Raw genomic sequence first — 57671 nt, forward strand, 5'->3', positions numbered from 1 at the left:
CGGGCTGCTTCGGTGAGGTGGGAGGTCATAGCCTCCAGCAGCTGTCGAGCGGTGCTTTGCCCGCGAAGGTGCGGGTGGTGAAGGTCTCGATGCGCGGCAGCGCGGCGACGTAGCCGCCGACGTGCGTGGGCCCGAGGTTGTCCTCGAACGCCACCTTGTGGCCGGCTCGGCACCACGTCGAGGCGAGTTCCTTGCCCTGATCGAACGAGATGACGTCGTCGAGGCGGCTGTGATTGACCAGCAGCGGAACATCCGGCACCTCGGCCTTGCCCAACCGCTGCCGGTCAACGATGTCCGTGAAGTTCTCGTCGATGATGTCGGTGAATGACTCGCCGTTCTTCGTCAGCGACTTCCCATCCGTGAAGGCTGTAGAGAGCAGGGCTTCGACGGTGCACTTGTCCGCTGTTTCGGCCACCATCTTCTGCCCCTTCTCGTCGAGGAAGTCGCTTGTATCGATGTCGGCCTGCTCGGCGAACCCGACGACACCGTAGAGCGCGAATGCCGTGTAGACGCTCGAGAGCCCGGACACCGTCTTGTGCAGATCGACGGGCACTGCGCCGGCCGAAGCCGAGGCGATGTTGAGCTCGGGTGCCCACTCCTTCTGGAGTTCCAGGGCAGCCGTCGTGGCATGACCGCCCTGCGAGTAGCCGCGCAGCTGGAGTTTGGTGTCCTCATCGATCTCGCTGCCATCGACCTGCTGGACGGCACGTGCCGCATCGAGGACAGACCGACCCTCTTCGACGCGATCGACGAAGTGGTGAGTGCCCTCGGTGCCGAGGCCCATGTAGTCGACGACGACGACAGGATGCTTCGCGGCCAGGGCCGAGGCGACTGAGATCCCTTCGTACTCGGTTCCCATGCCCAGCTGACGGCTGGGAGCGCACTTGTCGGCGATGCCCTGAGTGCCCGGCGAGATGACGACGGCATCGTCGGCATGGCCGCTCGCGCCGTTCGGAGTGAGCAGGGTGGCGGTCGCGGCTCGGGCCTGGCCCTTCTCATCAGTGGTCTTATACATGAAGACCGTCGACTTCGCGTCATGCTTGATGAGTTTCACCGGATCGAGGTAGAACTCCGAGTCGGCCTGCTTGAGCACTGTGCCGTCCTCGCTCGGCAGCGAGTCCGGGGTCTGATAGAAATCTCCGGGGACTCCTGATGCCGGCAGGTCTTCCTGCGCGGCTGCGTATTCGACGTCGGCGGGTGTGAGCTCGTCGGTCTTCTCGACGGCTTTCTTCGCCTGTTCGACGCTGATGCCCTCGGGGACTGATTCGCGGTCGAGTGTGCTCGGATCCTCTGCCGCACGGTCATCGAGGAACTGTTCGGCCTCGGCATCGGTCTGCGGAACGAGTTCGGCGGCGTGGGCCGGCGCGGTGGTCGTGCACAACGTGAGTGCGAGGCCGACGACGGCTGCGGCGCTCAGGGCCTGGAGGCGACGACGGGGCCCGTGTGAGGAGGTGGTCGGCAGTGCTGTAGTTGGCGTGCTCATAGGCGGTGGTCCTGTTCTGCCATGTCTCTCGGCATTGAGAAGGTGCGGGACAGTAGTGTCGGTGCAGATCGCGGTGGAGTGCACCGTGACGGTGAGGTAAGTGTGGTGACGGGGTGCCGTCGGCCAGAGTGTTCACCGTTGGACGCCCTGATTGTGACGGGCACCACACACATTACTTGATAGTAGAACTGAGTGGTAGTTAAGTGGCTGATTCGGTCTGCTGCCGAGCGTCTGGCGTCGGTGGGTCGGCGCATCCTGCGGGTGGATCCACCCTGATTTTCATGCAGGTTTCGAGGTGGATCCACCCACAGGGGACACGACGACGGCCGCCGGGCGGGATGCCGTCTCGTCAGATCGCGACTAGTGGTCGCCGGTTCAGGCGAGATGAGAGCGAACGACTTCGACGATGACGAGGAGCGCGCCGACGATCGAAGAGCCGACGGCGAGGCGGTAGAGGAGTCGGCGGTCGGCGCGTCGGATGACGAAGTTCGACAGCCACAGTCCGATGAGCATGAACGGCAGCAGGACCGCCGCCGCGATGAGGTGTCTGGTGCCGACTTCTCCGCCGATGGTCAGTCCCGTCAGAGACAGGATGCTGCCGAGGGTGAAGTAGGCGCTCATCGTCGAGCGCATCGATGACGGATCGAGCGAGCGCATGATGAGGCTGATCGGGGGTCCGCCGATGCTCGTGGCCGTGCCGAAGATCCCCGAGACCGACGACGCGAAGAACATATTGCGGTGCGAGGCCGCCGGTGACCAGCCGACCAGGCTGAATGCAGCGCCGGCGAGGACTGTGATCGCGAGCATCAGAGACAGTCCGGAATCCGGCAGCAGCACCACGGCGGCGGTGCCGATAGCGATGCCGGGCAGTCGTCCGAGGGCGCCCCAGCCGACGAGCTTCCAATCGACGTCCTGACGCTCACGGGCGAACGCCGTGAATGATGTGAGGGTGGCCAGCAGCAGAAGAGCGGACGGCAGGAGGTCGGGGCGCAGGAGCGCGAGCACCGGTGCGGTGATCATGCCGAGGCCGAATCCGATGGAGCCCTGCAGGCAGGCTGAACCCAGCACCACGATCCCGATGATCAGGTACTGGATGATCTCCATCGATTCCTCATTTCTCCGCTGTGGGCGCCACGGTCAGACATCTGCGGGCCTCCGGTCAGACGGCACTCGCCGCTCACGACAATGCCCGTGCGGCGCAGATTGCGCGTTTTAAGCACCTATTCTATGCGCAAACCGAACAACTCACCATCTTCTTTGCGAAAACACTTGCGCACAACACGCATGAATGGGCTAGTCTTTACGAAGATCGCGCACGATGATGACGCGCCTCCACCGCTGCATCATTCGCCGGGCGATCACCCAGTTGTCCATCTACACATGGGAGTGCAGCCATGGCCGCCGACGTCCATAGCGTGAAACGCAGCTCTGTCTCTTCGATGCCCGCGCAGAATCCGCTGCCGCGCGGTCTCGGTCTCGTCACCTCGGTCGGGCCCGGTCTCGTGCTGGCCATGTCGTTCCTGGGTACCGGCGACCTCGTTAGCTCCTCGGTCTCGGGCGCCTCCTACGGGTATGCGCTGCTGTGGACGCTCATCCTCTCGCTCGTCGCCCGCACGTTCATCATCTCGTCCATCGCGAAGTACACGCTGATGAACAAGCACGGAGACACGCAGATCCTCGACGGATTCGCCCGCCTGTCGCCGGCGCTGCCGGGGATCATGGCCGCGGTCGTCCTCATCGCCGGCTTCATCACCCAGGCCACCTTCCTCCTCGCCGCTGCCGTCGGCCTCCACGAGCTCACGGGCGGTCAGTGGGGAGGCTCTTGGGGCAGATTTCTCTGCGCGATCATCATCGTCGCTCTCACCCTGTCGCTGGTCATGCTGCGTAAGCAGTTCGTCGTCCTCGAGTACTTCGCCCGTTTCGCCTCGGTCGCGATGATCATCGCCTTCGTCTACGCGCTCATCAAGATCGGCACCTTCGACATCGCCGGCTTCGTCCAGGGCATGGCCTTCGAAATCCCGAAGGAGCAGAACACCTCGGCATTCGCCCCCATCGTCATCGCCTCGGCGACCATCGGCACGATCGCCGGCAATATGCCCAACCTGCTCTATTCCGGGTTCATGCGCGACAAGGGCTGGGTCGGGCCGAAATACCGGAGGATTCAGCAGTTCGACCTCATCGCCGGCATGGCCCCGTTGCTCATCATCAACCTGCTGTTCTGGATCGTCGCCGCCGAATTCAGTGCCGCCCACCCCGGCTTCTCCATCGCCGACGAATTCGACCTCTCCCACATGCTCTCGGTCGCCGTCGGCCCGGTCGGTCCGTATCTGCTGTGGATGTGCATCTTCTTCGCCGCGATGACGAGCTTCCCGCCGCAGTCGCGTGGCTTCTCTCAGCTGGCCATCAACGGCATCAACCACACCGTGCCGTCGATGCGGAAGTTCCTCGGCCGCGACGAGGAGAACCCCGCCTTCCGGTGGATCCAGGCGATCGTCTTCATCGTCCTGCCCCTGGCCTCGACGATCCCCGGCGCCCCGGATCTCATCTCGCTCAACATCGTCGGCACCGCGATCTCCACAGTGCTCAGCCTCCCGATCATCGTCGTGTGCATCCTGCTGCTGACTTCGCGGAAGAAGCACATGCACTCGTACGCGGTGAACCGGAAATGGCAGACCGGCCTGTTACTCCTCCTCGGCATCATCGCCATCGTCGTCGGCGTCCAGATCGCCATGCAGATCCCCGCGATGTTCCAGACCGCGTTCGGATGATGAGTCCGGACCGTCGGTCCGGGGATTCCCTCGCCGAGGCGGCCCACACATGCCGTGCGAACGATCCCGCCGAGGCGGCCCACCCTTACGTACCCTGATTCCGTTGCCAAGACATGGAGGAGACACCCATGACACTGCTGTCCCAGCCCGCACTCGAACGAGTTCCCGCACCGTCGGCTGACGGCCGGCTCCGCTTCTTCGAGGACGACGGTTCCGCGGCCGCGGTGATCCCGACCGATCGGCGCTCGAACCACGCGCCGTCGATCCTGTCCCTGCCCGGCGGAGGACTCCTGGCCGCCTGGTTCGGCGGCAGCGATGAGGGCAACAAGGACATCGACATCCTCGTCTCCCGATTCGGCATCGATACGGGACGGTGGACCGCCTCGGCGGCGGTGACCCACGATGAGATCCGATCCGACCAGAACCCCGGTCTCTTCGCCTCCCCCGACGGGACGATCTGGCTCGTCTATACCTCCCAGCTGTCGCGCCAGTCCGGGGTCCCCGAGACCTTCAACCTCCAGCACACCTCCGTGGTCAAAGTGATCCGTTCGACCGACGACGGAGTGAGCTGGAGCGAACCGGAGACGCTCTTCGACCGGGAGGGGACGTTCTGCCGGCAGCCCATCCAGGTCCTTGAGGACGGGACGTGGGTGCACACTCAGTGGCTGTGCTTCGACGACGATTCGAAAAACGGCTCCGACCGACCGGTCGTCCAGATCTCCACGGATCAGGGATCGATCTGGAGACAGGTCGAGTTCCCCGATGCAGCCGGTCGGGTCCACCCGAACTTCGTCGAGCTCGAACCGGGACGCCTCGTCAGCCTCTTCCGCTCACGCTTCGCCGACTGGGTCTACCTCAGCCGATCCGACGACGGAGGAGAGACCTGGTCGGTTCCCGAGGCCACCGAGGTGCCGAACAACAATGCCGGTCTCAGCGCCTTCCGTCTGCCCTCGGGCATGCTCGCTCTCGTCTCGAACGAACACCAGGTCGCCACGGAACCCGGCGAGGTGGTCTGGCCGTACGAACGGATGCGGATCGTCATCGCAGTGTCGAACGATGAGGGCCGCACCTGGCCGGTGCGTCGAGTCATCGAGCCCGGTGACGGGTTCTCCGGTGACGGCAACCTACGCAGCAATCGCCGTCAGGAGTATCCGCATGGCATCGTCGATGCCGACGGGCTCATCCACGTCGTCTACGCCTTCAGCTCCCGACGGGCGATCCGGCACGTCGTCTTCGACGAAGCGTGGATCTCCGGAGTCGAGGACCAGGTCCACACCGACTGCAAACTCTGGGGCTGAGCCCCCGGGGCTTCTATATGCTCGCGTGCCGTCAGTTGTGTACGGCATTGCCCATCTGGTCGACACGGACGACGGCGATTCCGCGCTCTTCGAACGGTGTGATCTGCGCCGGATCGGCCGAATCGTCGGTGACGAGCGTCCATCCGCTGCCGAGGTCGGCCCAGGCATGGAAGGGCCGCTGGCCGAGCTTCTCAGCGTGCGCGACGACGAAGACGTGGGTGGCGCGGCGGCTCATCAGTTCCTTGAGGCGGACCTGTTCGGGCAGGGCTTCGCACACACCGTCCTCAGCGGTGACGGCATCGGCACCAAGGAAGGCGAAGTCGAACGTGAACTTCTCCAGCCCCGCCTCGGTGATGGGGCCGATGAAGCCCTGGCTGACGGGACGATATCTGCCGCCGAGGAGGGTGAACTCGACCCCCTCGAGATCAGCCATCTGCTGCAGCGATGTCAACCCGGTCGACACGACCGACAGCGGGGACGTCTCGCGCAGTCCGCGCGCAACTTGCGCGGTTGTCGTGCCTGCGTCGAGGAGCACGTGTGAGCCCGCCGGCACCTGCTTGGCACACCAGGAACCTATCGCGCGTTTGACCTCGGGGGCTTCGTGCGACCGTTCAGCCAGCGTGGTCTCCGCCTCGGTGGGCACAGCGATGACACCGCCGTAGGTGCGGGCCAATTCGCCGGAATCGGTGAGCTTCGCCAGGTCCCGGCGGATCGTCGACGCGGTGACTCCGAGCATCTCCGACAGAGTCTCGACACTCATCTCACCTTGGGTGCGCGCCAGCTGAAGGATCTCCTCGCGACGTTCGCCTGCGTTCATGTCTCTCCTGTCGGATTGCCGTTGATCGCCACTGTATCGCGGATTATCGCGCGAACCGCGCAGAACTCAGACAACGGTGACGCGCGGATCGCACCACTGCCTCGGCGCTGGCACGGTGTTCCGTTGTGCGAACCGCACCTCGCCTCCGCCGGATGACCTTCCGAACTCAGACGACGGCGAGAGCAGCAGCCTGACGCATCGCCTCGCTCATCGACTCGGTGTCGACCTTGCCGGTGCCGGCGATGTCGAACGCGGTGCCGTGATCGACCGAGGTGCGGATGACCGGCAGGCCGACGGTGATGTTGACGCCGGCATCGATGCCGAGGACCTTGATGGGGCCGTGCCCCTGATCGTGGTACATCGCGACGATGAGGTCGTAGTCGCCGCGCCCGGCGAGGAAGAAGGCGGTGTCGGCAGACAGGGGCCCGACGGCGTCGATGCCGTCGGCCCGCAGCTTCGTGATCGCCGGAGTGATCTTCTCCTCCTCTTCGCCGTAGCCGAAGAGCCCGTTCTCACCGGCGTGCGGGTTGATCGCGCACACCCCGATGTGCGGTCGTTCCAGTCCAGCCCGGACGAGGGCGTCGTGGCCGCGGCGGACGGTGCGTTCAACGAGGCCGGGCTCGATCTTCGCCACGGCATCGATGAGTCCGATGTGGGTGGTCACGTGGATGACGCGCAGCTTGGGGGAGGAGAGCATCATCGAGACCTCCTCGGTGCCGGTGAGGGCGGCGAGCATCTCGGTGTGCCCGGGGTACTTGTGCCCAGCGGAGTGGAGGGCCTCCTTGTTGAGCGGCGCCGTGCAGATCGCCTGCACCTCACCGGACATCGCCAGCTGCGCGGCGCGTTCGATGTAGCGGAACGCGGCGTCTCCGGCGACTGGGGAGAGTTCGCCCCAGGGCAGATCGCCCGGAAGGAGGGCGAGGTCGATGATGTTGATGACTCCGGGCACGTGTTCGGCCTCAGAGGGGGAGTCGACTCGGCGGACCTCGACCGCGGTGCCGAGCACCTGCGCGGCCTGCTCGAGCCGTGCGGCATCCCCGATGACGACGGGCGCAGCGACCGCGAGTACCGAGGGGTCGAGGCAGGCGGCGATGCAGATCTCGGGGCCGACGCCGGCCCCATCGCCCATGGTCACTGCGACTGTGGGAAGCGCGTTCATTGACTCTCCTTCGTGGTTCGCGACGATGGCCGCGGTGGTCGTGGTGGGCTCACCGGTGGTCAGAGCCGCGTGGATGAGGGTGAGGGAATCGGGTCCGCCCTGGCCGCCGGGCCGGGTGACGACGGCGGCGAGGTCGACATCGTCGGCAATGCTCGCCGAGGCGGTTCCGACCGTGGACAGCACCGCCCCCGGGTGGATTTCGCGGATCGCTTCGATCCGGTGCACGCCGAGGCGGTCGAACACGGCTCGTGCCGTCTCGCCGCCGGCAGCTGCGAGGGCGATGGGACCGAATCCGGACAGTGCACGGGTGGTGAATTCGGCGAGGAGCCCCGGCAGCGGCCGAGGGTCGACGGAGGCTCCCGTGTCGGTGAGTCGGACGACGAGGTGGGACTCGGTCAGCGCCGCGCGTACACGTACGGCGGAATCGTCGAGACGGCGCGGATCGTCGGCCCACGCGGCTACCTCTGTGGCGGGAAAGTCGAGTACACGAGTGTCCGAGTGGTCACGCAGGTGAGCGATCTGCGCCTCGATCCTCTCTGCCGCGGTGCCGAGGAGAGTGAGCACCCGTGCGGGCGTGCGCGGAAATGATGAGGGCTCGGGCCGTTCAGCTGCAGCGTCACCCACATCGGCCAGGGCAGATGCGTCGCTTGGCGCAGGGAGTTCACGTCGTCGACGCTCGGCCAGGGCGCGGGCGAGTGCGGAAGTGCCGACGAGGATGGCCGAGGTCGCCTCGGCGAGAGCGACGATACGGGTGAGATCCTCCATCGTCTCGGCGTCGGCGGTGATGAGGCGCTCGCCGCCGAAGCCGACATTCGAGACGTCGACACTGGCTTCCGAACTGGCAGCGGTGTCGCGGCTGTCAGCGGCGTTGTCAAAGACGTCGGCAGCATCGGTGCTGGGCAGAGACCGCAGTTCGTCGAGACCCAAATGGCGGGCGGGGACGGGGCACAGATCCGAAAGCAACTCCGGTGCGCTGCCGTCCTCGAGGCTCCAGGCGCGGGTGCTGCTCAGCCGAATTCCGTTGTCGAAGGGCACTCCGCCGACGACCGTGCGGGCCTGCTGCGGAAGCGCCGGAGCGAAGAACACGGGGCCGGTCGCGTGGCCGACGGTCGCAGCGAGCGCGGCGCGGATGTTGCCGCGCAGCAGGGAATCGACCTTGATGAGTGTGGCGCGTGACGAGCCGAAGTCACGAAGCGCAGCCGAAGTGCGGGCGCTGGCCGACTCGGCCGGCAGATAACGGCAGTCGAGATCGACGACAAGGTTCCGGGGACCGGTGTGGGCCGCCTCGGTGAAGGGCCGATCGGATTCTGCGCCGGCGTTCGCCTCGGCGATGGAGTCATCTGAGCTGGTCGCGGACTCTGCACTCGACGGGGTGAGAACGATCGGGGTACCCGGATCGAGCGTGGCGGCGACCTCGGCGGCGCCGCTGAGATCGTCGGCGATGACCAGGACACCGGATTCGCCTGCTGACATGGCACTCCTTTGCGTCCGGTCCGGCTGAACACCCTCTACACTGACATGTGTGCGCGGAATGCGCAAGTTGTTGCACGATCCACGCACAAATGGGAAGATCGGTGTATCGACGATCTGCCCCACTCAACGAGGAGACTCCCTTGACCACAGACTCGACCATCACGCTCGACGGAGTCTCCGTCCCCCTGTCCCGGCTGGTGCTCGGCACGATGACCTTCGGCGACACCGTGACCGAAGCGGCAGCGCACGAGGTCTTCGAAGCAGCCGTTGCGGCCGGGATCACCGGCATCGACACCGCCAACGGATATGCGAAGTCGACGACCGAGAGCCTGATCTCGCCGCTGGTGAAGAAGCACCGCGACCGGATCGTGCTCGCGACGAAGGCAGGAATGCCCCACGCCGATGCCGGCGAGCATTCGCCGCTGTCCGCAGCCGGCCTGCGCGCGAGCGTGGAAGGATCGCTGCGACGCCTCGACGTCGAATCGATCGACCTCTTCTATCTCCACCAGCCCGACCGTGCGGCCTCGCTCGACGAGACGCTCGAGACCATCGCCGCCCTGCGCGCCGAAGGCAAGATCACCGCGCTGGGCATCTCGAACTTCGCCGCCTGGCAGGCAGTCGACGTCATCGCCGCCGCCGAGCGCGCGGGCGCTCCAAGCCCCGTCGTGGCGCAGAACGTCTACAGCGTCCTGGCCCGCCGGATCGAGGACGAATGGCTCGAATGCGGACAGTCCCACGGCATCGCAACGATGGCCTACAACCCGCTGGCCGGGGGCCTGCTCGCCCGCCGCCCGTCGACCGACGGAACGGGGGACCGTTTCTCGGGATCCGTGCTGGCAGAGATGTACTCGCAGCGCTACCTCTCCGACTCCGTCCTCGCCTCGGTCGAGGCCTTTGCCGCCGTCGGCGACGATTCCGGGATCCCGCAGGCCGAGCTCGCCCTGCGCTGGGTCGCCGAGGCACCCGGAATCTCCGCCCTGCTGCTCGGAGCCAGCCGCGTCTCCCAGCTCGAGGGCAATATCGCCGCAATCGCCAAAGGCCCGCTGCCGGCCGATGTGCTCACCGCCGTCGATGACGCCACCGCCGCAATCCGCGGTTCCCAGCCGAAGTACAACCGCTGACTCACGAATCAAGAGCTGTCGGCAGAACTGCCGGCCCGCATCCGTCTCCACCGATTTCGCAACCCTGCACAGGCTCGGCTGCACCAACCGTTCGAAGGGAAATCATGTCATCCATCTCAGGAATCCTCGCCGCTATCGCCACCCCGTTCGACGGGGGTGAGAACCTCATCGAGTCCGCTCTGCGTGCCCATGTCCGGCGCCAGCTCGACGCCGGCATCCACGGCATCTTCGCCCTCGGCACCAACGGTGAGTTCTACGCCCAGTCCGCGGCCGAGCGCGCCGAGGCCGCGCGTATCGTCATCGACGAGGTGGCAGGCGCCGTCCCCGTCGTCATCGGTGCCGGAGCCGCAACGACCCGGGAGACCATCGCGATCGCCGCCGATGCCGCTGCGGCCGGTGCCGACGCGCTGTCGATCATCACCCCGTACTTCGCGGCCGCCTCGCAGGTCGAGATCGAGAATCACTTCCGGGCCGTGGCCGACTCCGTCGACGTTCCGGTCATCGTCTACAACATTCCCGCACGCACCGGCAATGTCGTGGCACCGGCGACGCTCGAAAAGCTCGCAGCCGTGGACAACATCACCGCAGTCAAGGACTCGAGCGGGAACTTCGACACAATCCTGCAGTACCTCGAGCGCACCGATCGCGAGACCTTCGACGTCATCTCCGGCAATGACTCCCTCATTCTCTGGACCCTGCTGGCAGGAGGTGCCGGAGGGATCAGCGGCATCGCGAACATCTACCCGCAGACGATGGCCTCGATCTACGACCTGTTCGTCGCCGGCGACACCGATGCTGCGCGCACTGCACAGGACAGCATCCGCCCGATCCGCAACTGTCTCGCGCTCGGCAACCCGAACACCGTCGTCAAGGCAGCTGCGAACGAACGCGGATTCGGCCTCGGCCCGGCCAGGGCGCCGTTCAACGCGCTCTCGGATGAAGCGAAGAAGCAGGTCGCTGCGACAGTGGCCGCGGACGTGGAGCGCGGCCTGGCCTGAGACAGGCTGACCTGATCCGCCCGTTCCGTGGCGATTACAACCGCCAGAATCCTTCACTCAACAGATTGTGGCGATTATAATCGCCACCATGGGTCAGATCGACCTGTGCGGCGATTGTGATCGCCACAGTGAGGGGGTAGTGCGATGTCTATCGTCGACAGGCCGAAGTATCTCGAGAAGCTCGAATCGTTCATCGACGCTCCGGTCGTCAAAGTGCTCACCGGATTGCGCCGGTCCGGCAAATCGCGGCTCCTCGACCTCGTCGTCGAGCGGCTGATCGCGCGTGGCATCGACCCCGAACGCATCGTGCATCTCAACTTCGATTCCCTCGAACATGCGTCGTTGGCATCGGCTCAAGCGCTCAATGCGCACCTCAAGGATGTGCTCCCGAGCGAGGGCCGCACCTACGTCCTCCTCGATGAGATCCAAGAAGTCACCGAGTGGGAGCGCCTGGTCAATTCGCTTCTTGCCGAGGGGAGGACTGATCTCTACATCACTGGGTCGAACTCGCGACTGCTGTCCGGCGAACTCGCGACCTACATCGCCGGGCGGTACGTGACGATCGAAGTATGGCCACTGTCCTTCCGCGAATACCTGTCGTTCCGAGAGGCATTCGCCGCCGACGACACGGCGGGCACAGATGCCGAGTTCACACGCTATCTGCGCCTCGGCGGATTCCCCGGTGTGCACATGCTGCCGCTCGACGAAATCGACGCCCGCTCGATGATCATGGACATCTACAGGTCCACGCTCGTCCGGGATGTGCTCGCGAGGAATCGGATCCGTGACGCTGATATGTTCGAACGCGTCGCCGCATTCGCGATCGACAATGTCGGCAATCCGTTCTCCGCTCGACGTGTCGCCGACTTCATGAAGTCTCAGCGCCGGTCGATCGGCCATGAGACCGTGCTCAACTATCTGACGGCACTGTCCGAAGCCTTCGTGATCGCACGAGTTCCTCGGTTCGATCTGCGCGGCAGGGCCATCCTCGCGACAGAGGAGAAGCACTTCGTCGGCGATCATGGCATCGTCAATGCCCTGTTCGGCTACTCGGACCAGCGTCTGCCGGGAGTGCTGGAGAACATCGTGTGGATGGAGCTGCGTCGACGCGGCTACGAGGTCACCATCGGTCGGATCGGAACAGCCGAAGTCGATTTTGTGGCTCAGCGTGCCGACGAGGTCGTCTACATCCAGGTGGCCACGACGATCGCGACTGAGGATACCCGCCACCGAGAACATCGGCCGCTCGAAGCGATTGCGGACAACCATCCGAAATACCTGCTGACACTCGACCCGCTTGTCGGAGGAAACGTGAATGGAATCAAACATCGCAGACTCCCTGAGTTCCTGCTCGCCAACGAAATCTGAATCAGCGCTTGGACGCGCCGGAGCCGACAGCCGAGCCGCAGAGGGGAACTGAGCTGATCGACGTATCGGTCAGGCGACGGGGAAGCGGGGCTCTTCGCCCTGCAGCACCCGGACGACGTCTTCGACGGCCCAGGTTCCCATGTTCGCGTTCGCAATATCCGAGTAGGCGCCGATGTGCGGGGTGGCGATGAGATTCGGCGCGGAGAGCAGCGGATCGTCCGCCGCCGGCGGTTCCGTGGCGAAGGCGTCCAGGGCGGCGAATGACAGCCGCCCGGACTCAAGAGCCGTGGCCAGAGCTGCCTCGTCGACGAGCCCGCCACGGGCCGCGTTGATGAGCCCGGCACCCTTGGGCATCGTGGCGAGAAGCTCGGCATCGAGCAGCGGCTCGTCGCCACCGGGCAGGTGGAGGGTGAGGAAGTCGGACCCTGCGACCACCTCGGCGAGGTCCTGGGGCTCGGCCCCCGCCTCGGCGATGGCCTCATCGGGGACGTACGGATCGTATGCGGCGATGCTCAGGCCGAATCCTGCGGCACGCTTCGCGACCTCCCGCCCGATGCGGCCGAAGCCGAGGATGCCGAGGCGTTTGCCGCTCAGCTGCGAACCGAAGAATACGCCCCACTCGCCGGTGCGCAGCGAATCCTCGGCGGCGCGAATCCGGCGGGCGCCCATAATGAGGAGCCCGAGCGTGAGGTCGGCGACGGACTCGGCATTCGCTCCGGGAGTGTTGACGACCCTGACTCCGGCGGCAGCGGCGGCGTCCAGGTCGATGTTGTCGACTCCGGCTCCGTGCTTCGCGACGACCTTGAGGTCGGGACAGGCGGCGAGCACCTCGGCGTTGATCCGATCGAGACCGACGAGGACCGCCTCGGCGCCGGAGATCGTCTCGATGAGGTCGGACCCGGATTTGGGATGATTCTCGGTCCGGTAGTCGAGGTCGAGGCCGAGCTCGTCTGCGCGAGCGCGAGGGGTATTCGACTGCTTGCCGAAGGACGGGGTGAGGACGGTGAGGCGCATCAGGCTCCGATCTCGATTCCGAAGGTCTCGAACACGGTGTAGATGCCCAGCAGGCCGATCGCCAGGGAGGCGAAGACGAGCATCACCGTGAAGAAGTGGTTGGACTTGAACTCGGCCGGCACCTCTCGGGAGCGAAGGTACCAGACGGCGATGACGACGGCGACGAGGAAGACGCCGCTGGCCACACCGCCGATCTGGACCATGATCACCGGGGACTGGATGATGAGGTAGCTCAGTGCCCAGATGATCGGGAAGACCACGGTGAGCACACGGATGATGCGGCCACGGGTGAGGGTGTTCTCCCATTCGAAGACGCCGAGGATGGACACCGTGTTCGTCCACAGCCGGGGCACGCTCGCGGTCGAGGCGATGAAGGTCGAGAAGAGGACGGCGAAGGCGCCGATGAGGAAGATCCAGTGTCCGGCTTCACCCATCGTCGAGGAGTACATCGACGACAGCGTGGTGATCATGTCGTTGCCCTCGGGCACGAGGTTCTGCGGGTGGAGGATGGCCGCGCCGATGACGTAGAAGGACATCGTGCACACAGTCGAGACGATCCAGGAGACGAGCACGTCCGTGCGCATCACCGAGATCCAGCCGCGGGCGCGGCGGGCGCGTTCCGCGGTGCCGTCGTTCGGACCGGTGTAGCGGGCGTAGCCCTTTTCGAGGCACCAGTAGGTGTATGTCGTCATCTCGTCGGCGCCGACGCCGGTGATGCCGAACATCGCGACCGCGAAGCCCAGGGTGCCGGCGGGAATGGCGAAGGTCAGTCCGCTCATGACGTCCGCCGAGGTGTAGGCGAAGTCGGTGAAGGGCAGCGATACTGCGAGTCCGACGGTGGAGACCGTGAAGATGATGACCGCGCCGACGGAGAACTTCTCGACGATGCTGTACCTGTTCGTCACGAGCAGGGCGATGACGACCGCAAGCGAGACGACCGTCCAGAAGACGAGAGACGGAGTCGAGAGCGGCTCGCCGAAGACGGGCAGCATGATGCTCAGTGCAGCGACGGCACCGCCGATGATGCCGCCGCGCTGGAGGACCTTCGCGAAGTCCATGAGGATCCACAGCAGGTTGATCCACCCGGCACGCCCGATGAGGCGGGGACCGACGTGGCCGTAGCCTTCGAGCGCGGGCTTGCCGGAGAGGATGGTCCACTGCGCGAGCTCGAGCTGGACCCAAACCTTGACCGCGGTGGAGATGATGACGAGCCAGAGGAGGACGAATCCGGCTTTGGCCCCGAGCGCCGTGGTGGTGATGAGTTCGCCGGAGCCGATGACCGCGGCCGAGATGACAAGACCGGGACCGAGGTACTTGAGCTTGCCCGCAAAGGTCGTGGGCGGTTCGAGCACGTCCTTGGGGTCGAGATGGTAGGGGTCGACGGCGGCGTCGGCGCCTGCGCGGTCGTCCCGGTCGATGTTCTGCGCGGTCATACTCGGCTTCCTTGCACGATGGTGGATCTGTCCAGTGATCGTGCCGGTGTCTCGGGGCGAATCGAAGGACGACGGCCCGGTCGGCACGGCTCATGCAAGTGTGCCATCGAATGCGTGATTTGCGCAACAATATTGCATGAACTGCGCAGGAGAGGTGGGTTTGACGATGATCGATTGCTCGTTGTGAGCGTGAAGTGGCGATCTGATTGGGGAGAGCTTTCGGCGACCGATCTGCCGCGCTGCGGGAACCGTTGATGTCCCCTGCGGGTGGATCCACCCTGATTTTCATGCAGGTTTCGAGGTGGATCCACCCACAGGGGACACGACGACGGCCGCCGGTCGGCAGCGAAGCACGTTGCCGGCCGACGGCCGTTGGAGGAGCGGAACCACCCCGCCGAGGTCAGCTGTCCGGTTGGGGCAGCGCCGCCTCGGTGAGGGCGGGGCTCACTTGCGCTCGAGTTCCTCGAGGCTGGGGTAGATCGTCTCCTTCGGGGCGACTCCGTGGTTGCGGATGAGCACGAAGTAGAGGACGAAGGTGACGACGATGCCCACGAGCCACGAGATGTCCGCGCCGCCGAGTTTGGCGACCAGCGGTCCGGTGTAGAAGGACTGAGCGAGGAATGGGATCTGGATGACGACGCCGATGCCGTAGGCGAGAAGCGCGCGCCAGTTCCAGTTGCCGTAGCGACCATGACGGTCGTAGAAGGCGGGGATGTCGAAGCGGTCCTTCGAGATGAGGTAGTAGTCGGTGAGGTTGATGACACTCCAGGGCGTGAACACCATGAGCAGCGCGAGCACGAAGTTCTTGAAGTTCGCGAGGAAGTCAGCTGACGCCAGCAGCGCCACAAGCACGGTGAGGGTGACGATGCCGATGACGAAGACCGCGCGGGTCCAGCGGCGGATGGTCGCCTTGTTGCCGAAGGAGGTGAGGATCGTCAGCGTGCACATGAACGCACCGTAGGCGTTGAGCGTGTTGACGGTGAGCTTGCCCAGCAGGATGACGATGAAGATGAGGAGCGCGAAGACGCCGCCGCCGACGATGTCACCGACGTAGGCGACCTGGTTCTCGACGAACTCATTGCCGGACTCCGTCATGGCGGCGGCCCCGATGAGCGCGCCGAGGGTCATCGACCACTGCGAACCGATGACCGATCCGCCGAAGGTGAACCAGAAGGTCTTCGACGACGGGGTCGACCGCGGCAGGTATCGCGAATAGTCGGCGACGTAGGGGCCGTAGGTCAGCTGCCAGCCCACGGACAGGGCGATCGCAGAGAGGAAGGCGGGGAAGGCGAACGACGAACCCGAGATCAGTCCGGGGACATCGACCTGGGTGATGACGCAGTAGGTGATGAAGAGGAAGCCGAGCAGGCCCGTCACTGAGGAGATCCGCCCGAGCACATGGATGTACTTGTATCCCAGCAGGGCCACCAGGGCGGTGAGTGCGCCGAAGATGACGATGCCGATCCACGGAGTCTGCACGCCGATGATGAGGTTGACGGCCTGGCCGGACAGGACCGCTCCGGTCGAGGCGAAGCCGATGTACATGAGCACGACGAGCACGAGCGGGATGATCGCACCGATGATGCCGAACTGGGCACGCGAGGATATCATCTGCGGCAGACCCAGCTGCGGACCCTGCGCCGAGTGCAGCGCCATGACGATTCCGCCGATGATGTTGCCGATGAGCAGGCCGATGATGGCCCACAGCGCGTCGGCACCGAAGACGACGGCCAGAGCCCCGTCGACGATCGCAGTGATCTGAGTGTTGGCGCCGAACCACAGAGTGAACTGGGAACGTGGCGTTCCGTGACGCTCGGCGTCAGGCACCATCTCGATGGACCGCTTCTCGATCCCCGAATTGGTCGTACTAGCCATGATTGTCTCCTTTGAACTGATGGACCTGGTTCAGTGTGGCACCACTGCACAACACCCGACGAGGTCCAGATCACACTTTCTGTCCGAAATATCGGAAAATCTCGCCGAGGCGGCCCGGAATGTCCGGACATCGGAGCGGGGGTCCGAGGAGCGACCGACTCGCCCTCAGATACCGTGCCGATCGTAGACTCCGACACGTTTCGGTGCTGTTTCGCGCCCGGTCTCCCGGCCGCACCGGCCGCTATTTCGACAGAGAGCGCGCGATGATCGTGCGCTGGATCTCCGACGAGCCTTCGTAGATGCGGTAGATTCGGGCATCTCGAACGTAGCGTTCGAGCGGGAAGTCCCGGGTGAAGCCGTAGCCGCCGTGGATCTGCAGGGCTTCGTCGGCGATGAAGGCGGCCGCCTCGGAGGCGGCGAGCTTTGCCGTGGCCGAAGACCGGGTGAAATCGACCCCCGAATCGCGCTGTTCGGCGGCGTCCATCGTCAGCAGCCACGCCGACCGGTACTTCGTGTACATGTCCGCGAGCTTGAACGCGATGCCCTGCAGGCGGCCCAGCGGTTTCCCGCTGATCTTGCGCTCGCCCGCCCAATCCACGGCGGCGTCGAGAGCGGCCTTGCCGATTCCCAGGCTCATCGCCGCGACCTCGATGCGACCACGGTCGAGCACGCGCATCGCCGTGGTGAAGCCCTCGCCTGCGTTCCCGAGGAGGGCATCCTCGGGGACGACCGTGTCGATGACGAATTCGAAGACCGGGCTGCCGCGCAGGCCCATCGTCTTCTCCGGGGGATTGAAATCCAGCCCCGCCGAGGCGGCCGCGGTGTCGACGATGAATGCGCTGATGCCCTTGTGGCCGGCATCGACGTCGGTCTTCGCATAGACGATGATGAAGTCCGCGAAGCCGGCGTTGGTGATGAAGCACTTCGTGCCCTTGAGGTGCCAACCGCCGTCGACCCGTGTGGCCTTCGTCGACATCTCCGCCGGGTTCGAGCCGGCACCCGGCTCGGTGAGCCCGAAGGCACCGATGACCTCGCCGGCAGCGGCCCGCGGCAGCCACGCTTCGCGCTGTGCATCGGTGCCGCCGAGGAGGATCGAGTCGGTGGCGAGGAACTGCGCGGTGACGATCGACGCGGTCGATGCGCACGCCTCGGTGATGGCGGCGACCATCTGGCTCATCGCCACCGAACCGACGCCGGGCCCGCCGAATTCCTCGGGCAGGTTGAGCCCCATGACCCCCACCTCGGCGAGGGTCTTCAGGGTTTCGTCGGAGACGCGTTCGTTCGCGTCGGCGGCCGCGGCCTGTGGGACGAGGACGTCCTTGCTGATCGAGACGACGGCGTCGACGAGTTCCTGTTCATCGGCGGTGATGTCGAAGGCCATAAGAGTGCTCCTTTGCAATGGGGATCGGTTCGATGGAATTGGACGGGACCCGGATCGTGAAGATTGGGGAATCCCGACGGAGAGGCCAGGGGATTCGTGCGGAGTGCGCCGCCTCGGCGAGATTGGCGCCAGCCGGTCAGGTCAGGGTGCGTCGGTGGGTGCGGCGAAGTCGGCGTTGTGTTCGCCGAGGCGGGGCGCCGGAAGCGCGGACGCCGGGCGGGTGCCGTCGACAAGGAGCGGGTGGCCGAGGAAGGCGTGTCCGGACCGGGGATCGGTGGCAGTGAGATCGCGATCGGAGCCGATGGGGCCGGTGACCGCCTCGGCGAAATCGAGGACGGGGGAGTTCGGGATTCCGGCGGCATCGAAGATCTCGCACAGCTCGGTCACGGTGCGCCCGGTGGTGAATTCTTCGATCTCGATGCGCAGCGCGTCGTCGTTGTCCGACCGATGAGCGTCGGTGGCGAAGCGCGGATCGGTGGCCAGCTCCGGCTTGCCGAGGGTCTGGGCAAGAGTACCGAAGAGCCGGTCGTTGGCCACGGCGATGACGAGGAGTCCGTCGGCGGCGCGATAGGTGTCGAACGGTGCCGAGACGGGGTGGCGGTTGCCGACCCGGGTGGGGGCGGATCCAGCGGAGTGGAGGGATGCGTTCGTCGGCTGCATGGCGAGCATGACGTCGAGCATCGGAATGTCGATATGGGCACCTTCGCCGGTCGTCTGGCGGTGGAAGAGCGCCGAGGAGATGCCGAAGGCGGCGAAGACTCCGGCGGAGACGTCGGCGATGGATTCGCCGACTCGGGTGGGGGAGCCGTCGGGGAAGCCGGTCGAGGCCATGAGGCCGCTCAGGGCCTGGATGACCGTGTCGTAGGCGGGGCGTTTGGCTTGGGTGCCGTGCTGTCCGAAGCCGGAGATCGACGCGTAGACGATATCGGGTTTGACGGCCTTGAGGTCCTCATAGGACAGGCCGAGCTTCGCGGCGACGCCGGGCCGGAAGTTCTCGACGACGACATCGCAGCTCGCGATGAGATCGAGCAGTCGAGCGTGGTCTTCCGGGTCCTTGAGATCGGCCTCGATCGAGCGCTTTCCGCGGTTGAGTCCGGTGAAGTAAGTCGACCCGGATTCGGTGAAGGGTCCGAGATGTCGGGAATCGTCCCCGTGGCCGGGCATCTCGATCTTGATGACCTCGGCGCCCTGATCGGCGAGCATCGCCGTGGCGTAGGGACCGGCGAGGACTCGGGAGAAATCGGCGACCCGAACCCCGGTCAGCAGCTGCTTCGTTGCGTTCATGTTCCTCATCCTCGGCGCTGACCTGGGCGAAGACAACGGGGTCTCCGCGGATTTCGTCCGAGGTGTCGGACTGGATCGAGCGCTGACGGGCGGTCCGTCCCTGGGGTGGCTTGAGTCGGCGTGAAGGGCCGCCCGCGACAGACGCGGACGGCCCTTCACTCGGCCTGCGGTGAGCTGCTGGCTCCTCGAGTCGATCAGCCTCAGGCGAGGCCGTCCTGTCAGGCCACGCGTTCGAAGACGGCTGCCATGCCCTGACCGCCGCCGATGCACATGGTCTCGAGGCCGTAGCGCGATTCGCGGCGATCCATCTCGCGCAGCAGGGTGGCGAGGATGCGCCCACCGGTGGCGCCGACCGGGTGGCCGAGTGAGATGCCCGAGCCGTTGACGTTGAGACGCTCGGCGAAGTCGGATTCGGACAGCTTCCATTCGGTCGTGCAGGCGAGCACCTGCGCCGCGAATGCCTCGTTGAGTTCGATGAGGTCGATATCGCCGAGTTCGAGACCCGCCTGCTGCAGTGCCTTCGCAGTCGCGGGGACCGGGCCGATGCCCATGGTCTTCGGCGGCACTCCGGCCACCGCCCAGCTGCGCATGCGGGCGAAGACCCGCAGACCCAGCTCGGCGGCCTTGGCTGCGGTGGTGACGATGCACAGCGCGGCACCATCGTTCTGGCCCGAGGCATTGCCGGCGGTCACCGTGGCCTCATCGTCGGACTTCCCGAGCATCGGCTTGAGCTTCGCGAGCTTCTCGACCGTCGATCCGGGACGGATGTGCTCGTCGGTCGTGATGACCTGTTCGGGGGTCTTCCTGGTGGCCGGCAGCGTGATCGGCACGATCTCGTCGGCGAACTTCCCTTCTTCCGTCGCCGAGGCGGCCCGACGATGCGATTCAACGGCGTAGGCGTCCTGGTCCTCCCGCGAGATCTTGTACTCCCGACGCAGGTTCTCCGCGGTTTCGATCATTCCTCCGGGCACCGGGTAATCGTTGCCGCCGGCGGTGAGGCGGCCGCGGACGAGACCGTCCTTGAGTTCGATGTTGCCGCCCTTGACGCCCCACCGGATCTCCTCGTTGAAGAACGGTGCGCGGCTCATCGACTCGACGCCGCCGGCAACGACGAGGTCGGCGAAACCGGCTGAGATCATCGCGTGGGCGTCGGCGATCGCCTGCAGGCCGGAGCCGCAGCGACGGTCGACCTGGCGGCCGGGAACGGTGATCGGCAGTCCCGCATTGAGGGCGACGACGCGGCCGATCGCCGGAGTCTCCATGTGCGGGTAGCAGTTGCCGAGGATGACATCCTCAATGGCCTCGCCCGGCAGGTTGGTCTTCTCCAGCAGAGCTGCGAGGACCTGTCGGCCGAGCTCCTCATGCGGAACGTTCTTGAACTGTCCGCCGAATCCGCCCACGGGGGAGCGGAGAGGTTCGCAGATGACGATGTCTTCGGACACAGAGTCTCCCTTTGGGTTGTGATCGAGCCGTCCTGCTGCGGCGGTGAGGCATCGATCCCTTCGGCATCACTGCCGATGCTGATATCAATACATTCTGATTTATGAACATATCCGAATAGATCGCGAGAGACAAGAGGTCATCTCAATGAATGGGCATCCGACGCCCCGATGGCGGATGTGCCGACGGTGGACGCGTGCGCGGTGAACGATGGTGGGGTCGGTCGCGTGGGCGGCGGTGTGGAGGTTTTCCGAACGGCGGTGAGACCGGCCGAGCTCAGCGGACTGTCGGCAGGACCGCCTCGGCGACATCGAGGACCGTGCTCAGGGCTGCGTCCTGTTGGTCGAGGCGGTATGCGAGGTGAAGCTGGGTAGCTTCGTTCGGGAGATTGAGCGGCACGGCGGTGATCCGCGAGTCGTAGCCGGCGGCGACGGAGTCGAACGTGATCGTCACACCCATTCCGGCGGCCACGAGCGCAGAGATCGACTGCGAGTCGGGGGCCTCCTGGACCGTGCGCGGGCTGAACCCGGCATCGAGGCATAGGCGCATGGCGGTCTCGCGCAGGTTCGAATTCGGGCGCGCGGGCAGAAGGACGAAAGGCTCATCGGCGAGCTCTGCGACGTCGATCTTCTTCCGATTCGCCAGGCGATGTGAACTCGGCAAGGCGACACATGGGCGCTCGATCGCCACTGGGCGACCCGCGATGAGCGGAGGCCGCCGACGCCAGCGGACCAGCGCGAGGTCGAGAGTGCCGTCCATGATCCTCTCGAGGCCTTCGTCGGCATAGACCGTCGACTCGAGGTGGAAGGCGATGCCCGGATTGCGTTCGTGCGAGGCTGCCACGAGGGTGGCGGCGAGGTCCCGGGAGGATGGATGCGAGTAGCCGAAGCGCACGCGTCCGACCTCGCCGCTGGAGGAGCGGTGGACGGATTCGATGGCGGCCTGCTGGGTGGCGAGCATGTGTTTGGCCGGTTCGAGCAGAGCCTCACCGGCGGGGGAGAGGCTGACCGAGCGGGTCGTGCGTTGGAACAGTGAGGCGCCGAGTTCGGTCTCCAGGGAGCGGATGGTGCGGCTCAGCGGGGGCTGGGCCATGCCGAGGCGTTCGGCGGCGCGGCCGAAGTGGAGTTCCTCGGCGACGGCGACGAAGGCGCGGATCTGCTGCAGCTCCACTGTGTTCTCCTGTATCAGGCGGTCCGGGCGAATGTCTTAATTATTTCATGAATATGCAATAATCTCAGAGATATTTTGCGGAATTCGGTAATTGCTATAGCCTGCGAACCATGCACAGTGACACAGTCGTCAGTCTGCCTGAGGCCATCGAACGCTACGTCGAGGACGGGGCCACGGTGGCGCTCGAGGGGTTCTCCCACCTTATCCCGTTCGCCGCCGGACACGAGATCATCCGACAGGGAATCTCCGGACTCACCTTCTGCCGGCTCACCCCCGATCTGCTCAGCGACATGATGATCGCCGCCGACTGCGTCGATCGCCTTGTCTGCTCCTTCTTCGCCTCCGGTTCGGCCGGCAGCCTCTACGAGGTGCGGCGCCGCATCGAATCGGCCGACCCGCGGCCGCTCGCGGTCGAAGAGTACTCACACCACGCGATGACCCTGCGCTATCACGCCGGAGCCGCTCGCCTGCCGTTTGCTCCGATCGGCTCCTTCGTCGGCTCCGACATCCCCGGCATCAACCCGGACATCCGCTCCGTCGTCGACCCGTATTCGGGCAAGAAGACGTACGTCGTGCCGCCGCTCAACCCCGATGTCACGATCATCCACGCCCAGCGCGCCGACCGTCACGGCAACGTCCAGATCTGGGGCATCACCGGCACTCAGCAGGAAGCCGTCTACGCGGCCGACCATGTCATCGTCACCGTCGAGGAGATCGTCGACGACGAGGTCGTCCGCTCCGACCCGAACCGCACTCTCATCCCGGCTCACGCCGTCGACGCGGTGTGCGAGGTGCGAACCGGGGCGCACCCGTCCTATGTGCAGGGCTCCTACGATCGCGACAATGCCTTCTATCGCGAATGGACTGCGATCTCGAAGGACCCCGCCCGGCTGCAGGAGTGGCTCGACGTCCATGTGCGCAGGACCCGCGATCATACCGAGTACCTCGAATCGATCGGTCACGATCGTCTCCGCGGTCTGCTCGTGGATCCGCGCCCCTCGGGCGTGGTCGATTACGGACGCCGTACGCAACCGAGCGAAGGGAGCCTGAAGTGAGCACCGCCTCGGCGAAGGACTTCACCGAAACCGAACTCATCGTCTGCGCGGCTGCGAAGATGCTCGCCCGCAGCCGCACCGTCTTCGCCGGCGTCGGGCTGCCCACGCTGGCCGTCGACCTCGCCCACCGCACGGTCAATCCGAGCATCCAGCTCATCTACGAATCCGGGGTCGCCGGCGCGCACCCCGAATCGATGGCCGAAGGCATCGCGGACTCCGTCGTTGTCTCCGGGGCCGAGGCGGTCGTCAGCATGCATGCCCTCTTCGGCTACGTCCTCCAAGGTGGGAACGTCGATGTGGGATTCCTCGGTGCAGCGCAGGTGGACCGGTTCGGTTCGCTCAACACCACCGTCATCGGCGACTGGGATTCTCCGAGAGTGCGTCTGCCCGGTTCGGGCGGCGCCGCCGACATCATGGCCAATGCCGGAGAGGTCTTCGTCGTCCTCCGCCGCCATGACCCGGCCGCCTTCCCCTCCGAACTCGACTTCGTCACCTCGGCCTCTCCCGTGCGCGCGGCGGAGCAGCCGGACTTCATCCAACCGTGCGGATTCGGAGTCTCCACCGTCATCACCCCACTGGGGATCCTGCGGCGGCGTGAGCGCCTCGGCGAGCTCGAACTCAGCGAGGTCCACCCGGGAGTGACCGTCGCGCAGGTGCAGGAAGCGACCGGCTGGGACCTCGCCGTCGCCGAGGATGTCACGCAGACCCAAGCGCCGACGGCCGAAGAAGTGCGCCTGCTCCGCGACGAGATCGACACGGTCCGCCTCTACCTGCGCTGAGGCGAGGGCGGGCTGACTCCTGCGCAACGGCCCTGTTTACGACGGATAGCACATGTTGCAACTAGTGCTATTGGTCGTAAACAGGGCTGCTGGCGCTATTTGGCGGAAGAAGTCGGGGACGCAGTTCTGCGACCACACAACGTGATGCGGCCCCAGTCCAATAGGAACTCGGGGCCGCACCGTTGTTGAGGCGGAGTCCTCAGGGAGTGACGGGAGCGCGCGCCGGTGCGGGTTCGGAACCCGCTCCTGTGGCGTCGGCCGCCGACACGGAATGGCTCGTGCCGACCGCGTCCGCGGAGTCGGCGGCCGGAGCGGAACCGGCGGCCGGCTTGGAACCGGTCGCACCAGGCGCGCCCGTCGGGTCGGCGTCGCGCTCGGCCTTCTCGGCGGCGAGAGCTGCGGCGAACTCCTCCTCGTCGGCGGCCTCGGCCCTCGAGTTCTCGCTGGCCGTCCAGCCGGTCTTGTTGAGCAGGATGAGCGTGCAGACGAGGGAGACGAGCGCATAGCCGGCGCTGAGGATCGCCACCGGAACGATGGATCCCGAGCTCGTGTACATCCACTGTGCGGCCGCAGCGGTGCCGCCTCCGACGGTCATCGAACACAGCTGGTAGGCCAGCGAGATGCCCGTGTACCGGACCCGCGTGGGGAACGCCCGGGCGATGATGCCGCCGATGCCGGCGTAGAACAGCGAGTGCGGAACAGTCGCAGCGGCCATGGCTGCCAGCGCGATGCCGGGATGGCCCAATTCGATCGCGAAGAACATGAGCGGCATGAGGACGAACTCCGGCAGGATGATCCAGAAGATCGCCTTGCGCATGTCCTTGACCCGGTCGAGGATGATCGCGCCGAAGGGCTGGACGATGAACTGCACGACGAGCGCGAGCGTGACGACGGCGAGGAACGTCGACGAGCTGTACGCCCAAGAGTGAGAGGTGTCCGTGGCCCAGGCCGTGGCGAACGTCGTCTTGAGGTAGGTGACCTGGATGAGCGGCAGCGCACCAGCGCCGAGGAGGATGAGCACCCAGTGCTTCCTGATCGCCTCGAAGGCGGGAACCTTGGCGACGGCGTCCTTCTTCTTCACGACCTTCATGTTCTCCGGCTCTTCGAGCTTGAGGCGGATGACGAGGCCGATGACGATGAGGAAGATCGAGGCGAGGAACGCGATCCTCCAGCCGTAGAGGAGGAACTGCGGAGTCGGCAGCAGCGCGAGGAGGAAGAACATGCCCGAGGAGATGAGATTTCCTGCCGGTGATCCCTGCTGGGCGAAGGCCGAGTAGAGGACTCCCTTGCCCTTCGGGGCGTTCTCGCTGGCGATGAGCACGGATCCGCCCCATTCGCCGCCGACCGCGATGCCCTGCAGGATGCGCAGGCAGGTGAGGATGATCGGAGCGGCGATGCCGATGGTCGCATATCCGGGCAGCAGTCCGACGAGGAACGATGCCGCGCCCATCAGCACGAGGGTGACGACGAGGGTCTTCTTCCGGCCGTACTTGTCACCGAAGTGACCGAAGATGATGCCGCCGAGCGGACGAGCGAGGAAGCCCGCCCACAGCGTGACGAAGGAGAGCAGAGTGCCGACGCCGGCAGGCAGGGTGTCGGGGAAGAAGACATGCCCGAAGACCAGCGCCGAGGCGGTTCCGTAGATGTAGAAGTCGTACCACTCGATGGTGGTTCCGATGAATGATGCGATTCCGGCTTTGCGAGCGCGTTTCGCGGTGTTGACCGAATCAGACATGCGATTCCTCTCAGGTGGAGCGTCATTGCGCCGACCGATGCCAGGCGTCGCTGACGTGGCATGGGTGCTCGTTCACCGTAAGTTGCCCTAGTGGGCCACGCAAACACTTTTTGATTATGTCGTCATAACCTAGAGTGATGCTATAGCTGAGTTCCCTTATGTTCTGCGGCTTACCGGGCCGTAAGACGCGAGGAGAGAATTTCTGCTGATACTGGCACCGGTAGTCGAGTAGCGGATTGTTGCGCGATGTGTATCAGAGTGCGGCCATACCCTCGCCGAGGCGGCCGTGCCCACGCGTGAAGCGAAGCGGATGCGCTCGCTCGTCGTTGCGGTACCGGGCGGGGCGAGGCCGCCCGGTTCCAGCCGGGCCGGAGTGTCCGTGCGGCGAGGCTCGGTTCCTCAGTCGGCGACCGGGTCGGCGAGTGATTCCGAGGCGATGACGAGGTCGAGCGCGAGGTCGCCGATGAGTGTCGACTGATCCTCTCGGCGGACGGTGATCCACGCCTGCGGGGCATTCGGGCGAGTGCCGACCCGGGTGAAGATCAGTCGCTCATCGCCGTGGTAGCTGCGGGCCACCGGTGAGGGGACAAGCGAGACGCCGAGCCCGTGGGCGACCATCTCGACGGCGGCCGACCAGCTGGCCGTCCGATGGTGGATCTGCGGTTCGAAGCCGTGCGTGCGGCAGATGCCGACGACGGTGTCGTGATAGATCGGGGACGCGCTCTTGCGGAAGATGACGAACGGGGAATCGACCGCCTCGGCGATGGTGGTGATCGGTGAGCCCGCTGGAGCGCACAGCCAGAACGATTCCCGGGCAGCCGGAGTGCAGACGACGCCGGGATGTTGGAGGGGCATGTGTCCGCAGGCGATGTCGATGTCGTGGCCGAGCAGCATGTCCGACTGCGCCGCCGAGGTGGCCTCCTCGGTGGTGACGAGGATGTCCGGGTGCGCTGCGGAGAAGTCCGTGATCGTCTGCGGCAGGCCGCGATGGAGGAAGGTGGCCACTGTGCCGATCGAGATCGACGTCGGCGCCCCCGTGTTCACGGCCGCCGCATATTCGTTGAAACGGTGGGCGGCTCCGACGGCGGACTTCGCATAGGGCAGCAGCGCCTCTCCGGCGGCGGTCAGCTTCGTCACGGGACTGCGGTGGAACAGCGGTTTGCCGACGAAGTCCTCGAGTCTCTTGAGTTCGGCGCTCAGCGCCGGCTGTGAGATGTTCACCGCGTCGGCGGCGAGCTGGAACTTGCCGTGCTCTGCCAAGGCGATGAAGTACTGGAGGCGCTTGAGACTCGGTTCAGCCATAACCGAAGATTATCAGGGATAAGAGAAATGTCTTTGTCAGCCCCAGGTTCTCGGGCATACGGTCGAAGAAACCATCAAAGGAGATTATCTTGCGTGAGACTGCTTCGTCGCCCGATACGACCATGACCCCCGTGCCGGACAGCTACGGCATCGACCGCTTCGCCGACGACCGGTCGCTGAAGGACCTCCTGCCGCTCTACCTAGACGAGAAGCTGCTCGCGCACCTCCGGCCGGTGTTCGAGGGCCTCGGGCCCCGCCTCGGCGGAGAGCTCGACGACCTCGCTCACGATGCCGACGTCAACCCTCCGGTGCTCAAGCACCGCACCCGCAACGGCGCCGATCAGCAGTCGATCGAGATCCATCCGGCCTACCGGCGCCTGCAGGAAGTCGCCTTCGGCGAACTCGGGCTGGCCGCAATGAGCCACCGGCCCGGTGTCCTCGATTGGGACGAACCGATGCCGCCGATCGTCAAATACCTCCTCGTCTACCTGTTCACGCAGGCGGAATTCGGGCTGCTGTGCCCGGTGAACATGACCGACTCGCTCACCCGCACCCTGCGCAAGTACGGTTCACCCGAACTCGTCGAGCGCTTCATCGGCGGACTGACGAGCACCGATGTCGACACCCTGACCCAGGGCGCGATGTTCATGACCGAACAGGACGCCGGCTCCGACGTCGGTCGTGCGACGACCACGGCGGTCGACAACGGCGACGGCACCTGGGCGCTGACCGGTGAGAAGTGGTTCTGCTCGAACGCCGACGCCGAGCTCGCCATGGTCCTCGCTCGCCCCGAGGGTGCACTGCCCGGAATCAAAGGCATCGGACTCTTCCTCTTACCGCGCACTCTTGAGGACGGTTCGCCGAACTCCATGCGCATCGTCCGCCTCAAGGACAAGCTCGGCACCCGGTCGATGCCCAGCGGCGAGATGAGCCTGCAGGGAGCGACGGCCTACCTCGTCGGCGATATCGGACGCGGATTCGTGCAGATGGCCGATATGGTCAACTCCTCTCGCCTGTCCAATGCCGTGCGCGCGGCCGGCCTCATGCGGCGGGCCTTCGGTGAGTCGAAGTTCATCTGCCGCAATCGCGAAGCCTTCGGTTCGACGTTGAGCAAGCTGCCCCTGCAGCGTCGCCAGCTCGCGAAGATCATGACGACCACGGAACAGGCGCTGTCGATCTCCCTGCACACGGCGGACGTCTTCGCCCGGGCCGATGCCGGTGACGCCGAAGCCGCCTCGGTTCTGCGCATCCTCACCCCGCTCATCAAGTTCCGCGCCACCCGCGACGCCCGCAAGGTCACCGCGGACGCGATGGAGATCCGCGGCGGAGTCGGCTACATCGAGGAATACGGCGACGCCCGCGTCTTCCGCGATTCCCAGCTCGGATCGATCTGGGAGGGCACCTCGAACATCGTCGCCCTCGACGTCATCCGCGCCGCCCACCGGGCGGGCACACTCAAACCGCTGTTCCTGCACCTGGAGACGCTCATCGCCGAGGCGGCCGACCTCCCGGCCGCGTTCCGCAGCCAGATCCAATCGCTGAGCTCGACGCTGCTGCACGCGCTCGAGTCCACGCCCGAAGGTGTTGAGCAGGCACGGGTGCGTCAGCTCGCGACCGCGACCTACAACCTCGTGTGCGCGTCCATCATGGCCTCGGAAGGCGCGCGGATCGGAGACAGCCGCGGCGACTGGTCGCGCATCGTCATCGCCGCACTGGTACTGCGCCACAAGCTGATGCCGCAGAACCCGCTCGTCCCGGTCGTCGAAGACGACGCCGTACTCGACGCCCTCATCGACGGTGTCGGTATGGGCCGGGACGAAGCGTTCGCGGCTGTCGAGGAGATCCTCGGCGAAGGTGGAGCAGCTCAGTCCGCCGAGGATGGAACTGCGCGTTCCGGAGGGAGCGGGCAGTGAGCGCGGGAGCACTCGCCGGGATCACGGTCATCGATCTCTCGCGCATCCTCGGCGGGCCCTATTGCACGCAGATCCTGGCCGATCACGGTGCCGAGGTCATCAAGGTCGAACCTCCGGCCGGCGATGATACGCGCAGCTGGGGGCCGCCTTTCGTGGCGCCGGAAGTGTCGAGCTACTTCGCCGGGATCAACCGGAACAAGCGGATGATCACCCTCGACCTGCGCACCGAGGAGGGACAGGAGGCGCTGCACGGGCTGCTGGCCGGGGCCGATGTGCTCGTCGAGAATTTCAAGACCGGGACCCTGGCGAAGTGGGGGCTCGATCCGGTGTCGGACATTCCGGACCGCTACCCGCACCTCGTGCACGCGTCCATCACCGGTTTCGGCGATGACGGTCCGCTGGGCGGACGGCCCGGATACGACGCGATCATCCAGGCGATGTCGGGTCTGATGTCGGTCAACGGGGACGAGTCGACCGGGCCGATGCGCATCGGCATGCCCGCCGTCGACATGGTCACCGGGCTGAACGCGGCCATCGGCGTGCTCATGGCGCTGCAGGAACGGGTGACCAGCGGGCGCGGTCAGCGGGTCGAGACGACGCTGTTCGACTGCGGGATCTCCGTCATGCATCCGCACCTGCCGAACTTCTTCGGCGGTGGGGCCGTGCCGAAGCTGTCGGGCAACGACCATCCGAACATCGCCCCGTATTCGGCGTTCGCGACCGGGGCCGGGCAGGTATTCATCACCGCCGGAAACGACGCGCAGTTCGCTAAGCTCGTCGACCACCTCGGTGCTCCGGGGCTCGCCGAGGACCCGCGGTTCGTCGATAACGCCGCGCGTCTGGGCAACAGGGATGCGCTGCGGACCGAGCTCGAAGCGCTCATGGTGTCGACTTCGGCGGAGGCGCTGTCCGAGGAGCTCATGAGCATCGGCGTGCCCGCCGGTCCGATCCTCGATGCCGCCGAGGTGGTCGAACACCCGCATACCGCGCACCGCGAGATGGTCGTGGAGATGGGCGACGGCTACCGCGGGGTGGCCTCGCCGATCAAGCTCGCCCGGACTCCGGCCAGCTACCGGATCTCGCCGGTGCAGCGGGTTGCGGAGGTCGCCGGCGGGGACGATGGCGAAGGGCAGTATGGCGCGGAGGTTGAAGGGCACCCGCACGCGGTGGCCCGGAATCAGCCGTTCGAGGACTTCGCAGCAGCATCGTCCCGCGACCGGGCAGCCTCAGCGGCGCGGTAGTCTCCCGGCTCGAGGAAGCGCGAGGCGATGCAGCCGAACAGGATTCCCCAGAAGGCCGCATGGATGTTGAACGGGTCGAACTCGGCGATCGTGACGACGAAGGTCACCAGTGCCCCGAACGTGAAACGAGTGGAGAACGCGGAGACGAACGCCTGCCGCAGAGCTCCCAGCATCGCCATTCCCCCGAGAGCGAGGATGTAGGCCTCGGGCGTGCCGAGCATGAAGCGCGTGACGAGCGGGGAGAACAGGGCAGCAATGAAGCAGAGGAACGAATAGACGACCGCTGCCGAGTACTGGCGCTTCGGTTCTCCGGAGGACGTGAGCAGGGCGTTCGTCGGTCCCGTCAGGCAGGCGGAGACCGCGCCGAAGCAGGCATTGACCACCGACATGATTCCCGAGGTCACCGCCGAGGCATTGACCGGAGTGGCATGTCCGGCGTGGCGCAGCACGGCCTCGCCCTGCCCGTTCTGGACGACCAGGACGGTCAATGTCAGCGGGACGACGAGTTCGAGTTGGGCCGCCCACGTGAACTCGGGAGTCGTGAAGACCGGGTGGGCGAGGACGGGGCCGCCCGATGACAGGTCCAGCTGTCCGAGGGCGACGACGGCGAGGAATCCGACGATGAGTGCGCCCAGGACGGGCGGCATGAACCGAGCCAGTCCGGGCAGCGCTGTGAGGGCGATGAACGCGGCGATCATCGGAACGACGATCGCCGGTGTCGCCTGCCCCGAGGTGACGATGTCGGTGCCGAAGCGCAGGAACAGCGCTGCCACCATGGCCATGACGATCGGCGGCGGAATGGCTGCCATCGCCTTTCTGACCAGGCCGCTCATGCCCAGGGCCAAGGTCAGTATGCCGGCGACGAAGAACGCGCCGACCACCTCGCCGAAGCTCAGGTGCTGCAGCGATGGGCCGAGCAGAACGGTGCCAGGAATCGACCAGGCGAAACCCAGGGGGCGCCGGTAGATCAGTGACATGACCAGCGTGGCCAAGCCCGCCGAGAGGAAGATCCCGAAGACCCATGACGACAGCTGGGCATCGCTGAGGCCGCCCGCCAGTCCCACAGCCATCGTCACCGCGATGGGTCCGGTGATGCCGAAGATCAGGCCGACGAGGGCATTCAGGCAGAATTCGACGCTGATGTCGCGCCGAAATTCCCTCCATCGAGGCATCCGAGTGCCAGGTCGCTCGAGCAGCGGTTCGCGTCGTGTCGAGGCGGCATGGTCAGCAGCCGATCTCGCCGAGGCGGTCCCGCTCTGGGACTCACCCACCGGGGCTATTCGCTGGTTCTCGTGCATGCAGTGGTCCTCAGGTCCAGCGCGGCAGGGTCGGGAGGTCGGGCAGCTCTGCGGCGGATTCGATCTCCCCGGGATGCCCCCACGCCAGCCACTGCACGAGGTCCTCGCGGTCGCCGGTGACGATCTGACCGTCCTCGCCGATCTCCCAGCGGTCGCCTTCGGTCGTGTCGATGATGAGGTTCGGAGCCGCCTCTGCGATCCGCAGTCTGCGGATGAGCGTCTCCAAGGCATCGAGCGCGGAGTCCGGATCGGCCTCCTCGATGGTCCATGCGGTGCCGAGGGAATCGTGGGCGATGACGATCTCACCGATCCGCTGGCTCACGACTTCGCCCGGGCTCAGCCGGAGCCCGCGGTAGTCCACGGTCTCGTCGGCGGGTATTCGGCTCAGGTGACCCGCCGCAGCGGTGAACGCCAGATGACAGCGCCGGAAACCGGTGCGGACATCCTCGACGGCATCGTCGTCGGCCGCGGTCGGCAGTCCGAGTGATTCTTCGATGAGGCGGGAGAGCTCGAAACCGCCCTCGACGATCCGCGAGAGCACGACATGACGGCTGTGTCCGTCAGCGGTGGTCTTCTCCATCAGGTCGTCGGCGAGCATGGTGATGACGGTGTCCATCATCTCCGTTTCGCGGCCGAGCCGAGCGAGATCCGAATAGAGCTGTTCGATGCGTTCCACAGGTGCGGTCCTTTCCTCAACGCTGAGAGATCACCGGTCACCCTAGCTGCGCGAGGTCCGCAGCCGGCACCCCGAGAACCCCAGTCCTCACCCCCTGGGTCATGCCTAGGCATCCCCCTGGTGTGAAGAGCATCACGATCGCCGAGGATGGGGTGGACCGATCGGGCAGCGCCGAATGCTCGCCCTGAGATCGGATGCTCGAACGCACCGCAGAGACCAATGGAGGCTCCTATGACCGATACGCTCGATGTCCGCCCCGATACCCGCGAACTCATCGCGAACGGCGTCCAGGAACGGCCCGAAGAAGGCGTCCGCCGAGTGAATCGGCAGATCTTCACCGATGAGGAGATCTTCGAGCTCGAGATGAAGCACATCTTCGAAGGCAACTGGGTCTACCTGGCCCACGAGTCCCAGATCCCCGAGATCGGCGACTACTTCACGACCTATATCGGTCGCCAACCGATCGTCATCACCCGCGACAAGCAGGGCGGACTCAACTGCCTCATCAACGCCTGCGCCCATCGTGGAGCGATGCTCTGCCGCCGCAAGACCGACAACCGCACCACCCTGACCTGCCCCTTCCACGGATGGACCTTCCGCAACTCCGGTGAGCTGCTCAAGGTCAAAGACGGCCGCAACGGCGGATACCCCGAGCAGTTCAACAAGGAAGGTTCGCACGACCTCACCCGAGTCGTCCGGTTCGAAAACTACCGGGGTTTCCTCTTCGGCTCGCTCAACCCCGATGTCCTTCCGCTCGAGGAGCACCTCGGCGACACCCGGGTGATCATCGACTCCGTCGTCGACCAGTCACCGGACGGTCTCGAGGTCCTCAAAGGTGCGACGACCTACACCTACGAGGGCAATTGGAAGCTGCAGACGGAGAACGGCGCCGACGGCTACCACGTGACCTCCGTGCACTGGAACTATGCGGCAACCACAGCCCGCCGGAAGTCCGGAGAATCGGAGAACGAGACCAAGGCCATGGACGCGGGCGGCTGGGGCAAGGTCGCCGGCGGCTTCTACTCCTTCCCCTACGGGCACCTGCTGCTGTGGCAGGAATGGACGAACCCCGAAGACCGTTCGCTGTGGTCGGAACGGGAACGTCTGGTCACGGAATACGGGGAGACGATGGCGAACTTCATGACGAACATCTCCCGCAACCTCTGCCTCTACCCGAACGTCTACCTGATGGACCAGTTCAGCTCGCAGATCCGCCATATCCGGCCGATCTCCGCCGACCTCACCGAGGTCACGACGTTCTGCATCGCGCCGAAGGGCGAATCCGCCGAGGCGAGGGCGAATCGGATCCGCCAGTACGAAGACTTCTTCAACGCCACCGGCATGGCCACCCCGGATGATCTCGAGGAGTTCCGGTCCGCGCACAAGACCTACCGTGCCTCGGCAGCTCCGTGGAACGACATGTCCCGTGGTCAGGAGCACCAGATCGACGGGCCCGACGAACAGGCGAAGGGCTTGGGCATCAATCCGATCGCCTCGGGCGCGAAGACCGAAGACGAAGGTCTCTACCCCGTCCAGCACGAATACTGGCAGTCCGTGATGGTCGACGCCCTGGAACGGGAGGAAGCGGCGGCAGAGCCCTCCGCGCGGAGCTGATCCGCAGACACGCGGAGCTGACCCGCGCATTCGCAGAACCGTCCCGCGCAAACCCGGAATTCAACCGCGCACGCGCGGCACAGACCCCGAAAGGACCGACCCGATCATGACTTTGACCGCACAGGAGACCTCTTCCGCACTCGTCGTCGATGTGGAGACCGCCGAGGTGATCCGCCAGTTCCTCTACCGCGAAGCTCGCCTGCTCGACGAATGGCAGTTCGAGGAATGGCTGGAGTGCTACCACCCGGAAGCCTCCTTCTGGATGCCCGCCTGGGACGTAGACGACACCCTGACCAGCGACCCGCAGAACGAGATCTCACTCATCTGGTACCCGGACCGCAGCGGCCTGGAAGACCGCGTCTTCCGGATCCGAACCGACCGTTCGGCGGCGACCTCGCTGCCCGAGCCCCGCACGGAGCACAACCTCGGCGGAATCGAATTCCTGTCCCGGGACGGCGACAGGGTCGAGGTCCGATTCAGCTGGACCACTCACTATTACCGCTACCAGAGCACGCTGACCTATTACGGCCACAGTCTCTACAGCCTCGATCTGTCGGGCCAGACACCGGTGATCCGCGACAAGAAGGTCATCCTCAAGAACGACACGGTGCATCAGATCATCGACATCTACATGATCTGACCATCGGCGATCAGATCGATGGCCCACCTGCCCGAGGACGCGCAGCCCCACCTGCCCGAGGACGCGCAGAAGAGACTTAGGAGAAGACAATGAGCAATGACGTAGCGATCAGCTTCGAAGACGGCGTCACCAAGATCATCAAGGTCAACCAGTTCGAAACGGTGATGGAGGCCGCGTTCAAGGCGCGGATCAACCTGCCCTCGGACTGCCGTGACGGAGCGTGCGGAACCTGCAAATCGTTCTGCACTTCCGGAGAGTTCGATCCCGGCGACTTCATCGACGATGCGATGACCGAGGACGAGCTCGACGCCGGTTATGTGCTGACCTGCCAGGCCACCCCCGAGACGGACATGACGATCGACGTCCCCACGACCTCGGACGTGGCGAAGACCTCGGCCTCGGACTTCGACACCGAGATCGTCGACCTTGAGTTCCATGCGGACTCGACGGTGAGCTTCACGCTGGCAGTGGAGAACCGGGACGATCTCGCCTACCTGCCCGGCCAGTACATGAACCTCCAGGTTCCCGGCACCGACCAGGCCCGGTCGTACTCCTTCAGCTCCGGTCCGAAAATCGAGAACACCTCATTCATGGTCCGCAACACCCCGGGCGGGGCGATGTCGACCTTCCTCACCGAACGTGCAGCCGTCGGCGACAAGCTGACGATGACCGGACCGTTCGGGACCTTCTTCCTCCGTCCCCCGAAGCGGCGGATGCTGATGCTGGCGGGCGGGACCGGCCTGGCCCCGATCCTGTCCATCCTGGAGAAGCTCGCCGACGACGGCACGGATCAGCCCATCCACCTCATCTACGGTGTCACCAATGACTCCGATCTCGTCGGACTCGACCGCCTCGATGAGTACGTCGAGAGACTGGGCACTTTCAGCTACAGCTTCTGTGTGTCCTCGCCGGAGAGCACTGCGGAGAAGAAAGGGTACGTCACCCAATTCATCGAGGACGAGCATCTCGACGGCGGAGACGTCGACATCTACCTCTGCGGCCCGCCGCCGATGGTCGATGCAGTGTCGAGCTGGTTGGGCGACGAGGACATCACGCCGGCGAACTTCTACTACGAGCGGTTCGCGCCCAAAGGGTCGACCGATGACGACGAATCCGGTGCCCCGGTCAGCAAAGAGACGATCGAGGAGTCAGGCGATGCGATCAGCGCCGGTGATGCGGTGTCGTCGATGCAGACCGGACGGCTCTCCTTTACCCGCCAGGACTCGATGGCCCACCTCGAGGCACGCACCGGCCTGGAACTCGCGGTGACCGAGCTGCTCATGGGGCGGCTGACAGACAAGCAGCTCGAACAGTTCCGACGCTTGGCGGAGAACGTCTCGACGGCGCTCAAGGGCGAAGAGATCATCGACGCGGAGGAGTTCGGCAAACTCAACGAAGAATTCCACGAGTACCTCTTCATCCTCTCCGACAATCCAGCCTTCCTAGAGAGCTTCCGTCGGCTGGAGGTGCAGAGCCAGATCGTCGAGGCGCTGAAGAACGGCGGTTGGATCGCCCCCGAGGTCGACGCCGAGCACTACGACCTCGTTGCGGCGTTCGAGAACAACGACATCGATGCGGCGCGTCGAGTTCTGCGTTCGCACAGCGAGCACACTCGCGCGACGATGTGCATGGTGGTGCCGCATGCCTCCTGAGTCGGCCGAGACGCCTGAATCGCAGACGGCGCAGAAGCGGGTCGAGGACCAGGGGCTGCTCACCGGCAAGCTCGTGCTCATCACCGGGGCCGCCCAGGGCATCGGCCGGGAGACGGCGCTGCTCGCTGCCGCCCAGGGAGCCGACCTCATCCTCGCCGACCGATCCGATCTCGTGTCCGAGACGGAAGCGGAAGCGAAGGAGATCGCGGCTGCACGGGGACGTCGGCTCGCCTCGGCGACGGTGCTGGGTGATCTCGAGGCCTGGACAGGTGCGGAACACGTGGTGGCTGCAGGAACCGAGGCGCTGCGGCTGCCGGACGTCTGCATCAACGCCGTCGGCGGCACAATCTGGGCCAAGCCGTACGAGTACTACGAACCGGAGAATATCGAAGCGGAGATCCGCCGCTCCCTGTTCCCGACGCTGTGGATGTGCCGTGCCGTCCTGCCGGGGATGAAAGCTCGTGGCGAAGGTACCATAGTCAACGTGTCATCGATCGCCACCCGCGGAGTCAATCGCGTCCCGTATTCGGCTGCGAAAGGCGGGGTCAATGCGCTCACCGCATCACTGGCCATGGAGGCCGCCGAGGCGGGAGTGCGTGTGGTCGCAACGGCACCGGGAGGCACCGAAGCCCCCGAACGGCGGATCCCGCGCGGCCCGGGCGCCGAAACCGAAGAAGAGCGAGGATGGTTCCGACAGGTCGTCGAACAGACGACGGAATCGAGCCTGTTCGGCCGTTACGGCACCTTGAGAGAGCAGGCGTGGCCGATCGTCTTCCTCGCCTCCGATGCGGCCTCGTACATCAACGGCTCGGTGCTGCCGGTCGGCGGAGGTGATCAGGGATAGACGGAGCAGGGTCAGCTGCGCTTCCACTGCTGCCCGGTCCGACACGAGCCCTCCACTCCGTCCTCGACCTGTGGAAGTCGCTGGCCGACACAGGTGGGAGGATCGTCGTCCTGGAAGGGGCGTCCGGTACTGGCAAGTCCGGTATCGTCCGTGCGCTGCAGGACGCGACCGGGCATAGTTGCGAAGTCCTCGTCGGCACGCACTGGAGCCGAGGGGTCCCGTTCGCCCTGCTCGGACAACTGAGAGACGCATCCGAGATTCTGCAGGAGGGCAGCGAATGCCCCGCCACCATGCAGCTGCAGGTGGCCGGCGCCCTCATCGAACTGTTGAGGGGCGACAAGACCGCACCGACGACCGGTCCGAGCTCAGATGGGCGTCTCATCGTCCTCGACGACATCGGCTTCGCCGATCCCGAAAGTCTGCAGGTGTTCAGTCAGATCGGGCGGCGAATGCGCGACACCCGCACCCTGCTGCTCATCTGCCTCGATCCGGAATCGACAGACTCGCTGGACCCCGACTTCCTGAGGATGGCGAGGGATTCCCATGCTGCCCGGATCGAGATCTGCGACTTCGGCACCGACGATGCCATCGAACTGGCCGCCGGTCGCGGATTCCACGACATCGGAGATCACGGAGCCGCCGCCCTGGTCACCCAGAGCGGCGGCCGACTGCGTGCCGCCGAAGAGATCCTGGCTCTGCTGCCTCCGGGCCGATGGCCCGCTGACCCCGGTCAGCTGCCGCTGCCGCCGGCAGTCACCCAGGAGGTCCTGGGCCGGATCGAGAGCACCGGTTCCTCCGAAGTCGAGGACGTTGCCTCCGCATTGGCCATTCTGCGCCGACCGCAGGATCTCAAACGGGTGATGGACGTCGCCGGAATCGATGACGTCGAAGGGACCATCGACCTCGGCGTGGCTCGAGGCGTCTTTCGAGAACACGACTCGGCGGGTCGGACCACCCTGCGTCTGTGCCACCCTGCTGCGGCCAAGGTGATCCTCGAGACTATGGCGCCGTCGACACGGCGATTTCTCCGCCGCCGAGCTGCCGAGACCGCCCCATCGGAAGAGGAGAAGCTCTTTCACCTCTCCGCTGCTTCATTGGGCCTCGACCCCGAGCTGGCCATGCGTCTCATCACCATTGCCGTCGATGCTGAGCGGGAGGGACGCTGGGAGGATGCCGCGCAGCTGCATTTCGGGGCCGCACGAGTCCTCCCTGCCTCCGCCGACCGCGACCATGAACTCCTGGCCGGCATCGATGCGCTCGCCAGCGCAGGAAGAGTGGCGGAAGTCCTGCCGTGGGTCGAAATCGGAAAGAGCATCGCCCCGTCGGTGCTGCGCGATACCGTGCTGGCCAATATCGCCACTCATCGGGGGCAGGCCGCCCTGGCAGACGATCTGCTCGCTCGTGCCGAGAACGCCGGCGCCGGCGGTGACGAACTCAATGCCCAGATCGCTCTGCGCCGGACCTTGGACTCCCTCGTGCGCTGGGACGGTCCGAAGATCTGCGCATGGACGAGCCGCGCGATCGAACTGAGTGATCCGAGCGAACCCGCCTATGTCGAATCCCGAGTCGTCCGCGGACTCGGCTTCGCCGCGCAGGGACTCCTCGCCGAAGCCGATGCGGAGCTGAGGACCATGGCAGCCCAACGACTCCGCGGGGCACAGGAGCAGCGACTGCGTCTGTGCGAGGGGTGGGTGGCGATGCTCGCCGGTGACCATCGAAAAGCCGTCCGCGACTTCGAAGCCGCAGCGCCAACTCATCGGGAGCGCGGTTCGCTGCGGATCTCACTGTGGGCCTACGGGTGGCTGGCGCGAGTCCAGTACCTCCTCGGTGAATGGGACGACGCGCTGCAGACGGCGGAGGCGGGTCTGCGCATCTGCGATGACGCAAACATTCCGCTGCTCGCTCAGCTGCTGCAGTGGACCGCTGCCGAGATCAGGCTCTGGCGGGGTCGCCCCGTCGATGAGGTGATGAGCCGAAGCGGACACGGCGCCATCCTCAGCGACTATCTGGCGATGCAGGTGCCGGCTCGTCTGGCCCGTTCGGTCGCCGCGGATCTCCGGGGTGATCATGATGGTCGAGCCGCGGCCTTGCGGCCCCTGCTCGACGTCGATCGGGGGACGGAGTCGCGCAGTTCCTTCTGGCCGTGGGGCTGGGAGATCGTCGATGCGCTCATCGCCGTGGGAATGAGCGAGCAGGCCGCCGAGATCGCCGGCAGCTTCCACGTCCACGCTGCGACATCTGGAGCCTATATGCGTGGATGCGCCGAGGCGGCGAAAGCCAGGGTCGCTCAGGACGCCGGTGACCTCGCCGAGGCGGAGCACGGATTCGACCGCGCGCTGACGATCCTCATGGACGGCCAGAACGACACGACCGTGGCGAAGGTGCTGTTCAGCCGCGGCCAGATGTTGAGACGGGCCAACCGCCGTCGGGATGCTGTCGAGAGTCTGGTCCGGGCACGGGAATTCTATGAAGGAGTGGGTGCCGAGGCTCAGCTGCGACGCTGTGATCGGGAGCTGCGTGCGACCGGGATGGCGTGGCGAGGCAATCCTGACGCGGAGGGGAGTCCTGCTGGGCCGGAGAACATCGACTCCATCATCCTCACCCCGCAGGAGATGTCCGTGGCCGACCTCGTCGTCCAGGGGATGACGAATGCCGAGGTCTCACGTCGACTCTTCATCGCGGAGAAGACGGTGCAGTACCACCTCACGCACATCTACGAGAAATTCGGGATCAGGTCACGCACAGAATTGGCGGCGGTCCACCTCGGTGACGGAATCCCCGAGGTGTGAATCCCGCGGGTGCGGGACGGTGCGGATACCCGAGGGCCCCGTCCCTGTGGTGGCATTACTGCCCTCAGGACGAAACGAGCGCCTCGGCCGCGACGATGAATTCGTCGTGGCCGAGGCGCTCAGTTCGGACCCGCACCTCATCCGGCGCAGGCCCTGCCCCTGCTGAGGATCAGCGCTGGGGATCGAGCACGAAGTTGTAGGTGACCATTTCGCCCTCGTCGTCCGGGTTGGGCTGCGGATCGAGCATCAGTTCGGGTTTGACGGCCGAAGCGATGTCATCGTCGTTGTGCGGATCGCCGGGGAAGTACAGCTGCGAGGTGATGAGCTGGTGGTCGGGCGCATGCACCTTGAAGTGCATGTGCGCCGGACGCCAGGCGTGCCAACCGGCCGCCTCGATGAGCTGACCGCAGGCGCCCTCGGTGGGGATCTGGTAGGGCGCGGGACGGATCGTGTGGATCTCGTATTCGCCGGCCTCGTTGGCCACGAAAGTTCCGCGGAGGTTCCACTCGGGCAGTCCGGGGGCGAACTGGGAGTAGAAGCCGAGGTTGTCGGCGTGCCAGAGTTCGAGCTTGGCTCCTGGCAGCGGCTCCCCGCTGACGGACGTGACCTGGCCCTTGAAGACGAACGGGGTGCCCGGCTCGTCGGGGCGCATCGGGATGGTGCCGTCCCATGGGAGTTCGGGGGAATCCGTGACGTAGTAGGGGCCTTCGATGGTGCCCTTCGAACCCTCACGGTCTTCGTTGGCGACCTCCTCGACGGAGTGCTCGAGCCAGACGTCGAGGAACAGCGGCCATTCGCCGTCCTCGCCGACCTTGATCAGCCACGCCTTGAAGGCGTTGTATTCCTCATAGCTGACCTGCTCTTCGATGACGAGGTCGTTGAGTGCCTTGACGGCCTTTCCCGCCAACAGGCTGACCCGCTCGTGGTCGACGACTCCGCCGGCGGCGGCGCGAGCCTGACGCTCACGGAACTGGGCGGAGGCATTGGCACCGGAATCGGCGGCCTTGGCGTCGACTTCGGCGGTGAAGCTGTTCTCTGACATGTGTCTCTCCTTTGATACAGTGCCGGATCGGTTCCGGTCTCAGATATGGGACGGGTGAGTGGCCAGCGGGGTGACGGCGATCTTCATATGAGGGAAGAGCGGCAGCCCGCTGAGGATGGTGTGGAGTTCGTCGTGGTCGGCGACGTCGAAGACCGAGTAGTTCGCATACTCGCCGGCGACTCGCCAGATCTCCTTCCACCGTCCGTCGCGTTGGATCTCCTGCGAATAGTTCTTCTCACGAGCCAACAGCTCGGCGGTGTCGTCTGCCGACATGTCCTGGGGCAGAGTGACGTCCATTCTGACGAGGTAGAGCATGTTCTCTCCTTCGAGGTCGGGGATAAAGGGTGGTCGGGCGGGGGTCGGTTCGGGTTGTCAGTCGATGCGGTAGCGGGCGAGTTTGTCCTCGTCGATGATCGTGCCGACGCCGGGAACGGTCGGAGCATGGACCCGTCCGTCGCTGATCTCGATCGGCTCTGCGATGAGATCGTCAGCCATGTCGAGGAAGTTCGAGAGTTCGGCCGGCCATCGTGAGGAATGTTCGAAGGCGGCCCCGAAGGTCACTGTCGCAGTGCTGCCGAGCTGAGTGTCGATCTGATTGCCCATGAGGACGTCGAGGCCGAGTGCCTCGGCAAAGGACAGGATCTTCTGGGATTCGGTGAAACCAGTCCGTGCGGTCTTGATCGACAGTGCGCTGGCGCCGCCCGTGTGGATCTCCCGGGCCGCGGCGCCGAGATTCGGTGCCGATTCGTCGGCGACGATGGGGATGGGGGAGGCGGCGACGAGGCGGCGTCTTCCGAGGATCTCGTCGGCGTCGTCGGGCTCTTCGAAGAAGCGCAGGTCGAGTCCGGCCGTGGCCTCGAGCACCTGAGCGGCTTCGGTGGCGGTCCACCCGCGGTTGGCGTCGAGATAGAGCAGCGCATCGGGCCCGAGTTCGTCTCTGAGGGCGGCGACGAGGTCGACGTCGAGGGCTACCGGGCGCCTGCCGACCTTGATCTTGAACGACCGGACCCCGTACGTCTCGGTGAATCGCTGCGCTTCCTCGATGACCGCCTCGGTGGGGGCGAATCCGAGCATATGGGAGACCTCGAGCGAATCGGCGAACCCGCCGAGGAGGCGATGCACGGGAGTGTTCAGCGACTTGCCGATGAGGTCCCACAGGGCGATGTCGACTCCGCCCTTGGCTGTCTGATTGCCGATGGTGCGGTGCAGCCGGGAATGGATGAGGGAACGGTCGAGCGGGTCCGTGCCGATGATCGCATCCGAGAACACTCCGTTGACGATGCCGACGACGGATTCTTTCGTCTCGCCGTAGGTGTAGGGACGCGGTGGGATGTCGGCACAGCCGACGAGGCCCTCATCGGTTGAGATCCGCAGGAGCACGTGTTCGATGTGGTGGACCTCGCCGCTGGCGAACTTAAGTGCCTTGCACATGGGAATGCGGTACGGGACGGCTTCGACGCCAGTGATCTTCACGCTGGCTGCTCCTTCTCCTCGGCGGTGGGATCGTCGATGTTCTCGCCGACGACTTCGGTGATGATCTCGATCATCCGGATGATGGTGCGGGTCTCTTCGTCTGAGCGCCAGACGACAGTCAGGTCCGTGCGGGGCGCCTCGTAGATGCTGCGGAAGCGGACTCCGGGGATTCCGAGCGCGGTGGCGGTGTGGGGGACGATCGCGGCTCCGAGGCCGGCGGCGACGAGCGACATCAGCGTCGAGGTCTCGGATGCCCGGACGGAATAGTCGGGGCGAGAACCGGCGCGGCCGAGGAACTCCGCAGTCATCTCCGACATCGTCGACTTCTCGGGGTATCCCACGAGGGCATGCTCGCCGAGTTCTGCCGCGGTGATCGATCCGGGAGCGTCAAGCAGAGAATCAGAGGGAACTGCGAGGATGGAGGATTCGCTGCCGATGACGCTGCTGCTCACTCCCTTCGCCTGAGTGCCTCCGCGCAGCAGAGCGATGTCGATGCTGCGGTCGAGCAGACGGTCGACGAGCCGGGGAGTGACCATCTCTCCGCTGACGTTGAGCTGCAGCTTCGGAGCCGCACTGGCCGTGCGCCTGACGACCTGCGGCATTATCCCGTAGGTCGTCGATCCGGTGAAGCCGAGACGCAGCGGTCCGGTGAGCCCCGCGCCGATGAGCTGGACTTCCTTGCCGAGGGCGTCGAGGTGCGCGAGCACGCGATCTGCCTCTTCGAGTAGGTGGGCTCCGGCGTCGGTGAGCGACACCGAGCGAGTGGTGCGGTTGAGCAGAGTGGTCCCCAACTGCCTTTCCAGCTTGCGGATCTGCTGCGACAGATACGGCTGTGCGAGCTTGAGGCGTTCGGCAGCCCGCCCGAAGTGCCGTTCGCGCGCGACCATGGAGAAGTACTCCAATTGGCGGGTCTCGAGTTTCATCGGGCACCGACCAGCTCGGTCGCCTCCGCGGCACTGGCCATCCGGATTCCCCGGAAGCGTGCGGCATGGGCGAAGTCGTCGAGGTCGAGGCGCTCGCCTCGGTGGGCGGCGATGCGCAGAGCCAGGCGCAGGACCATCTTGATGTCGCGGGCGGTGATGTCGGGGAACTCCGTGACGAGTCGGTCGAGGAGATCGTCGCCGAGTTCCACCTCGTTGCCGGCGGCCATGATCTGCCAGATCTGGCGCGCATCCTCGGCGGACGGGGCTTGGTAGTCGATGACGGCGGCGCAACGGGCCAGGATCGCTTCGTCGACACCGTTCGTGCGGTTGGTGGTGAGGAACAGGAGCCCGTCGAAGTATTCGAGGGTGCGGAGGAACTCCGCGACGATGGCGTTCTGTGTGAGGTCGAAACCGCGTTCGAGGACGAAGACGTCGGCCTCGTCGAGCAGCAGCACGGCGTTCCAGCGCTTCGCGCGGTCGAAGATGATCTCGAGGTTCTTCCGCACGGCCTCGGGTGTGATGCCCAGGGACCCGGAGTGGATGGAGTACAGGGGTTTGCCGATGACCTCGGCATAGACTTCCGCGGTCAGGGTCTTGCCGACTCCCGGGCGGCCTTTGGCGAGGATGACGTTTCCGGCGGACTTGCCTTCGATGATGTCGCCGGTGAAGACCTCGATGTCGGTGGTCAGAATGGTCAGTAGCTCTCGCTGTTCCGGCGGCAGGACGAGTTTGTCCTGAAGGGTGGGGTCGTATTCGAAGGCGCGCAGGTCTCCGGTGTTGACGTCGAGATAGTCCTGCGCTGCGAGGTCGAAGACGCGCACCGCGGTGAGGACGGGGATCGGTCCGTACTCGCCGGCGTCGAAGAGCACTGAAGCGCTGACTCCGCGCAGACCGGCGATCTCGTCGGGAGCGACGTCGTTGACGACCTTGCGGCCGCTGCGGCGGTTGGCCGCACGGTGGTCATCGGTGCGGATGGCGCGTCCCGTGAACAGGTACTGGCTGCCGAATCCGTGGTCGATGATCTCCTTGAAATCCGCGCGGCGCCGTGAGTATTCGTCTTTGAGTTCAGGGGATTCGCGGAAGGCTCCGGCCGCGGTGAGCGCTTCTTCCGGGGTCTTGCCGACGATCTCGGTCTCTTCGAAATAGAGGATCCGGGGTGCCCGGGAGGGACGTTTGACCGTGGGGTTGTCGGCTTCGAGGGTGACCTTCACGCGCGGCCCGCGGGTCTTGTCACCGTGTTCGACGTCGATGCCCACGACGAGATACGGGTGGACATACCCGTCGGATTCGCGCACATAGAGCCAGCCGTCGATGCGGGCGGCACGGAGAAACTCACGGAACACCTCGGCGGCCGAGGCGATGTCGGGGATGATCGGGCACTCGCCGCTGCGGCTGGAGCGCACGGCGGCGACGGTGCGTTCGAAGGATTCTTCGCCGAGGATGTTCGCCCGCTGCGCGAGATCCTCCAGCGCCGCATCGGTGAGTTCGCGGTCCGGGATCCCGATGTCCTTCGACCGCCAGTTCTGCGCCCGGGTGCGAGTCGTCAGCAGGGCGTCTGACTCAGTGGCGGCTACGACGGCGGTGGGAGCGATGAACATCGTTGTTCCTCTTTCGGGATGCGGGCGATTCGTGATCGTGAGGGATAGATGGTCCGGGTTGAGGTATTGCCCATGACCTTATGCGGTTCCCATCTTGATTTAAAGGATCGAAAACGTCTCGATTGAGAAGTAGGTGTAATGAATCGAAATGGGGCGAGCGAACGGGTGGAGAAGTGGCGAGATGAGGGTGGGGGCGCGGACCAGTCGCCTGCAGACCACACGAGCCGGTCTTCCCCGTGGACACTGACCCGGTTCTGCGCGCAATGGTTTGGTAGCGTCTGTAGCAACAATGAGTCATGCCGAGACCGGAGTGATGAATTCGGGCCTGTGCGGATCGGCAATAGCACTGCGAAGGTGAAGTGATGAACGTGGAACGCGGCTTCAGGCGGCATCTTCGCTGGGTTGTCCCATTGCTGCTTATCCCGCTCTCGGCATACGTGTTCGCATTGATTGCGGCGTCGGCGTTGCCCAGCGAAGACGGGCCAGGAATCGGCTGGCTGGTCATTGTCTCGGGCCTCGGCCTTGGAATTGCGCCGGTCGTGTTCATCATTCTGGCGATCATCGGTGCCCAGAAGACGTATCGACGTAGTCGGCTGTTCGAGAAGAAGATGCAGAAGCGTCATGCGGCCTGGACTCGCAAGATGGAACAGCAGATCGTTGCCGAAGGTGGTCCTCGTTGCGATTTTGAAGCGAGAACCATGGCCAGAGTGTATGCGACACATTGGTTTGAGGCTCTTGCTCGGGGAGACTCCCTGCCCAGCTCCGATGACTTCAACCTCAACCTCGAGCCCGGAGAGTCTCTTCTCGACCAGTACCGGGCAAAATACGCACGCTTCTATGGACAGAACGTCACCTACAGCACGGGCGGGGTCTTCGCTATGGGCAGCCCGCTCTTCGTTGCCGGTGCGATGATCGGCTCGGCAGTGGGTAGAGCGAATGCTCGCGCTCAGGCGCAGCGCGTGGCAGCGGCGCAGTGGCGAGAAATCCAATACGTCGATGTTCTCGTCACTGATCGCAGGCTCATCATTCCGGTCGGCAGCCGCACGTTGTCGTTCTACTTCAATGCGGTGGCTGCCTTCTTCCCTGAGTTAGAAGCGATGACGCTGACCCTGGACTTCGGAGACAGGACTGAGCCTCTTCAAATCTTCTCGCCGGGCATCGCCGCAACTTCGGTTCTCCTCGTTCGTCAGCTCAAAGGAGTTGAGGGGTTGCACACCCATCCGGCACTGAAACCGATCAGCGACCACGCGATCACTGCCTGAATCACCTGACTTCGCCGGGACCGTTCGAGCTCGTTGAGCCGACTTCAATCTCGTTGCGCCGGCCTTCGGCCTGACGGACGATGCGTGGATGTCCGAAATGTCGGACGGAACTTGATGCGGGCCACTTCCGCATTCTGCTCCAGTCGTCAGAATGGATGGTGTAGTCAGAGCCGACAGCGCAGGGGAGCCCACACCTCGGCGCGACGGCGAAGCGGCAGCCAAGCATCCGCCTCGTCGGACACAGCGACAAGGAGAATCCCATGACCACCAAGCCGTCGTTCACCCAGCACGACCCGTCCCGCGTCATCCGTGCCGACCGCGGAACCGAGATCACCGCGAAGTCCTGGCAGACCGAAGCACCCAAGCGCATGCTCATGAACAACCTCGACCCCGAGGTTGCCGAACGTCCCGAAGACCTCGTCGTCTACGGCGGCACCGGTCGCGCCGCCCGCTCCTGGGAAGCCTACGACGCGATCGTGCGCACCCTCGACGACCTCGAGGACGACGAGACCCTGCTCATCCAGTCGGGCAAGCCCGTTGGCGTCATGCGCACCCATGAATGGGCCCCGCGCGTGCTCATTGCGAACTCCAACCTCGTCGGCGACTGGGCTAACTGGGAGCACTTCCGCGAGCTCGAGGCCGAAGGCCTCATGATGTACGGCCAGATGACCGCCGGGTCCTGGATCTACATCGCCACCCAGGGCATCCTCCAGGGCACCTACGAGACCTTCGGCGCCATCGCCCGCAAGCGCTTCGACGGCACCCTCGCCGGAACCCTGACCATCACCGCCGGCTGCGGCGGAATGGGCGGAGCCCAGCCGCTGTCCGTGACCCTCAACGGCGGCGCCTGCCTCATCATCGACGTCGACAAGACCCGCCTCGATCGCCGCAAGGGCAAGCGCTACCTCGACGAAGTCGAAACCGACCTCGACACCGCACTGGCCAAGGTCATCGAAGCGAAGAAGAACAAGCAGGCCCTGTCCGTCGGACTCGTCGGCAACGCCGCCGAGATCCTCCCGCTCATCCTCGACCGCCCTGAGGCAGCCGAAGTCGACATCGTCACCGACCAGACCTCGGCCCACGACCCGCTGTCCTACCTGCCGGTGGGCGTGAGCGTCGACGACTGGCACGAAGAGGCCGAGCAGGATGCCGAGAAGTTCACCATCCGCGCCGAAGAATCCATGGCCAAGCACGTGAAGGCCATGGTCGAATTCCAGGACCGCGGCGCCGAGGTCTTCGACTACGGCAACTCGATCCGCGACGAAGCCCGCAAGGCCGGCTACGACCGCGCCTTCGAGTTCCCTGGCTTCGTCCCCGCCTATATCCGCCCCCTCTTCTGCGAAGGCCTCGGACCCTTCCGCTGGGTCGCGCTGTCCGGCGACCCGAAGGACATCGAGGTCACCGACCAGGCGCTGAAGGAACTCTTCCCGGAGAACGAGCACCTCCACACCTGGCTCGACGCCGCCAACGAATACGTCGAGTTCGAAGGACTGCCGGCACGCATCTGCTGGCTCGGCTACAAGGAACGCCACCAGGCCGGTCTGCTGTTCAACCAGCTCGTCGCGGAAGGCAAGATCTCGGCCCCGATCGTCATCGGCCGTGACCACCTCGACTCCGGTTCCGTCGCCAGCCCCTACCGCGAAACCGAATCCATGCTCGACGGCACGGACGCCGTTGCCGACTGGCCGCTGCTCAACGCCCTGGTCAACACCTCCTCGGGGGCGACCTGGGTGTCGATCCACCACGGCGGCGGCGTCGGCATCGGCCGCTCCATCCACGCCGGACAGGTCTCCGTGGCCGACGGCACCGAGCTGGCCGCTCAGAAACTGGCACGCTTGCTCACGAACGACCCGGGCATGGGCGTCATCCGCCACGTCGACGCCGGTTACGATCGCGCCTCCGAGGTGGCCGAAGAGCGCGGTCAGCGCGTGCCGATGATCCCCGAGCTCGACAAGCGCGACGAGGAATCCGCCGCACAGTAAGCAGTCCGCGGCGTTGCGTCGACGGCGCGGTCGCTGAATAGCTCAGAAAAAGGTGAGTAGCCCGGTTTCAAACTTGGGCTACTCACCTTTATCTGGGCCGCGGGGAGTTGCCGACCGAGCCGGCGGGCGGGTTCACCAGACCCCCATCACTCGGCCGTCCGAAATATCGGACAAATATCTGCGGGAGAGGTTCTGCCCCGCCACCGAGCGGTCCATACTGAGAGGGAATCATTCTCGATCGGAAAGGCCCGACTCGCCATGCAGCTCATCACCGGCATCAGCGAACTCGTCGTCAACGACCTCGACGCCCTCGGCGAGCTGGGCATCATCACCGATGCCGCGCTGCTCATCGACGACGGTCGGATCATCTGGTCGGGACCGTCCGCTGAGGCGGACACGGCGGTGTCGAACAGCCTCGGTGAGGGGGCCGAACCGAAGCTGAACGACGATGACATCGCCAACGGGGAAGTCACCTCGGCGAATGACCTCGGCGGACTCGAGACGATCGACCTCAGTGGCAAAGCCGTCATCCCCGGCTTCGTCGACAGCCACAACCACCTCATCTTCGCCGGTGATCGGTCCGAGGAATTCGCGGCCCGGATGGCCGGACAGAAGTACTCGGCCGGGGGCATCGCCACCACCGTGGCCGCCACCCGCGCAGCGACGGAATCCGAACTCGAGGCCAACCTTGTCCACCTGCTCGAGCAGGCGAAGCGGCAGGGAACGACGACGTTCGAGATCAAGTCCGGCTACGGGCTGACCGTGCCCGACGAGATCCAGGCCCTCGACATCATCAACCGGCACACCGAAGAATCGACCCTCATCGCCGCGCACGTCGTCCCGCCGGAGTTCAAGGACGAGCCGGAACGCTACGTCGACCTCGTCATCGACGAGATCATCCCGGCGGCCGCAGGCAAAGCGAAGTGGATCGACGTGTTCTGCGAAACCGGTGCCTTCACCGAGGTCCAGACCCGGCGGATCATCGATGCCGGCAAGGCCGTCGGAATGAAACCGCGGCTGCACGCCAATCAGCTCACCGAGGGCGGGGCGCTCAAGCTCGGCGCGGAACTCGGCTGCGTGTCCGTCGACCATGCGACCTTCGCCTCCGATGAGGACCTCGCCGTCCTCGCCGAGGCGGGCACCGTCGTCACCCTGCTGCCGAGCATCGAATTCTCCACCCGCCAGCCCTACCCCGACGCCCGCCGCTACGTCGACGCGGGAGTATCGCTGGCGATCGCCAGCGACTGCAATCCCGGTTCAGGGTTCTCCAACAGCATGCCGTTCGTCATCGCCATCGGCGTCCGGGACATGCACTTCACCGTCGAACAGGCGGTGTGGGCAGCGACAGCGGGCGGCGCCAACGCCCTGCAACGCACCGACGTCGGCCACCTCGGAGTGGGAGCCCGCGCCGACCTGGCCATCCTCGACGCACCCAGCTACCGCCACCTGGCCTACCGGCCCGGTGTGCAGCTGGTCGAACGCGTCTACTCCGGCGGTGAGCTCATCGTCGACAATCGACCCCGCGACTGAACCACCTACGCACGAGCACAGTGCGTCGACTGCGAGGAACCACCTCGGCGCCGGCGTATGAGACCTTCACCCACGACTCAGACATCACACTGACGCACTCACAGAAAGGCACACGATGACCACATTCATCGATCTCGACCCCGATACGCTGACCTTCGCCGAGGTGGTCGACGTCGCCCGTCGCGGAGCGTTGGTCTCCCTGTCCGAAGCCACCCTGGCCCGGGTGAACAAGTACCGCGAGGCCATCGACGCCCTCGCTCAGGCGGAGAAGCCCGTCTACGGAGTCTCGACCGGATTCGGTGCGCTCGCCCAGCGGCACATCCCCGCCGAACTGCGCACTCAGCTGCAGAAATCCCTTATCCGCTCCCACGCCGCCGGAGTCGGTGAACCCGTCGAACGCGAGGTCGTGCGCGCCCTCATGCTGCTGCGCGCCCGCACCCTGGCCACGGGTCGGGCCGGCGTCCGCGCCGAAGTCCTCCAGACCTACGTCGACCTGCTCAACGCCGGAATCACCCCGGTCGTCCACGAGTACGGCTCGCTCGGCTGCTCCGGTGACCTCGCACCACTGTCGGCATGCGCCCTCGTCGTCATGGGCGAAGGCGTGGCCGAGGGGCCCGACGGAGTGGCCGGGCCCGCCGATGAGATCCTCGCGAAGGCCGGAATCACCCCGGTCACCCTGGCCGAGAAGGAAGGCCTCGCGCTGGTCAACGGCACCGACGGCATGCTCGGCATGCTCATCATGGCCCTGACCGACCTGGAGAACCTGCTCACCGCCGTCGATGTGTCCGCGGCCATGAGCATCGAAGGACTCTTCGGCACCGACGCCGTCTTCGCCCCTGAACTCCATTACGCGCTGCGCCCGCACGACGGTCAGGCCGCCTCGGCCGCGAACATGCTCGCCTCGCTCGCCGACTCCGGCATCACTGCCAGCCACCGCGACTCCACCCACCTCGTCCAGGACGCGTACTCGATGCGCTGCGCCCCGCAGGTCAACGGCGCCGCCCGCGACGCCGTCGCCTTCGCCACCCAGGTGGCCGAACGCGAACTGCGGGCCGCCATCGACAACCCCGTCGTGCTCACCAATGGAATGGTGTCCTCGAACGGCAACTTCCACGGTGCACCGCTGGCCCATGCCTTGGACTTCCTGGCCATCGTCGCCGCCGACGTCGCCTCGATGTCCGAACGCCGCACCGACCGGATGATGGATGTCGCCCGCAACCAGAACCTCACCCCGTTCCTCGCCGATGACGCCGGCGTCGACTCCGGCCTGATGATCGCCCACTACACGCAGGCGGCCATGGTCTCCGAGGCCAAACGCGGCGCCACTCCGGCCTCGGTCGACTCGATCCCGTCCTCGGCCATGCAGGAAGACCACGTGTCCATGGGCTGGTCGGCCGCACGCAAGCTGCGCAAGGTCGTCGACAACCTCGCCTCCGTCGTCGGCATCGAACTCTATGCCGCCTCCCGAGCCTGCGATATGCGCGACGCCGCACCGGCACCGGTGACCGGAGCCGTGATCGCGGCGATCCGTGAGACGGTGCCGGGGCCCGGACCCGACCGGTTCCTCTCGCCCGAACTCGCCGAGACCATTGCGAAGGTCAAGGACGGCTCGCTCGTCGCCGCCGCCGAGTCGGTCGCACCGCTGACCCACACCGTCACCGCTGCTGCCGGAACCTGGCAACCGGAAGACGGCGGACCGGCCGTCAACGATCCCGAGTTCACTGCGCTGGGCAACCTCGAAGCCGCCGCCGAGGCTTCGGGCACCTCCGCAGCCACCACCCACCAGGACTGACGCCGGGCCGGGGCGGAACCTGCGTGTGGTCCGTCCCGCCCCGCGGCTCGTCCGCACCGGATCCGACCGTCGGGCCTCTGATGTCAGGGCCGGCTGACCACGGCTCCGACACATCACCGGACCCGACCGATTTCGAACGGAGTGAACTGACAATGAGCGATGTCGTCTCGCTGCTGAGCCAGATCGAAGACACCGGCCGCGACACCCGCGGGCCGGGCTACCAGCGGCCCGGATTCTCGGCCACCGAACGCGAGCTGCGTGAGTGGTTCCTCGCCGAGGCGGACCGCCGCGGCCTCGACACAGAGATCGACGCCAACGGAATCACGTGGGCATGGGCCACCCCGCAGGGTGCGAACGCCGTCGTTACCGGTTCCCACCTCGACTCCGTGCCCGGCGGCGGCGAGTTCGACGGCCCCCTCGGCGTCGCCTCGGCGCTGGCGGCCTTCGACGTGCTCAAGGCTTCCGGCGCACTCGACCAGTCCACCCGGCCTCTTGCGCTAGCCGTGTTCCCCGAAGAGGAAGGCTCACGCTTCGGTGTCGCCTGCCTCGGCTCGCGGCTGCTCACCGGCGCCATCAACGTTGACCGCGCGCTCGGCCTCAAGGACGCCGCCGGTGACACCTTCGCCGACGTCGCCCGTGGCTATGGCCTCGACCCGGATCGGATCGGGCGTGACCAGTCTCGGCTGGCCGGAATCGGTTCCTTCATCGAACTCCATGTCGAACAGGGCGTCGGTCTGATCAACACCGATCAGGCCGTCGCCATCGGCTCCTCGATCATCGGTCACGGGCGCTGGCACTTCGCCTTCACCGGTCAGGGCAACCATGCCGGCACGACTCCGATGAGTCATCGCGCCGACCCGGTGGTCGCGGCCTCCCGTGTGATCGGGGATATCCCGACCCTAGCGGCCGCCACTGACGCGAGCGCCGTGGCGACCGTGGGCCGTACCCTCATCCATCCGGGCGGGACGAACGTCATCGCTTCGACCATGAGCTTCTGGCTCGACATCCGCCATCCTGACGATGCCGTCGTCAAACAGGTGCTCGAAGCGATCAGCCGACGTGCGAAGGACCACGGCGCCGATTCCGGTGTCGAGGTGACCATCTCGCAGGAGTCCTACTCGCCGACGACCCACTTCACCGCCGACCTCAACTCGCGCCTGACCTCGGTGCTGCCGGACGCTCCGCTGCTGCCCTCGGGCGCCGGACATGATGCCGGAATCCTCGCACCCCATGTGCCGGCGGCGATGCTCTACGTCCGCAACCCGACCGGTGTCTCCCACGCTCCCGAAGAGGCCTGCGAGGTCGACGACCAGAGGGCCGGAGTCGACGCGCTCGTCAAGGTGCTCGCCCGCGAACTCGGCATCGAACACGCCCTTGCCGACAGCAGTACCGGAGGCCCAACGGCAGGAGGTGCACGATGAGCACCCGTTACTGGTGCGAATCCGCATGGGTTGACGGAGCCGTCGCCCACGGGGTGCTGCTGAGCGCCGATGACACCGGAACGCTCACCGCGGTCGAGACCGGAATCGACGCCGCCCCCTCCGACGCCGAGGCGGTGCACGGGTTTGTCCTGCCCGGTGGAGTCAACGCGCACTCGCATGCCTTCCACCGGATGCTGCGCGGTCGCACCCACGGCGACGGCGGCACCTTCTGGACCTGGCGGGAAGTCATGTACTCCGTCGCCGCGAAACTCGACCCCCAGTCCTACGAGACCGTGGCCCGCGCTGTCTTCGCAGAGATGCTCGCCGGCGGCTACACCTCGGTGGGGGAGTTCCACTACGTCCACCACGCTCAGGACGGAACACCCTACGGCGCCGATCGTCCCCGCTGGGACGCGGCGGATCCGGTCGCCGAGGCGGACGAACACACCGAACGTCCCCGCGGGGACGCGAGCGACGCGAACGACGATGACGAACGGCGCGCCCACGCGATGGAACGAGCGCTGGCACGAGCGGCCGCCTCGGCGGGTATCCGCATCCGACTGCTCGACACCTGCTATCTCACCGGCGCCATCGACTCCGAACTCTCGGCCGAACAGGCCCGTTTCGGCGACGGCACAATCGACGGGTACATGGACCGGCACGCCGGCCTGATCGACACGTTCGCAGCTGAATTCCCCGTCAACGCTCCAGGTGAGAGCTTCGTCCACGTGGGTGCGGCGATCCATTCGATCCGCGCGGTCCCAGCCGCAAACCTGCCTCGCTTCACCGAACTGTCCGGCCCCGTGCACGTGCACCTGTCCGAACAGCCGGCCGAGAACGACGCCTCGCAGGCGGCGTACGGGGCCAGCCCCACCGAGGTGCTCGCGCGCTCGGGCGTCGTCGATGACCGGCTCTCGGCCGTGCATGCCACCCACCTATGCGAGAAGGACATCGCGCTCCTCGGCAGATCCCGGTCGACGATCGTCATGTGCCCGTGCACCGAGGCGGACCTCGCCGACGGCATCGGGCCGGCCCGTGAACTCGCCGACGCCGGAGCCGTGATCTCGCTCGGCTCCGACCAGCACGTCGTCCTCGACGCCCTGCGCGAGACTCAGGGGCTCGAGGCGGGGGAGCGGCTGCGGTCGGGTCAGCGCGGACGGTTCTCCCCGGCCGAACTCATCACGGCACTCACCGAAGGTGGGGCACGCAGCCTCGACCTTCCCGTCGGCGCGCTCGAGGTCGGAAAGGCGTGCGACTTCGTGGCTCTGCGCACCGACAGCATGCGCACCATGGGCTCACTGGACGAGCAGATCATCCTCACGGCCAGCGCGAGCGACGTGCATCTGACCGTCAGCGGCGGCCAAGTCCGCGTGCGCGACGGAGTGCACACCGAACTCGGCGAAATCGCCGAGCTCTACTCTCGGGCCTTCGCGGTCTTGGAGATGGAGGGCTGAGTCGTGGCTGAGGTTCCGGCACTGCGGCGGGCGATCGCGATCCTGCGGCATATGGCCTCGTCGAATCGGTCGATCACGGCCGGTGCCCTGGTCAGGTCGCTGGAGATTCCGCGGTCGAGTGCGTATGACATCCTTGCCGTGCTCGAGGAGCTCGGCCTCGTGGCGCGCACCGAATCCGGTTATGTGCTCGGAGCCGGTGTGCACGAGCTCGGGGCGTCCTACCTGCGGACGAATCCCCTGCAGCGGTTGGCGCAGCCGATCGTCCGTCAGCTCGCCGAGGATACCGCCACGACCGCGCAGCTGGCGGTCATCCGCGGCTGGGAGACGGAGTACGTGCTCAAGGAGCAGTCGCTCAAATCCGTCGCGGTCATCACCGCCACCGGTGTGCGCATGCCGAGCTACCTCACGGCGACCGGGCGGGCGATCCTCGCGCAGCTGCCGAAGTCCGAGGTGCTGGCGATGCTGCAGTCCGAAACCGAGTTCGTCACGCGCACAGGCAAGGGCCCGACCTCGGTGAAGGCGCTCAACGCCGTGCTCGCCCAGGAACGTCGGACCGGCAGCGCGATCGAACACGGCGAAGTCACGCCGGGGATCTCGACGCTCGCGGCACCGGTGTTCGATGTGCTGGGTCGCCCGATCGCAGCCATCGGCCTCTCATTCGTCACCGAGACCCTGCCCGAGGACACCGGTCCTGTGGTCGACCGGGTCAAGGCTGCCGCCGCCGAGGTGACCGCCAAGCTGCGGTGACGGTGCTCAGTTCTGGTCACGCCACCTCCTTGGGCTGCCGGAGCTGACAATCCTCGCCGACCGCTCGCGTTGCCGTCACTGTACTGAGTTATGCGGTAAGCGGTGCACGGTAACGTGGGCGGTCGGTGTGATCGGATCGAGCGTCAGAGTCCGAGCACGCGTCGTTCGCGTGCGACCTCTTCGACGATCTGGTGATCGCTGCGCAGCTCCTTGATCAGGGCGATGCCCAGGACGACCACGATGACGGTGAACGGCACCGCCGAGAGCATCGCCGCCTGCTGCAGGGCCTGCAGTCCGCCCACGAGGAGCAGGACCACCGCGCAGCCGCCGGTGAGGAACCCCCAGGTCGCGATCACCGGACGCCGGGGCGCGAAGGATCCCTGTGAGGACAGCGAGCTGAGGACGAAGGTGTTCGAGTCGGCCGAGGAGACGAAGAACAGGGTGACCATGACGATCGTGAAGACCGAAGCGAGCATGGACAGCGGCAGCTGGTCGAGGAGGCTGAAGAAGGCGGTGTCGAGGTTGTTCTGAGTGGCCTCACCGATCCCGGCCCCATCGATGTCGAATTTGATCGCCGAACCGCCCATGACGGTGAACCAGATGAAGAACACGGCGCTGGGCACGAGCAGGACGCCGGCGACGAACTCCCGGATGGTGCGGCCCTTCGAGATCTTGGCCAGGAAGATGCCGACGAAGGCGCTCCAGGACAGCCACCACGCCATCATGAAATAGGTCCAGCCGAGCATCCATTCGCTGTCCTCGGCACTGGTCGGGGTCATAAAGCTGAGTTCGACGAAGTCTCCGGCGAAGGCGCCGATGGAGCGGACGAACAGGTTGGAGACGAAACCGCTGGGTCCGGTGATGAAGACGAAGAGCCCGAGCAGGGTCGCCATGGTCAGCGTGATCTGGGAGATGTACTTGATGCCGCGGCTCACTCCGGTCAGTGCCGAACCGGTGAAGAGGAGGGTGAGCACGGTGATGACGATGATCTGGCCGATGATGGTGGAGTCGATGCCGAGGACGGTGTTGAGGCCCTCGCCGATCTGCGAGGCACCGAGTCCCAGGGACGTCGTCGTGCCGAAGAGTGTGGCGATGATGGTGAGGATGTCGATGAAGCTGCCGACCCAGCCGTCGACGAAGCGGCCGAGGACGGGGCGCAGCATCGTGGACACGAGTGCTGGCCGGCCCTTTCGGTGGGTGGAATAGCCGATGGCCAGTCCGAAGACGCCGAAGATCGCCCAGGCTTGGAAGCCCCAGTCGAGGTAGGAGAACTGCATCGCGCGAATCGCCGCGTCCATGGTCTCCGGTTCCGCCAGTCCGTGGGGCGGGGTCATGAAGTGGGACATCGGCTCGGCTACCCCGTAGCTGACCAGGCCGATCCCCATCACGGCAGCGAGGATCATCGCCAGCCAGGTGATCGTGCGGTATTCGGGGCGGGAATCGGATGAGCCGAGGCGGAGGCGACCGAAGCGGCTGGCTGCGAACCACACGAGCATCGCGATCGCGGCGAAGGGAACGACGAGATAGATCCAGCCGAATCCGGTGGACACCGTCGTCATCGCCCGCGTCATGATGTCCGACAGGGCATCGGGGGCGATCGTTGCCCACACCATGAAGGCGATGACGGCGATGACCGAGCATATGAAGACTGTCCCGACCCGGTTGGAATGTGGGGCCGCGACGGGTGCGGTCTGTGTGGTGCCCGGAGCAGGCTCGGACTCTGTCCCTGCCTCGGGTCCGGCTCCGGCGGCAGGGCCGGCCCCGGGGGCAGGGGGAGGGTCGTCCGACCCGCCCGAGGAGGTGGACGCCGTGGAGCGGTCGGAACCGCCTGCAGTGCTGCTGGCGGGTTCGGGGGAGGGTGAGTTCAGCATCGTCATCGTGGTCTCCGCGCTCGTGGCCGCCTCGGCGGCAGGCATGAGCGATCGTCGGGTCGGTCGGGATCGGCAGATTACACAACAGGCCCCGCGAACTGGGTCGTTCGTGGGGCCGTGCGACTGACGAGTCTATGCGCTCGTCGCCGAATCACCGCATGTGTGAGGGCAGAAACGGCAGAGTGTGAGTCTTCTCGCGGTGGAGCATTGACGCTGCTGGGTCACGGCGACCGCTCATGTTGCCGTCGCTGGACCGAGTCATGCGGCGAGCGGTGGGTGCTGACTCGAGCGGTCGGTGAGTGTCAGGGGCAGTCAGAGGTAAGGGCGAGTGATGAGCTCGAGATACATTCCCGACGGGTCGAGGAAATACACTCCACGACCCCCGTGCTCGGTGTTCGTCTCCTGCGGGCGAGTGCGCTGTGGGTCTGCCCAGAAATCGAGGCCGCGCTGTTTGAGCAGGTCAACGGCTCGGTCGAAATGATCGTCAGTGCAGAGGAAGGCCATGTGCACGGGCAGAATGTCATATCCCGGTGGGGGAGTGGCGAATTGGAGCATGACTCCTTCGGAGAGCATGATGTTGGCGAACGGTCCCCAGGATTCGGTGTGTTCGGCCTCGAGGATATCGACATAGAACTGCGCCGAGGTGGCCGGATCCGCTGCGGCGACGATGGTGTGGTTGAACAGAGCTGACATGATGAAGTTTCCCCTTCGATGGATGGATTCGCGGATGCTGAGGGCGCGTCGAAAGGGTGGACCGCGAGCTCGGAGCTCGGGGTCCATGGGGCTCATGTGTGGACCGGGTCGCCGATCCGTGAGCGGCTGAAAGCCTGTCCGGTCATCTGCACCAGCATAGCGCGGGACGCGATGCTGGTGCAGATAGTCGATGACGCTCGAAGCGAACCGCCGACGAGGTAGGGTGAGACCATGCGCATTTCCAGACTCAACTGGTGGTGGCT

General features: G+C 65.7%; 43 protein-coding genes. 21 read left to right on the forward strand and 22 right to left on the reverse strand.

Annotated features, from left to right (window positions below; translation table 11 throughout):
- Positions 1 to 25: 25 nt before the first annotated feature.
- Both KTJ89_RS14960 and KTJ89_RS14965 read right to left on the reverse strand, forming a co-directional pair.
- Positions 26 to 1483 carry a lipase family protein gene (locus tag KTJ89_RS14960; RefSeq protein ID WP_259358296.1) on the reverse strand — a complete coding sequence of 486 codons (1458 nt, stop codon included), beginning with the start codon at positions 1481 to 1483 and terminating at the stop codon, positions 26 to 28.
- A 375-nt stretch (positions 1484 to 1858) separates the two neighbouring features.
- Positions 1859 to 2587, reverse strand: coding sequence for a sulfite exporter TauE/SafE family protein (locus KTJ89_RS14965; protein WP_259358297.1), 729 nt, complete (start codon positions 2585 to 2587; stop codon positions 1859 to 1861).
- Between the two features lie 311 nt (positions 2588 to 2898).
- On the opposite strand from KTJ89_RS14965, the gene KTJ89_RS14970 reads away from it, so the two are divergent.
- Complete coding sequence (locus KTJ89_RS14970) at positions 2899 to 4251, forward strand: Nramp family divalent metal transporter (protein WP_259358298.1); 1353 nt, start codon at positions 2899 to 2901, stop codon at positions 4249 to 4251.
- 128 nt (positions 4252 to 4379) lie between these two features.
- On the forward strand, positions 4380 to 5549 hold the full coding sequence (locus tag KTJ89_RS14975; protein WP_259358299.1) for a sialidase family protein: 1170 nt from the start codon (positions 4380 to 4382) through the stop codon (positions 5547 to 5549).
- Positions 5550 to 5580: 31 nt separating this feature from the next.
- On the opposite strand, the gene KTJ89_RS14980 is transcribed toward KTJ89_RS14975, so the two are convergent.
- Together KTJ89_RS14980 and pdxA are read right to left on the reverse strand one after the other, a co-directional pair.
- Positions 5581 to 6366, reverse strand: coding sequence for a DeoR/GlpR family DNA-binding transcription regulator (locus KTJ89_RS14980; RefSeq protein WP_259358300.1), 786 nt, complete (start codon positions 6364 to 6366; stop codon positions 5581 to 5583).
- Between the two features lie 166 nt (positions 6367 to 6532).
- Positions 6533 to 8998, reverse strand: a complete 2466-nt coding sequence (gene pdxA, locus KTJ89_RS14985; protein WP_259358301.1) for a 4-hydroxythreonine-4-phosphate dehydrogenase PdxA — start codon at positions 8996 to 8998, stop codon at positions 6533 to 6535.
- Between the two features lie 140 nt (positions 8999 to 9138).
- Here pdxA and KTJ89_RS14990 point away from each other — a divergent pair, with 140 nt between their 5' ends.
- The 3 genes from KTJ89_RS14990 to KTJ89_RS15000 all read left to right on the forward strand — a co-directional run bounded on the left by KTJ89_RS14990 (position 9139) and on the right by KTJ89_RS15000 (position 12485).
- On the forward strand, positions 9139 to 10119 hold the full coding sequence (locus tag KTJ89_RS14990) for an aldo/keto reductase (RefSeq protein WP_259358302.1): 981 nt from the start codon (positions 9139 to 9141) through the stop codon (positions 10117 to 10119).
- A gap of 104 nt (positions 10120 to 10223) precedes the next feature.
- On the forward strand, positions 10224 to 11117 hold the full coding sequence (locus KTJ89_RS14995; protein WP_259358303.1) for a dihydrodipicolinate synthase family protein: 894 nt from the start codon (positions 10224 to 10226) through the stop codon (positions 11115 to 11117).
- Positions 11118 to 11261: 144 nt separating this feature from the next.
- Positions 11262 to 12485, forward strand: coding sequence for an ATP-binding protein (locus KTJ89_RS15000; protein ID WP_259358304.1), 1224 nt, complete (start codon positions 11262 to 11264; stop codon positions 12483 to 12485).
- A 69-nt stretch (positions 12486 to 12554) separates the two neighbouring features.
- Here the strand turns inward: KTJ89_RS15000 and KTJ89_RS15005 are convergent, their stop codons facing one another.
- From KTJ89_RS15005 to KTJ89_RS15035, 7 genes are all read right to left on the reverse strand, one after another.
- A complete protein-coding gene (locus tag KTJ89_RS15005) occupies positions 12555 to 13499 on the reverse strand; it encodes a phosphoglycerate dehydrogenase (protein ID WP_259358305.1) in 945 nt (314 codons plus the stop codon).
- Complete coding sequence (locus tag KTJ89_RS15010; RefSeq protein ID WP_259358306.1) at positions 13499 to 14932, reverse strand: Nramp family divalent metal transporter; 1434 nt, start codon at positions 14930 to 14932, stop codon at positions 13499 to 13501. The genes KTJ89_RS15005 and KTJ89_RS15010 overlap by 1 nt, the downstream gene beginning before the upstream one ends.
- 444 nt (positions 14933 to 15376) lie before the next feature.
- Positions 15377 to 16807 carry a purine-cytosine permease family protein gene (locus KTJ89_RS15015; protein WP_259358307.1) on the reverse strand — a complete coding sequence of 477 codons (1431 nt, stop codon included), beginning with the start codon at positions 16805 to 16807 and terminating at the stop codon, positions 15377 to 15379.
- Between the two features lie 241 nt (positions 16808 to 17048).
- Positions 17049 to 18188 (reverse strand): acyl-CoA dehydrogenase family protein, encoded by a 1140-nt coding sequence (locus tag KTJ89_RS15020; RefSeq protein WP_259358308.1) that lies wholly within the window; start codon positions 18186 to 18188, stop codon positions 17049 to 17051.
- Between the two features lie 141 nt (positions 18189 to 18329).
- Entirely contained in the window at positions 18330 to 19472 is a 1143-nt protein-coding gene (locus KTJ89_RS15025; RefSeq protein ID WP_259358309.1) for a CaiB/BaiF CoA transferase family protein, read from the reverse strand.
- 218 nt (positions 19473 to 19690) lie between these two features.
- Entirely contained in the window at positions 19691 to 20914 is a 1224-nt protein-coding gene (locus KTJ89_RS15030; RefSeq protein ID WP_181273919.1) for an acetyl-CoA C-acetyltransferase, read from the reverse strand.
- A 274-nt stretch (positions 20915 to 21188) separates the two neighbouring features.
- On the reverse strand, positions 21189 to 22082 hold the full coding sequence (locus tag KTJ89_RS15035; protein ID WP_259358310.1) for a LysR family transcriptional regulator: 894 nt from the start codon (positions 22080 to 22082) through the stop codon (positions 21189 to 21191).
- 110 nt (positions 22083 to 22192) lie between these two features.
- Here KTJ89_RS15035 and KTJ89_RS15040 point away from each other — a divergent pair, with 110 nt between their 5' ends.
- Both KTJ89_RS15040 and KTJ89_RS15045 read left to right on the forward strand, forming a co-directional pair.
- Positions 22193 to 23137 carry a CoA transferase subunit A gene (locus KTJ89_RS15040; RefSeq protein ID WP_139906686.1) on the forward strand — a complete coding sequence of 315 codons (945 nt, stop codon included), beginning with the start codon at positions 22193 to 22195 and terminating at the stop codon, positions 23135 to 23137.
- Entirely contained in the window at positions 23134 to 23916 is a 783-nt protein-coding gene (locus KTJ89_RS15045; RefSeq protein ID WP_259358311.1) for a CoA-transferase subunit beta, read from the forward strand. The genes KTJ89_RS15040 and KTJ89_RS15045 overlap by 4 nt, the downstream gene beginning before the upstream one ends.
- A gap of 199 nt (positions 23917 to 24115) precedes the next feature.
- Here KTJ89_RS15045 and KTJ89_RS15050 read toward each other — a convergent pair whose 3' ends face one another.
- Positions 24116 to 25651 carry an MFS transporter gene (locus tag KTJ89_RS15050; protein WP_172172545.1) on the reverse strand — a complete coding sequence of 512 codons (1536 nt, stop codon included), beginning with the start codon at positions 25649 to 25651 and terminating at the stop codon, positions 24116 to 24118.
- Positions 25652 to 26050: 399 nt separating this feature from the next.
- On the reverse strand, positions 26051 to 26953 hold the full coding sequence (locus KTJ89_RS15055; RefSeq protein ID WP_139906688.1) for a LysR family transcriptional regulator: 903 nt from the start codon (positions 26951 to 26953) through the stop codon (positions 26051 to 26053).
- Positions 26954 to 27042: 89 nt separating this feature from the next.
- On the opposite strand from KTJ89_RS15055, the gene KTJ89_RS15060 reads away from it, so the two are divergent.
- Positions 27043 to 28866: an acyl-CoA dehydrogenase family protein gene (locus KTJ89_RS15060; protein WP_259358312.1), complete on the forward strand. Its 1824-nt coding sequence runs from the start codon at positions 27043 to 27045 to the stop codon at positions 28864 to 28866.
- Positions 28863 to 30107, forward strand: a complete 1245-nt coding sequence (locus tag KTJ89_RS15065; protein ID WP_259358313.1) for a CaiB/BaiF CoA transferase family protein — start codon at positions 28863 to 28865, stop codon at positions 30105 to 30107. The genes KTJ89_RS15060 and KTJ89_RS15065 overlap by 4 nt, the downstream gene beginning before the upstream one ends.
- On the opposite strand, the gene KTJ89_RS15070 is transcribed toward KTJ89_RS15065, so the two are convergent.
- Positions 30044 to 31405: a benzoate/H(+) symporter BenE family transporter gene (locus tag KTJ89_RS15070; protein WP_259358314.1), complete on the reverse strand. Its 1362-nt coding sequence runs from the start codon at positions 31403 to 31405 to the stop codon at positions 30044 to 30046. The two genes, KTJ89_RS15065 and KTJ89_RS15070, sit on opposite strands and share 64 nt — an antisense overlap.
- A gap of 10 nt (positions 31406 to 31415) precedes the next feature.
- Complete coding sequence (locus KTJ89_RS15075) at positions 31416 to 32081, reverse strand: DinB family protein (protein WP_259358315.1); 666 nt, start codon at positions 32079 to 32081, stop codon at positions 31416 to 31418.
- 231 nt (positions 32082 to 32312) lie between these two features.
- Here KTJ89_RS15075 and benA point away from each other — a divergent pair, with 231 nt between their 5' ends.
- The 5 genes from benA to KTJ89_RS15100 all read left to right on the forward strand — a co-directional run bounded on the left by benA (position 32313) and on the right by KTJ89_RS15100 (position 39620).
- Positions 32313 to 33695 (forward strand): benzoate 1,2-dioxygenase large subunit, encoded by a 1383-nt coding sequence (gene benA, locus KTJ89_RS15080; RefSeq protein WP_259358316.1) that lies wholly within the window; start codon positions 32313 to 32315, stop codon positions 33693 to 33695.
- Positions 33696 to 33801: 106 nt separating this feature from the next.
- Complete coding sequence (gene benB, locus KTJ89_RS15085) at positions 33802 to 34335, forward strand: benzoate 1,2-dioxygenase small subunit (RefSeq protein WP_259358317.1); 534 nt, start codon at positions 33802 to 33804, stop codon at positions 34333 to 34335.
- A gap of 89 nt (positions 34336 to 34424) precedes the next feature.
- Positions 34425 to 35987 (forward strand): benzoate 1,2-dioxygenase electron transfer component BenC, encoded by a 1563-nt coding sequence (gene benC / locus KTJ89_RS15090; RefSeq protein WP_259358318.1) that lies wholly within the window; start codon positions 34425 to 34427, stop codon positions 35985 to 35987.
- Positions 35977 to 36831, forward strand: a complete 855-nt coding sequence (locus tag KTJ89_RS15095; RefSeq protein WP_259358319.1) for a 1,6-dihydroxycyclohexa-2,4-diene-1-carboxylate dehydrogenase — start codon at positions 35977 to 35979, stop codon at positions 36829 to 36831. The genes benC and KTJ89_RS15095 overlap by 11 nt, the downstream gene beginning before the upstream one ends.
- Positions 36832 to 36860: 29 nt before the next feature.
- Positions 36861 to 39620 (forward strand): helix-turn-helix transcriptional regulator, encoded by a 2760-nt coding sequence (locus KTJ89_RS15100; RefSeq protein WP_374990287.1) that lies wholly within the window; start codon positions 36861 to 36863, stop codon positions 39618 to 39620.
- 169 nt (positions 39621 to 39789) lie between these two features.
- On the opposite strand, the gene catA is transcribed toward KTJ89_RS15100, so the two are convergent.
- From catA to KTJ89_RS15125, 5 genes are read right to left on the reverse strand one after another with little or no spacing between them, the layout of a single operon-like run.
- A complete protein-coding gene (gene catA / locus KTJ89_RS15105; protein WP_259358321.1) occupies positions 39790 to 40662 on the reverse strand; it encodes a catechol 1,2-dioxygenase in 873 nt (290 codons plus the stop codon).
- A 39-nt stretch (positions 40663 to 40701) separates the two neighbouring features.
- A complete protein-coding gene (gene catC / locus KTJ89_RS15110; RefSeq protein WP_259358322.1) occupies positions 40702 to 40977 on the reverse strand; it encodes a muconolactone Delta-isomerase in 276 nt (91 codons plus the stop codon).
- Between the two features lie 57 nt (positions 40978 to 41034).
- Entirely contained in the window at positions 41035 to 42135 is a 1101-nt protein-coding gene (locus KTJ89_RS15115) for a mandelate racemase/muconate lactonizing enzyme family protein (protein ID WP_259358323.1), read from the reverse strand.
- Complete coding sequence (locus tag KTJ89_RS15120; RefSeq protein ID WP_259358324.1) at positions 42132 to 43058, reverse strand: LysR family transcriptional regulator; 927 nt, start codon at positions 43056 to 43058, stop codon at positions 42132 to 42134. The genes KTJ89_RS15115 and KTJ89_RS15120 overlap by 4 nt, the downstream gene beginning before the upstream one ends.
- A complete protein-coding gene (locus KTJ89_RS15125) occupies positions 43055 to 44656 on the reverse strand; it encodes an AAA family ATPase (RefSeq protein WP_259358325.1) in 1602 nt (533 codons plus the stop codon). Before KTJ89_RS15125 ends, KTJ89_RS15120 begins: the two co-directional genes overlap by 4 nt.
- Before the next feature lie 362 nt (positions 44657 to 45018).
- Between KTJ89_RS15125 and KTJ89_RS15130 the strand changes: the two genes are divergently transcribed.
- From KTJ89_RS15130 to KTJ89_RS15160, 7 genes are all read left to right on the forward strand, one after another.
- Positions 45019 to 45918 (forward strand): hypothetical protein, encoded by a 900-nt coding sequence (locus KTJ89_RS15130; RefSeq protein ID WP_259358326.1) that lies wholly within the window; start codon positions 45019 to 45021, stop codon positions 45916 to 45918.
- A gap of 260 nt (positions 45919 to 46178) precedes the next feature.
- On the forward strand, positions 46179 to 47900 hold the full coding sequence (gene hutU, locus KTJ89_RS15135) for a urocanate hydratase (protein ID WP_139469446.1): 1722 nt from the start codon (positions 46179 to 46181) through the stop codon (positions 47898 to 47900).
- Positions 47901 to 48158: 258 nt separating this feature from the next.
- A complete protein-coding gene (gene hutI / locus KTJ89_RS15140) occupies positions 48159 to 49430 on the forward strand; it encodes an imidazolonepropionase (protein ID WP_259358327.1) in 1272 nt (423 codons plus the stop codon).
- A 115-nt stretch (positions 49431 to 49545) separates the two neighbouring features.
- Positions 49546 to 51222 (forward strand): histidine ammonia-lyase, encoded by a 1677-nt coding sequence (gene hutH, locus KTJ89_RS15145; protein ID WP_259358328.1) that lies wholly within the window; start codon positions 49546 to 49548, stop codon positions 51220 to 51222.
- 152 nt (positions 51223 to 51374) lie between these two features.
- Positions 51375 to 52643 (forward strand): allantoate amidohydrolase, encoded by a 1269-nt coding sequence (locus tag KTJ89_RS15150; protein WP_259358329.1) that lies wholly within the window; start codon positions 51375 to 51377, stop codon positions 52641 to 52643.
- A complete protein-coding gene (locus KTJ89_RS15155) occupies positions 52640 to 54097 on the forward strand; it encodes an amidohydrolase family protein (RefSeq protein ID WP_259358330.1) in 1458 nt (485 codons plus the stop codon). The genes KTJ89_RS15150 and KTJ89_RS15155 overlap by 4 nt, the downstream gene beginning before the upstream one ends.
- 3 nt (positions 54098 to 54100) lie before the next feature.
- Positions 54101 to 54844: an IclR family transcriptional regulator gene (locus KTJ89_RS15160; protein WP_139469441.1), complete on the forward strand. Its 744-nt coding sequence runs from the start codon at positions 54101 to 54103 to the stop codon at positions 54842 to 54844.
- A 143-nt stretch (positions 54845 to 54987) separates the two neighbouring features.
- Here KTJ89_RS15160 and KTJ89_RS15165 read toward each other — a convergent pair whose 3' ends face one another.
- A complete protein-coding gene (locus KTJ89_RS15165) occupies positions 54988 to 56760 on the reverse strand; it encodes a BCCT family transporter (protein ID WP_259358331.1) in 1773 nt (590 codons plus the stop codon).
- Between the two features lie 267 nt (positions 56761 to 57027).
- On the reverse strand, positions 57028 to 57408 hold the full coding sequence (locus tag KTJ89_RS15170) for a VOC family protein (protein WP_259358332.1): 381 nt from the start codon (positions 57406 to 57408) through the stop codon (positions 57028 to 57030).
- Positions 57409 to 57671: the final 263 nt, after the last annotated feature.

The organism is Brevibacterium sediminis (genome assembly GCF_024895295.1).
Taxonomy (GTDB): domain Bacteria; phylum Actinomycetota; class Actinomycetes; order Actinomycetales; family Brevibacteriaceae; genus Brevibacterium; species Brevibacterium sediminis.

What these genes read in the sequence shown, in the direction of transcription:
- catC (WP_259358322.1), bottom strand. Translation starts at nt 40,977, where the DNA reads ATGCTCTACCTCGTCAGAATGGACGTCACTCTGCCCCAGGACATGTCG.
- KTJ89_RS15125 (WP_259358325.1), bottom strand. Translation starts at nt 44,656, where the DNA reads ATGTTCATCGCTCCCACCGCCGTCGTAGCCGCCACTGAGTCAGACGCC.
- KTJ89_RS14960 (WP_259358296.1), bottom strand. Translation starts at nt 1,483, where the DNA reads ATGAGCACGCCAACTACAGCACTGCCGACCACCTCCTCACACGGGCCC.
- KTJ89_RS15155 (WP_259358330.1), top strand. Translation starts at nt 52,640, where the DNA reads ATGAGCACCCGTTACTGGTGCGAATCCGCATGGGTTGACGGAGCCGTC.
- catA (WP_259358321.1), bottom strand. Translation starts at nt 40,662, where the DNA reads ATGTCAGAGAACAGCTTCACCGCCGAAGTCGACGCCAAGGCCGCCGAT.
- KTJ89_RS15170 (WP_259358332.1), bottom strand. Translation starts at nt 57,408, where the DNA reads ATGTCAGCTCTGTTCAACCACACCATCGTCGCCGCAGCGGATCCGGCC.
- benC (WP_259358318.1), top strand. Translation starts at nt 34,425, where the DNA reads ATGAGCAATGACGTAGCGATCAGCTTCGAAGACGGCGTCACCAAGATC.
- KTJ89_RS15015 (WP_259358307.1), bottom strand. Translation starts at nt 16,807, where the DNA reads ATGGCTAGTACGACCAATTCGGGGATCGAGAAGCGGTCCATCGAGATG.
- KTJ89_RS15050 (WP_172172545.1), bottom strand. Translation starts at nt 25,651, where the DNA reads ATGTCTGATTCGGTCAACACCGCGAAACGCGCTCGCAAAGCCGGAATC.
- KTJ89_RS15130 (WP_259358326.1), top strand. Translation starts at nt 45,019, where the DNA reads ATGAACGTGGAACGCGGCTTCAGGCGGCATCTTCGCTGGGTTGTCCCA.
- KTJ89_RS15055 (WP_139906688.1), bottom strand. Translation starts at nt 26,953, where the DNA reads ATGGCTGAACCGAGTCTCAAGCGCCTCCAGTACTTCATCGCCTTGGCA.
- pdxA (WP_259358301.1), bottom strand. Translation starts at nt 8,998, where the DNA reads ATGTCAGCAGGCGAATCCGGTGTCCTGGTCATCGCCGACGATCTCAGC.
- hutI (WP_259358327.1), top strand. Translation starts at nt 48,159, where the DNA reads ATGCAGCTCATCACCGGCATCAGCGAACTCGTCGTCAACGACCTCGAC.
- KTJ89_RS14975 (WP_259358299.1), top strand. Translation starts at nt 4,380, where the DNA reads ATGACACTGCTGTCCCAGCCCGCACTCGAACGAGTTCCCGCACCGTCG.
- KTJ89_RS15005 (WP_259358305.1), bottom strand. Translation starts at nt 13,499, where the DNA reads ATGCGCCTCACCGTCCTCACCCCGTCCTTCGGCAAGCAGTCGAATACC.
- KTJ89_RS14980 (WP_259358300.1), bottom strand. Translation starts at nt 6,366, where the DNA reads ATGAACGCAGGCGAACGTCGCGAGGAGATCCTTCAGCTGGCGCGCACC.
- hutU (WP_139469446.1), top strand. Translation starts at nt 46,179, where the DNA reads ATGACCACCAAGCCGTCGTTCACCCAGCACGACCCGTCCCGCGTCATC.
- KTJ89_RS15120 (WP_259358324.1), bottom strand. Translation starts at nt 43,058, where the DNA reads ATGAAACTCGAGACCCGCCAATTGGAGTACTTCTCCATGGTCGCGCGC.
- KTJ89_RS15000 (WP_259358304.1), top strand. Translation starts at nt 11,262, where the DNA reads ATGTCTATCGTCGACAGGCCGAAGTATCTCGAGAAGCTCGAATCGTTC.
- KTJ89_RS15070 (WP_259358314.1), bottom strand. Translation starts at nt 31,405, where the DNA reads ATGCACGAGAACCAGCGAATAGCCCCGGTGGGTGAGTCCCAGAGCGGG.
- KTJ89_RS15150 (WP_259358329.1), top strand. Translation starts at nt 51,375, where the DNA reads ATGAGCGATGTCGTCTCGCTGCTGAGCCAGATCGAAGACACCGGCCGC.
- KTJ89_RS14995 (WP_259358303.1), top strand. Translation starts at nt 10,224, where the DNA reads ATGTCATCCATCTCAGGAATCCTCGCCGCTATCGCCACCCCGTTCGAC.
- hutH (WP_259358328.1), top strand. Translation starts at nt 49,546, where the DNA reads ATGACCACATTCATCGATCTCGACCCCGATACGCTGACCTTCGCCGAG.
- KTJ89_RS15010 (WP_259358306.1), bottom strand. Translation starts at nt 14,932, where the DNA reads ATGACCGCGCAGAACATCGACCGGGACGACCGCGCAGGCGCCGACGCC.
- benA (WP_259358316.1), top strand. Translation starts at nt 32,313, where the DNA reads ATGACCGATACGCTCGATGTCCGCCCCGATACCCGCGAACTCATCGCG.
- KTJ89_RS15040 (WP_139906686.1), top strand. Translation starts at nt 22,193, where the DNA reads ATGCACAGTGACACAGTCGTCAGTCTGCCTGAGGCCATCGAACGCTAC.
- KTJ89_RS15095 (WP_259358319.1), top strand. Translation starts at nt 35,977, where the DNA reads ATGCCTCCTGAGTCGGCCGAGACGCCTGAATCGCAGACGGCGCAGAAG.
- KTJ89_RS14965 (WP_259358297.1), bottom strand. Translation starts at nt 2,587, where the DNA reads ATGGAGATCATCCAGTACCTGATCATCGGGATCGTGGTGCTGGGTTCA.
- KTJ89_RS15025 (WP_259358309.1), bottom strand. Translation starts at nt 19,472, where the DNA reads ATGAACGCAACGAAGCAGCTGCTGACCGGGGTTCGGGTCGCCGATTTC.
- benB (WP_259358317.1), top strand. Translation starts at nt 33,802, where the DNA reads ATGACTTTGACCGCACAGGAGACCTCTTCCGCACTCGTCGTCGATGTG.
- KTJ89_RS15020 (WP_259358308.1), bottom strand. Translation starts at nt 18,188, where the DNA reads ATGGCCTTCGACATCACCGCCGATGAACAGGAACTCGTCGACGCCGTC.
- KTJ89_RS15165 (WP_259358331.1), bottom strand. Translation starts at nt 56,760, where the DNA reads ATGCCTGCCGCCGAGGCGGCCACGAGCGCGGAGACCACGATGACGATG.